Here is a 57239-nt window from a genome sequence, read left to right as displayed (position 1 = left end):
GCGGGGGTCCGAAGCGGAGAAGCCGTTGACGAACACACCGCCGGTCTGCAGCCGGCGGGCCAGCTGCATGGCTCGGGCGCGGTCGCCGGTCCACAGGTTGCCGCTGAGGCCGAACTCGCTCTGGTTGGCCAGTTCCACCGCGTGGTCGGCATCACGGGCGCGGCTGATCGAGGCCACCGGCCCGAAGGTCTCGGTATCGAAGGCCTGCATGCCCGGCTCCACGTCGGCCAGCACGGTGGGGGCATAGAACGCGCCCGGGCGATCCAGCTGATGGCCGCCGACCAGCAGCTTCGCGCCGGCCTCCACCGAGGCGCGTACCTGCGCATCCAGCTGTTCCAGCAAGTCCTGGCGGGCCATCGGGCCGATGCGGTTGGCCGGGTCGCGGCCATCGCCGATGCTCAGTGCCTGCACCTTCTGGCAGAACTGCGCCACGAAACGGTCGTAGACCGCGTCTTCGACGATGATGCGCTTTCCGGCGATGCAGACCTGCCCGGTGTTCTGGAAGCGCGAGGCGACCGCGGCATCTACGGCGGCGTCCAGATCGGCGTCGGCCAGCACGATGAACGGATCCGAGCCACCCAGCTCCAGCACTACCTTCTTCAGTGCCTGCCCGGCCTGGGCGGCGATGCTGCGGCCGGCGGCCACGCTGCCGGTCAGGGTGACGGCGGCGATGCGGTCATCGGCGATCGCACGGCTGGTACCCTCGCGGCTGATGTTGGCGGCGATGAAGGTGCCTTCCGGCAGCCCGGCATCACGCCAGGCGGCATCGAGCAGTTGCGCGGTGCCGACGATGTTCTCGGCCGGCTTCAGCAGGAAGCCGTTACCGCCCATCAGGATCGGTACCGCCGCGCGCATCACCTGCCAGTACGGGAAATTCCACGGCATGATGCCCAGCACCACGCCCAGCGGCAGGTAGGACACGTAGGCCTTGTCGTCGGGCACCTGGGTCGGCTCGTCGCGCAGGAACTGCGCACCGTGGTCGGCATACCAGTCGCACAGCACGGCGCACTTCTCGATTTCGGCCAGGGATTCGGCCTGGACCTTGCCCATTTCGGCGGTAGCCAGCGCAGCCAGCTTTTCACGGTCGCGGCGCAGTACCGCGGCCATCGCACGCAATACGTCTGCACGCTGTTCGAGGCTCCTCGTGCTCCAGGCGGCGAAGCCAACCTGGCCGCGATCGAGGATGGCCTCCAGTTCGGCGTCGGTAGCGAAGGGGTGGCTGGCGATCTGCTGGCCGGTGGCCGGATCGCGGGAAATGGCTGTACTGGGGGCAGCGGACATGCAGGTCTCCTGGTGTCTCGACGACGGGCGGTGGCCCATCTCCTGCACAGGAATGTGGACCCGATTGGCGGAGGCAACAAGGCGTCTGCTTATCCTGTGACCTGCACTTACCTGTCTGAATGGAGATAGGTGCCGGCAGGGCTGCGCCCTGCACCCGCAGAGGCCAGGGCAACGTCAAGGTCAAAGGCCTGCATTCCGTGGGATGGCGGGGTGGGTCCGGTTGCGGGGGACGGCGTGAATCCCCCTCCGGGGTCCGGCCCAGCCGCCGGCGGCTGGGCGTTCGGGCGCTTGCGAAGCAGTGCTTCGCAAGCAAAGCGCCCTCACCCATGTAGCCTCGGTCGCGCCATCCATGGCGCTCACGCCCCCGCAACCGGACCCACCCCGCCTTCGACAGATTTCCGCGATCTGTCGGGAATACTCTTGGGATCTGACCCCGGAATTTCTTTCGATATCTGACAGATGTGTCGACCAAGGTCGACACCTACCAACAGCCGCGCGAAATTTGTCTGAGGCGGGGCGGTGTGGGTTGGCAGGACCGTTGGCGCCATGGATGGCGCCATCGAGCCCCCATGGATGGGTTCACGGCGTGTCCTGCCAGCCCACACCGCCCCGCCATCCCAAGGATGCTCGCTGTTGCTGTTGCTGTTGCCTTGGCTTGAAGCCTCTGCGGGTGCAGGGCTGCAAGCCCTGCCGAACACCCCCTACTTCCGCGGCAGGTAAGTCACCAGGGACAGATCGTGCCGGCTCTCCGGCACCAGCGCCACGTACTGCAGGTCCAGCAACCCGCGCGTGGGATGGTTCAACTTCTTCGCACCTTCATCGAACCGCCGCACGTCGTGCTCCGGCCACCACTGACGGAATTCCTCGCTGTGCGCGGCAATGTCCTCCACCAGCGCCAGGAACGGCGCCTTGTCCGGCGCCTGCGCCATCGCCGCACGGAAACCTGCCAGCAGGCCGCGGGTCATTTCTTCCCAGTTGAGGATCAGCGTGCGGTACGGCGGGTACAGAAACATCAGCCGCAGCGTATTGCGCTCGTGCGGCGCCAACTGGCTGTAGTCCACGAACAGATCGGCGATGGCCGGGTTCCAGGCCAGGATGTCGAAACGGGTGTTGCGCACGTAGGCCGGGATCGGCTGCATCGCCTCCACCAACTGGCGCAGGCCATCGGTCACGCTCTCGTCCGGCGACTCCAGCGGCACGCCGTAGCCGGACAGCGCGAACGCGTAGGCGCGCTCGTCGTCGCTCATGCGCAGCACCTGCGCCAGCCGCTCCAGCACCTCGGGCGAGGCGCGCACTTCACGGCCCTGCTCGATCCAGGTGTACCAGCTGACACTGACCCCGATCGCCAGCGCGACTTCCTCGCGTTTCAGGCCCGGGGTACGCCGGCGCCCGGCCGGCAGGCCGAGGGTGGCGGGGTCGACACGGGCGCGGCAGGCCTTAAGGAAGCCGCCCAGTTCCTTGCGTTCACTTTCGCTGCGCATCATCGGCCCGTCCTGCCCTTTGTAGCGTCGAGCCATGCTCGACGCATCTGCTACTGCGCCAACAGCAGCCGAGCATGGGCTCGGCTCTACCGGAAGCGCGATCAGCCACCCTCGGCGTTGCGCGCGAGGGTGACGATCTCAGCGCACGCGCGTCGATCAGGCATCGACGCGCTTGGAGCCCACGGCCAGGCCGGCCTTCAGGCTGGCCTCGACGAACTCGTCCAGGTCGCCGTCGAGCACCTTCTGCGTATCCGAGCGCTCGATGCCGGTACGCAGGTCCTTGATACGGCTCTGGTCGAGCACGTAGTTGCGGATCTGGCTGCCCCAGCCGATGTCGGACTTGGTGGCTTCCACCGCGTCCTTCTCGGCGTTGCGCTTCTGGATCTCCAGCTCGTACAGCTTGGCGGCCAGCATCTTCATCGCGTTGTCGCGGTTCTGGTGCTGGCTGCGGCCGGTCTGGCAGGCCACGACGATGTTGGTCGGGATGTGGGTGATGCGCACCGCCGACTCGGTCTTGTTGACGTGCTGGCCACCGGCACCGGACGAACGGTACACGTCGGTACGCAGGTCGGCCGGGTTGATGGTGATGTCGATGTTGTCGTCGATTTCCGGCGACACGAACACCGAGGTGAAGCTGGTGTGGCGGCGGTTGTCCGAGTCGAACGGCGACTTGCGCACCAGACGGTGCACGCCGGTCTCGGTCTTCAGCCAGCCATAGGCATAGTCGCCTTCCACGCGCAGCGTGGCCGACTTGATGCCGGCGACGTCGCCACCGGACACTTCCATCAGTTCGGTCTTCCAGCCGCGCGACTCGCACCAGCGCAGGTACATGCGCAGCAGGATCTCGGCCCAGTCCTGGGCTTCGGTGCCGCCGGCACCGGCCTGGATGTCGACGAACGCCGCCGCATTGTCCATCTCGCCGGAGAACATGCGCTGGAACTCCAGCTTCTCCACGTGGGCCTGGTGCTTGTCCAGGTCGGCGACCACGGCCAGGGCGGTGTCCTCGTCCTGCTCGGACTCGGCCAGCTCCAGCAGCTCGGTGGCATCGTTCAGGCCATCGAGCACCGAGGCGATGCCGCCCACGGTCTTTTCCAGGCTGGAACGCTCGCGGCCCAGGTTCTGGGCGTATTCGGCGTTGTTCCAGACGTCGGGGCTTTCCAGCTCCCGCGTTACTTCTTCAAGACGCTCTTTCTTGGCGTCGTAGTCAAAGATACCCCCGAAGCGACAGCACGCGATCGGTCAGATCGGTGATGCGCTGGCGGACAGGATTCAGTTCGATCATGTCGGCGGTTATGCATTCAAAAGATGACTGGTAATGATACCGCAGGCTGCGGGTACCCGGAATGAGGGCCTCACCCTGCCCCCAGCGCCTGCCGCAGCAGCGGCAGCTGGCGCCGGCTGCACGGCACTTTCGCCCCGTCGGCCATATGCAGCAGGGCCTCGCCACCGTCCAGCGGCTCGATCGAGCGCAGCTGGCCCCGATGGATCAGCCAGCTGCGGTGCGGGCGCAGGAACTCGCCCGGGTCGAGCCGCTGCTCCAGCACTGCCATGGTGATCCGCAGCGGATAGTCGTGGCCGCGTACCCGCAGGTTCACATAGTTCCCTGCGGCCTGGGCGTACTCCACGTCCGCCGTGGCGACCAGGAACTCCTTGCCCAGCTTGCGCACCAGGAAGTGCTGGGGTCGCTCGACCGGCTCCACCGGCGGGCCGACGTCCGGCTCGGCCAGCAGGCTCGCCTCGCCCTGCCTGCGCCGGCCGAACCAGCTGGCGAAGTGCTCCAGTGCCACGAACATCGCGAACGTGCGCACATCCTTCAGGTATTCGTAGGCAAAACGCTCCAGCCATCCCGCATCGTCCTGGTAGCGGTAGCCCAGCGATACATAGGCCAGGTGCCGCAGTACCATCATCCCCACCACGTGCAGTAACGACCAGCCCACGCTGGCCAGCAGGTAGAGCGGCAAACGCTGCTTCCAGGTATCGGCATGCAGCGGCCAGCGCTCGCAGCCCCACCACAGCAGCGGCAGGGTCAACAGGATCAGGGCGAGGCTGCTGAATTCCCAGATCATCGGCTCCCACAGGCCGAGATCGCTGCCCCGCCGCGAGGCGTCCATCACCTCAACCAGCGCGCTGGTCACCGCCGAGGCCGACAGGATCGCTGCCCAGACCAGCAGCCGGGTGGTGGTGCGCCAGCGCGGTGGTCGGCCCTGGGTCATTGCTGCATCCATGTCGTTGCGGTGCTCCAGCCTGCCTCAATGGCCAAAGGGTAGCGGCTCCATTGGTCACACCACCCCCGCCATTGGTCACTGCGCGGGTTCCGGCAGCCCCTTGGCAGTCGCTGCACGGACCGGGCGGCGTCACCTTGGGTCGACTCTCCGGCACACCACCACCATGACCCGACGCCACGACATCGACGCCCTGCGCGTGTTCGCCTTCGCCCTGCTGATCCTCTACCACACCGCCATGGCCTATGTGGACGACTGGGGCTTCCACCTCAAGAGCGTGCATACCGCCGAATGGCTGCAGTGGCCGATGCTGTTCGTCAACCGCTGGCGGATGTCGCTGCTGTTCCTGATTTCAGGCATCGCCATCGCGCTGATGCGGCCGGAAGGCAGGCTGCTGCGCTTTGCCGGCCTGCGCACGTGGCGGCTGCTGCTGCCCCTGCTGTTCGGCATGTTCGTGATCGTGCCGATCCAGCCCTACTGCGAGGGCGTGGCCAACGGTCATGTTGCGCCCGGCTTCGGACATTTCCTGCTGCGCTACTGGCAGGTGCGGCCGTGGCCGGAAGGCAGTTTCGCAGGCTGGCAATACGGCATCACCTGGAACCACCTGTGGTACCTGGCCTATCTGTGGAACTACACGCTGGCCCTGGCCCTGCTGATGCCATTGCTGGGAACGGCCGTGGTGCGCCATGCGATCGCGTTCTGCGCCGCCTCGCCGATACTGCTGATCGGAATTCCTTCTGCGCTGCTGCTGGCCTGGGTGATCTGGCTGGAGCCGGTCTATCCGTCCACCAATGCCCTGCTTGGCGACTGGTACCAGCACGCGAAGTACGCGACAGTGTTCCTGGCCGGCTACCTGCTAGGTCGCGAGCCGGTGTTCTGGCAGCGTGTGGTCTTCCTGCGCCGCACCACGCTATGGCTGGCGCTGGCTGCCGTCGGCTGGTATCTGGGGTTGCGCATCCTCGGTCAGGTGCTGCCGGCTGACTCCTCGCTGCGGCAATGGCCTGAAACGTTCTGGGACCTGCAGGGCAGGGCCAGCCAGTCGGTGTATGTCTGGACCGCGCTGCTGGCCATCCTCGGCTGGGGCAAGGTCTTCCTCGACCGCCCGTTCGGCTGGCTGCCGTACTGCACCGAGGCAATCTATCCCTGGTACATGCTGCACCAGAGCCTGATCATCGTGCTGCTGTTCTGGCTCAAGCCATTGCAACTGGGTCCTTGGCTGGAGCCGTCGCTACTGCTGGGCGGCACCGTCGGCGGCTGCCTGCTGATCCACGAACTGCTGATCCGTCGCGTGCGCTGGCTGCGGCCGCTGTTCGGCCTGCGTGTGAATTCGCCAGCGTGGCCGGTTGCACACGCTGCGCGGTTGTAGAGCCGAGTCCACGCTCGGCTGCTTCTGCCCTGAGCCGAGCATGGGCTCGGCTCTACACCTCCACCGGCCGGCAATCCACTTCTGGCTGGCCGCTACTGATGGCACTGTCACGGACGCACCAGCGCCGGCGCATCTTGGCTGACGTGCTGGCTGGCTGATAGACCAGCATCGATGCTGGGGACTCCCCACGGGACCTCGTACGGGCAACGGATACGCAGCATGTTCATGGCATTTGCAACTATTCGCATTGGAAGCTCAACAGCGCCCTGCCAGTGTAGGAAGTCGCCTTTTCGACGGAAGGCACTTTTTGCCGGGAGCGCTGCAATGGATCAATCCGACATCAATCTGCTGGTCGCCTTTGTTAACTCGGAAGAAGCTGCGCTTGCTGAGGAATGTCAAGGCGACATTTACCCGAGCTATCACTACCAACTCGGAGCACTTGCACCGAAAGCAGGTCGCCACTTGTCTGGGGATCTGCTGCAACGTTTCTACTTCCACTGGCTGCGCGTGGGTGACTGGAAGGTCGCCGGACTCCCTGAGAGAGACTTTCCCACCCTTGTTGCAGCCTATCTGGAACTCACAAAGCTCCCGGTGGGCTACTACACGCGCCAAGCCAGCCGCAGCCTCGAGCACCTGTTCTGCTTCGGCTTCAACGAGCATGGCGAGCTGCCAAGTGGCACGGTTGCAAATGCAGCGGATCTGAAACAGCGCACCCGTCTGGTGGAGCATTGCAGGAAGTACCAATCGTTCCATGCCCAGCGAGAGAAGGTCGAAAAATTCCTTCCATTCCGCTCGTCGGCCCCGATCATTCTCGAAGCCGGCCGATCCCTGCAACACGATATCAAGGAAATGGGGCCAATCCTCTATTGGGGCATGGCACTCATTGCACAACTCAATGAGGACACGCGCATCCAGATGGCACATGACCTGATGGTCAGGAAGTGGTCTGGAGACGGCGATCGAAGCCACGCGCTCTCCGTGCTTTACCTGACTGCCGAAGCCGCCCGACCACACTGCGCGGAGAACAGCGAGTACGTCGCTCTTTGTGAAAATCTGGCGCAACTGCATGACATGCGGATCATGGCGGGGGACGCTGTCCGGCTGGTGCAGCGCCAGGGTTGGCGCGTGCAGAACATCCGAGACTGGAGCGCCAGAATCACCCTCTATCAGGACGGCGAGTACAGCAGCGAGAGCGGGCATCCTCGGATCAGCCTGACCCTCAACAGTTGGCCTGACAGCCCTTGGTCAATCAACCTGACCTCGGGTGATGGCTCCTACGTCGCCTACCGGGACAGACCCACCAGCAACGACTTCCAGTTGCCGCCAATCATCGGCGCCACGCTTGATCACTTTCCCGAATGGGTCAAGCAGATAAATACAAGCCTGGGTATCAATTTGGTTCCAGGCACGGATTCGGTTGCGTCTGCCCACAAGAATCGCACGCTGGCCAGACAACTAGACGCTTGGATGCGCGGAAAATAGCAGTGTAGAGCCGAGCCCACGCTCGGCTGCTTCTGCCATGAGCCGAGCGCGGGCTCGGCTCTACATTGAGGCAGTCGAGCAAGCTCGACTCCACAGGGGCGTCCGAGTGATCAACGCACCTCGAATTCGCCCACCAACACGGTTTCGGCGCGATCCTTGAGGCGCATCGTCACCATCTGGTCCTTCTGCTTGGCCGTGCCCCAATGGGTGGTAAGGCGCAGCATCAGGGTTGTCGCACCGGTCACCAGCTGCTGGCGGCTGCCGAAGTAGTTCGCCTCCACCTTGTACTTGCCCGGCTTGGCATTGCGTAGCGAGAACTGCTCGGGACCATAGCCGCCGGTGAAGTCCTGCGACATCTGCCCGCCCTGGTAGGTCAGGCGGTTGCCGTAGTAGGCGCGCTCGCCGTTCGGGTCGGTCACCCACAGGTCCATGTCGCTGTTGTCGGCATCCCACGACAGCACCACCCGCAGGTCCAGCGGCATCGCCTGCAGCAGGCGCGGGTCGATGCTGGTGGTATCCAGCCGGGGCGTGCTGCCGGCCACCAGGTTGGTCAGCTCATCCAGCGCGATCAGGGCGATGCCATCGAAGCGGCTGTCCCACGGCCGCACCACCACCTGGTACAGCGGCGCCAGCGCCTGCTGCGGCTTGCCGGCCGCCGCCAGTGCCAGGCCGAGGTCGCGGAAGCTCTGCGGTTCTTCCTGGCCCATCGCCAGCACCTGCTCGAACACCGGCACCGCCAGCGCGGGGGCATCGGCCTGCATCAGCCGATAGCCGAGCACGCGCAGCAGGTGGCGATTGTCCAGGTCCATCTCGGCCAGGTTCGACAACACACGCAGCGCCAGGTCGCGCTGACCCTGCGCCAGCAGCAGGTCGGCCACATCAAGGAAGAAGGCGCTGCTGTCGGCGTGGGCATCGCGCTCGGCCAGGTAGCGGTCATACAGTTGCGACGGCGGGCCCTGGCGCAGGCGCCGGGCGATGGCCGAGTCTGGCTGCCAGGCCGCCAGCTGGATGCCGAGCTCGCCCTCGTTGGCGGCAGCGGGCGCAGCGACACGGCCACCCGTGACCGTGATTGAATCCAGGGCCTTGTTCGATGCAGGCGCCGAGCGACGTGCACGCGCGCTGCTGGCTTCCATGCGCTGCTCGGCGGCGGCGGCCATCGGTGCCGGGGCGGGCGGTGCCGCGGGGGGCGGCGCGGCGAGCGTCGCCACCGGCGCCGATTCCATCGCGTAGTCCGCGGAGGCCACTTCCAGTGCCCCACCCTTCACCTGCGGCGGCATTCCCTTCGGCCAGCTACGGTTCCACCACTGCTGGCGCTCCTTCCAGTGTGCCGCCACTTCATCCAGGCGCTGGCGATCAGCAGCGGCGCGGTCTGTCACCTGCCGTGCGAACCGCGCGTCGTAGTCCGCGCGCAGCTTGCCGGACGGACGGATGGCATAACGCAGGTAGTCCTCCAGCGTCTCCAGCACGATCAACGAGGTGTCCGGCCCGACCAGGCCAAACTGCTGCGACAGGCGCTGCATGGCCTCACGGTTGCCGCGGCGGTCGACGGCCAGTTGCTGCAGGCGCGCCTGCGCCCACAGGCCGGCCAGCAGTTCGCCGTCATCGCTTTTCTGCGTGGGTGGCAGCGCCTGCCATTCGCCGCCACCCACGCGCACCCGCATCGGCACACCGTCGGCTGCCAGTCGTGCGTGCAGCCACAGCCAGCCGTCGGCTTCACTGCGCCGATCGATCACTACATCCTGCACGCCGCGTCCCGCATCGACCTGCACATCCAGCGGCGATGCCAGCAACGCGTGCGCCGCCGCATCGACATCCTTGCCCAGCGCGACGAAGCGACCGCCATGCGCCTCACTCCAACCCCGCAGTCGCACGGCATCGGTGCGCGCGCCGGCGCTGCTGACCGCAAACAGGCGTTGATCCGGAGCCATCGCCGGCAGCTGTTCCGGCCCATAGGTCAGCAGGCCATCACTGACCAGCAGGTATTCCCTCACGCTCGATTGCGGCTGCCACTGGGCCAGCGCGCTGGCACCGTCCGGGCGCACGGCCTGCAGGGCTGCGCGCAGCTCGCTCCAGTTGCCGGCGCGGATACGGAATCGACGCACCGGTTCGGCGCGATCCCGCAGCACGGTCAAGGCCACGGTGCCGTCACCCATCGCAGCGAAGTAGCGATCCAGCAGGGCAAGCTCACGCGAGCGATCGCGCTGTCCCGCCGAACCGGAGCCGTCCCACAGCAGGCCGATCTCGCTGGGCAACGTGCGCGGCGTGCTGCTGGCCGCCACCGGCAGCTGTGCCAACAGGTAGTGTCCATCCTGCCAGGGCGCCACCTGGACCTGCGCCTGACGTGCTGCCGGCAGGTTCCACTGCAGCTGCTGCGGCAACTGCGCGCCCTTGCCCTGCCACAGCAGCTGGCCCGCGCTGATGCGGAAGGGCGCCGTACCCGCGGCCGTCGCGCCCGGGGCCTGCAGCTTCAGTTCGACCGAGGCTGCACCGGCGGCGAACTGCAGCGGCAGCGTCCACTGCCAGCCGTGGCCGTCGAAGGCCAACGGCTCACGCATCACCAGCTGCACGCGCCGGCTACCGCTGGCCGGCAGCGGGTAGATGCGCAGGCGGAACTGATTGCCGGCGGTCTGTTCCAGCAGGGCCGGGTCGACGCCGCGGCGGGCGATCTCCTCGAACACCTGGCGACCGCGGTCCTTGGGCACCGGCACCGCGTCACGCATCTCGCCGTTGATATCCAGCGCGAAGCCGCTGATCTGCTGGCCATCGGCCAACGGGAACTGCAGCTCACCCTCCAGCACGCGCCGGTTCGGGTTATGGAATTCCAGGGTGATCCGGGTCTGGGCGATGCCGGCCTGCACCTCGCCCTCGATGCGGGCGTGTCGAAATTGAACCGGCTGCTCAGCCGCCGGCGCGATCAGCAGCGGCGTGGCGGCCTGCGGCCGGGAGATCGGCGGCGACTGTGCGCCAGCGGGCCAGGCCGCAAGGGCCAGCAACAACACGGTGCAGCAACGGGCGAAGACCATGACCGGGCTCCAGTGGGATCGTGGACCTTTGAACGCACCAGCAACCGTAATGGGGTTGGCGCCTGTGCTCGCATCGACACACGCCCCTCCAACCAGCACCATGGAAGTCCTCGCCACACAGGGATGCACCATGCGCCCGTTGATTGCCTTGATCCTGCTGGTCCTGGCCGGCGCCGCCGCCGCTGGCAGCGTGAAAGGGGTGCGCTTCGCCCACTACGACTGGATGCTGGCCTGCGACAACACCCGTACCTGCCGCGCCGCCGGCTACCAGGACGATGTCGGCGGCAACTTGCCGGTGTCGGTGCTGCTGACTCGCAAGGGCGGACCCGGCCAGCCGGTCAGCGCCGAACTGATGCTGGGCCAGTACAACGAGGTCAAGCTGCCGACACAGCTGACGCTGCAGATCAACGGCAAGGATCTGGGCGCGCTGTCGTTGACCGCAGACACGGCGACACTGTCTACAGCGCAGACCAAGGCACTCTTGGCCTCGCTGGCGCGCAGCAGCCGCATCGTGGCGGTCGGCAACGATGGCCAGCGCTGGACGCTGTCCGATCGTGGCGCCTCGGCGGTGCTTCTGAAGATGGACGAATTTCAGGGCCGGCTGGAGACTCCCGGCGCGCTGATGCGCAAGGGGTCGCGCGCCGAAGCCTCAGTTCCTCCCGCACTTCCGGTGCCTACGCTGGTTCTGGCGCCATTGGTGGCGGCACGAGCCACCGATGCCGCACTGGAACACTCACCCGCACTGCGCGCGGCGCTGGCCGCGGCCAACCCGGGCGGCGACTGCGTCGCACTGACACCCGAAGGCCTGCCGATGGTGGACGGCCCGCAGGAGCTGCGCGTGTCCCGGCTGGGGAGGACTTCCCTGCTGGTGTCTACGCTCTGCTGGCGTGGCGCCTACAACGAAGGCATCGGCTACTGGGTAGTGAACGATGCACCGCCCTTCAAGGCCACGCTGGTGACCGCATCGGGCGGCGATGACGATGGTCGGGTAATCAGTTCGGCGCACAAAGGCCGCGGCTTGGGCGATTGCTGGTCCACCGCGAGTTGGGGCTGGGACGGGCGCCGCTTTGTGCAGACCGATGAATCCACCTCCGGCCTGTGCCGGCTGGTCGCGGCTGGGGGTGCATGGCACATGCCGACGCTGGTGACCGAGGTGACGCCCTGAGCTTGGCCAGTTGATTGGATCCACGCATAGCGCGCCGCCCACGGCCCCGGTCGCGAAGCGGCGCTCAAACCGGCAGGCAGTGCTCCACGATCAGCTGGATGGCGCTGCCACCGCGATAGTCGTCGCAGGCCAGGCGGTAGGCGAGGTGCACGTGGCGGCCAGGCGCGTTACCGTGCCAGCCGCCGAAATGGATGGCATTGATGGTGCCGGGTACGCCCGGCAGGCGCAGTTCCAGCTTCAGGTGACGCTCCTTCAGCACGCGCCAGTTGGCCACTTCGAAGTGGCCGTCGAACAGTGGCTCGGGGAAACCCTGGCCCCACGGCCCGGCCAGGCGCAACGCATCGGCGTGGCGATGGTCCAGCTCGTCCACGGCCAGCTCGCCGTCACTGAGCACCTGCTGCTGCAGTGCCGCCGGATCGAGCATTTCCAGCACCACCGCGACGAAGGCGGCCTTGAAGTCATCGACGTGGTCACGCCGCAGGCTGAGGCCGGCCGCCATGGCGTGGCCACCGAAGCGTTCGATCAGGCCCGGATGGCGCGCATCGACCAGCGCCAGGGCGTCACGGATGTGCAGGCCGGGAATGGAGCGCGCCGAGCCTCGCAGGATCTCGGCGCCGGGTTCGGCCGGGGCGAAGGCGATCACCGGGCGATGCAGGCGATCCTTCATCTTCGATGCGACCAGGCCGACCACACCCGGATGCCAGTCAGCATCGAACAGGCAGGCCGCCACCGGTCGCTGACCGGCCATGTCCAGCACCACCCGGGTCAACGCCTGCTCGGCGTCATCGGTCATCGACTGCTGCACGGCGCGCCGTTCCGAATTGATCTGCTCCAGCGTCTGCGCGATCTCGCGCGCCTGGCGCGGGTCTTCGGTCAGCAGCAGCGCGATGCCCAGCGCCATGTCTTCCAGCCGGCCTGCGGCATTCAGACGCGGGCCGAGCGCGAAGCCGATGTCGGTGGCCGTCAGCCGCGCGGCATCACGGCCGCTGGCTTCGATCAGCGCACGCAGGCCCACACAGCCCTGTCCCGCGCGCAGACGCCGCAGGCCCGCGCTGACCAGTGCCCGGTTGTTCGGATCCAGCGCCACCAGGTCGGCAACGGTCCCGACCGCCACCAGGTCCAGCAGCGTGGTCAGGTCCGGGCCCTTGCCATCCGCAAAGACACCTGCCTCGCGCATGTGCCGGCGCAGCGCCATCAGCACGTAGAAGATCACGCCGACGCCTGCCAGCGATTTGCTCGGGAACGCATCACCGTCCAGATTCGGATCGACGATGACATCGGCCGGCGGCAGCTGCGGCCCGGGAAGGTGATGGTCGGTGACCAGCACCTGCCAGCCGCGTGCCTTGGCCGCGGTCACGCCCGCATGGCAGGCGATGCCGTGATCGACCGTGACCAGCAGGTCCGGCTGCAGCGCGGCCAGCTCTTCCACCAGCGACGGTGACAGGCCATAGCCATGCACCATGCGGTTCGGCACCGCGTGGAAGACGTGTTGCGCACCGAGCATGCGCAGACCGCGCACGCCGACTGCACAGGCGGTGGCGCCATCGCAATCGAAATCGCCGACCACCAGGATGCGCTTGTCGTTGGCGATGGCCTCGATCAGCAGACCCACCGCATCATCGATGCCGGTCAGCAGCTCAGGCGCGTGCAGATTGCCCAGCTTCGGCTGCGCCAACTCCGGTGTACCTGCGCCACGGCTGGCATAGAGACGCGCCAGCAGCGGCAGCGTGCCCTCCGGCCAACTGCCGGGTACGACCGCATCGCGGCGGCGGATCATCGGCGTATCAGAGGCGGGCTGCACAGCATCGGCGGCAAGGGACATCGGCATCGCCGGTTACGAAAGACCTGCACATCATAACGTGCACCACTCTCCCAGTCGGCTGCCGCTGCTGACGAGGCACCTTGGCTCTTCGGCCAGCAGCATTTGGATTTCACGACCGCATCTTCCATGCTTGCCTGCCCTGGAACGGACTTCCATCCATGACCCGCACCCTGCTGACCGCGCTGATGGCACTCACCGTGGCGCCGGCCGCCCACTCCGCAACGCCTGAGCCCAGGCCCGGGGTCGAATTCGAACACAACGACTGGTCGCTGGCCTGTGACAACACCCGCACCTGTCGCGCCGCCGGCTACAGTCCGGAACAACCCGGCAACCTGCTCAGCCTGATGCTTGAGCGCGCCGGCGGCCCGGGTACGAAGGTGCTCGCGCGGCTGCGCAATGGCGAGGATGGCGAAAGCCCGACGCCGACCGGGGCACTGCGCCTGCGCCTGAACGGCAAGGACCTGGGCCCGGTGCGCGACACCGGCGACGGGGACAAAGTGTTGTTGCAGCAGGCACAGACCGATGCACTGGTCGCCGCACTGCCGCGCCAGGCACGCATCGAGATCATCGACGGCAAGGGCAAGGCCTGGCCGATCTCCGACCGCGGTGCAGCGGCCGTACTGCTGAAGATGGACGAGGCACAGGGCCGGCTGGGCACCCCCGGTGCGCTGGTGCGGCGTGGCGACAAGCCCGAAGCAGGCGTGCCTGCGGCGTTGCCGGTGCCAGTGATCGTGCGCGGCACGCTGGTGGCACCGCGCGCCTCGGACGCGGCACTGGCGAAAGCACCAGGCCTGCGCAAGGCACTGATCGCCAGCCTGCCCAAGCCGGATGAGTGCGGCCGCCTGAGCGATGGCGGGACAGATGAAATCGAGATCCAGCGACTGGACGCCCAACATGTGCTGGCAAGCACCAGCTGCTTCGTGGGTGCCTACAACTTCAGCAGCGGCTACTGGGTAGTGCAGGACAAGCCGCCGTACGAAGCACGCTTCGTCACGTCCGATGCAGAAGACTTCGATCGCGACGACGCTACGTTGAGCGGTCGCTTCCGTGGGCGCGGCGTCGGTGACTGCTTCTCCGGCCACGACTGGGCTTGGGATGGCGCGCGATTCGTGAAGAGCAGCGAGTTCACCACCGGGCAGTGCCGGGGCGTTGCGGGTGGGCACTGGACGCTGCCGACGGTGGTCAGCGAGGTCCGTTGAGGCGCCGCTACCTGCGATAGTGCCGCCCGCTGGCCGGCAACCCCGGCAAACCCTGGGGGTCAGCGCCGTTTCCGATGGAAAACGGATCCGACCCCGCTCGGCCGAGCCCCGATCAGTCGTGAAGCTGGCGCGGCTTCTTCCAGAACTGCCAGCGCTGTCCGCGATCCAGCTGGAACTGCAGGCCGTCCTCGAAATCCAGCACCAGCCGCTGCAGCTCGCCGCGCTTCAGCGCGGCCAGCAGCGGACGGATCGCATCGTTGCCGAGCTGCTGCAGGGAACGCAGCTGGCGCAGGTCGACCAGTGCATCCACCGCCTGCTCGCCATCGACGGCTACGCCAGCCGCCAGGGCCAGGCCCTGCAGCAGGGCATCGCGGCTGCGCACCTGTGCGTGCGGCGTGCTGACCGACACCGGCATCACGCCGCCGCCCCAGAACCACAGCGAATTGATCGGCTGTTGCCCCTGCGCGGCGCGCTGCTGGTTCCAGGAATGGTTGTGCAGCAGCACCTGCGCCTCGGTCATCAGCGCCCGCCAGCGACGGCCGCCCTCGCCCTCCGGCAGGTGCGAGAACAGGTCATCGCCGAGGACCTCGTCCGGACTGTCGAAATCCGGCAGGGCCAGGTCGATCGGAAGCCGCAGGTACCAACGCGAGGGATCGGGTGCGTCGAGCACGAATCCGGCATCGGCGAACAACGGCTGCAGCACCGGCAGCAACGCCAGGCTGTCGGCCAAGGTCGGCCGCAGCGTTTCGCCGTAGGCCATCATCCGCGCGCCATGCATGTCCGGCACCATGCAGGCCGGATCGGCACGCAGCCAGCTGGCGCCGGCCGCATCGCCGACGTCGCGCTGGCGGGTCAACGCGGCCACCGGCCAGTGCGGCGCGGCAACCGCAAAATGGCGCGTCAGCTGCGCGCGTTCGCCCGGCGCGACCTGCACGGTCGTGGCACGGCCGAGCGCACGCGCCACATCGTCCGGCAACGCAGCCGCGGCAAAGCGGCTGCGTGCAGGCAACAGCAGGGTCGCCGTCGCCACGTGGTCAGTCCACGTAGCTGACGCTGACGATCTCGTACTCGCGCTGGCCGGCCGGGGCGTCGATCACGATCGAATCGCCTTCCAGCTTGCCGATCATCGCGCGCGCCACCGGCGAGGAAATCGCGATCAGGCCCAGCTTGATGTCCGCTTCCAGGTCACCGACGATCTGGTACTTCTTCTCTTCGTCGGTTTCCACGTCGGCCAGCGTCACGCTGGCGCCGAACACCACCTTGGAGCCGGCGTTGAGCTTGCTCACGTCGATGATCTCGGCGTGCGACAGCTCGCCTTCCAGCTGCTTGATGCGGCCTTCGATGAAGCCCTGTTCCTCGCGCGCGGCGTGGTACTCGGCGTTCTCCTTCAGGTCACCATGCTCACGCGCTTCGGCGATGGCGGCGATCACCTTCGGGCGCTTGACCGACTTCAGGTGATCAAGTTCGTCGCGCAGCTTCTGCGCGCCCTTCATCGTGATGGGGGCTCTCATGCATTCAACTCCTTGTGCAGCTCCTGCAGCGACCAGACGGGGCCGGTGCCGCGGAATTCCAGTGAATCCACCAGCGCCTTGGCGCCGGCAATGGTGGTCGAGTAGGTGACGCGATGCTGCAGCGCCTCGCGACGGATCGAGAACGAGTCGTTGATCGCCGAACGACCTTCGGTCGTGTTGACGATGTAGACGATCTCGCCGTTCTTGATCGAGTCGACGATGTGCGGACGGCCTTCGACCACCTTGTTGATGATCTCGCAGTCCATGCCGTGCTGCTGCAGCCACGCGGCAGTGCCACGGGTAGCAACCAGGCTGTAGCCACGCGCCAGCAGCGCCTTGGCCACCGGCAGCACGCGCTTCTTGTCCGGATCGCGGACCGAAACGAAGGCCTTGCCGACCGGCGGTGCCTTGATGCCACCGGCTTCCTGCGCACGCGCGAAGGCGGCGTTGAAGCTGCGGCCCACGCCCATCACCTCACCGGTGGAGCGCATCTCCGGCCCGAGGATCGGGTCGACGCCCTGGAACTTGGCAAACGGGAAGATCGCTTCCTTCACCGAGTAGTAGTCCGGCACGATTTCCTTGGTCGCGCCCTGCTCGGCCAGGCTCTTGCCGGCCATGCAGCGCGCGGCGATCTTGGCCAGCGGCATGCCGGTGGCCTTGGACACGAACGGCACGGTGCGCGAGGCACGTGGGTTCACTTCCAGCAGGTAGATGGTGTCGGCACCCTCGTCGCTGGTCTGGATCGCGAACTGGGTGTTCATCAGGCCGACCACGTTCAGGGCCTTGGCCAGCTCCACCACCTGGCGGCGCAGCTCGGCCTGGGTTTCAGCCGACAGCGAGTACGGCGGCAGCGAGCACGAGGAATCGCCCGAGTGCACGCCGGCTTCTTCGATGTGCTCCATCACGCCGCCGATCAGGACGTTGCCCTGGGCATCGGCAATGATGTCGACGTCGCACTCCACGGCGTTGTCGAGGAAGCGGTCCAGCAGCACCGGCGAATCGTTGGACACCTTCACCGCGTCGCGCACGTAGCGGGCCAGGTCGGCTTCGCCGTAGACGATCTCCATCGCACGGCCGCCCAGCACGTAGCTCGGGCGCACCACCAGCGGGTAGCCGATCTCGCGGGCCAGCAGCAGGGCTTCCTGGTCGTTGCGGGCGATGCGGTTCGGCGGCTGCTTCAGGCCCAGCTTGTCGACCAGCTGCTGGAAGCGCTCACGGTCTTCGGCCAGGTCGATCGAGTCCGGGCTGGTGCCGATCACCGGCACGCCGTTGGCTTCCAGCGCGCGCGCCAGCTTGAGCGGGGTCTGGCCGCCGTACTGCACGATCACGCCCTTCGGCTGTTCCAGATCGACGATTTCCAGCACGTCTTCCAGGGTCAGCGGTTCGAAGTACAGGCGGTCGGAGGTGTCGTAGTCGGTCGACACGGTTTCCGGGTTGCAGTTGACCATGATGGTTTCATAGCCATCCTCGCGCAGCGCCAGTGCCGCGTGCACGCAGCAGTAGTCGAACTCGATGCCCTGGCCGATGCGGTTCGGGCCACCGCCCAGGATCATGATCTTGTCGCGGTTGCTCGGCGCGGCCTCGCACTCGTCCTCGTAGGTCGAGTACAGGTAGGCGGTACCGGTGGAGAACTCACCGGCACAGGAGTCCACGCGCTTGTAGACCGGGCGTACCTTGTGCGCACGACGCAGCGCGCGGATGGCGGCTTCATTGGTGCCGGTCAGCTGCGCCAGGCGCGCGTCGGAGAAGCCAGCGCGCTTCAGCTTGCGCAGGCGTGCGGCGTCCAGCGCGTCGATGCCACCGGCAGCGACTTCGCCTTCTGCAGCGATGATTTCCTCGATCTGGTCCAGGAACCAGTGGTCGATGAACGACAGTGCGTAGATCTCTTCCACGCTCATGCCGGCGCGGAACGCGTCGGCGACGAAGAACAGGCGCTCCGGGCCCGGCGCCTTCAACTCGCGGCGCAGGGTCTGCAGGTCGTCTTCGTTGGCCAGGTCCAAGCCGGTCGGGTCGAAGCCGACCTTGCCGGTTTCCAGGCCACGCAGGGCCTTCTGCACCGACTCCTGGAAGGTACGGCCCATCGCCATCACCTCGCCCACCGACTTCATCTGGGTGGTCAGGCGAGCGTCGGCGGCCGGGAACTTCTCGAAGGCGAAACGCGGGATCTTGGTGACGACGTAGTCGATCGACGGCTCGAACGAGGCCGGGGTCAGGCCACCGGTGATCTCGTTCTTCAGTTCGTCCAGGGTGTAACCCACGGCCAGCTTGGCGGCGACCTTGGCGATCGGGAAGCCGGTGGCCTTGGAGGCCAGCGCCGAGGAACGCGACACACGCGGGTTCATCTCGATGACGACCACGCGGCCGGTCTTCGGGTTGATGCCGAACTGCACGTTCGAGCCACCGGTGTCGACGCCGATCTTGCGCAGCACGGCGATGGAGGCATCGCGCAGGCGCTGGTATTCCTTGTCGGTCAGGGTCTGCGCCGGGGCCACGGTGATCGAGTCACCGGTGTGCACGCCCATCGGGTCCAGGTTTTCGATCGAGCAGACGATGATGCAGTTGTCCGCAGTGTCGCGGACCACTTCCATCTCGAACTCCTTCCAGCCCAGCACCGACTCTTCCACCAGCACCTCGGTGGTCGGCGACAGTTCCAGGCCGCGGCTGACGATCTCGACCAGCTCTTCGCGGTTGTAGGCAATGCCGCCACCGCTGCCGCCCAGGGTGAAGCTGGGGCGGATGATGGTCGGGTAGCCGACGCGGGTCTGGATCTCCAGCGCTTCGTCCAGGGTGTGGGCGACGGCGGCGGTCGGGCATTCCAGGCCGATCTCACCCATGGCCACGCGGAACAGCTCGCGGTCTTCGGCCATGCGGATCGCTTCGCGCTTGGCGCCGATCAGTTCGACGTTGTACTTCTCCAGCACGCCGTTGTCGGCCAGGTCCAGCGCGCAGTTCAGCGCGGTCTGGCCACCCATGGTCGGCAGCAGCGCATCGGGCTTTTCCTTGGCGATGATCTTCTCGACCGTCTGCCAGTTGATCGGCTCGATGTAGACGGCGTCGGCCATCTCCGGGTCGGTCATGATCGTGGCCGGGTTGCTGTTGACCAGCACCACGCGGTAACCCTCGTCACGCAGGGCCTTGCAGGCCTGGGCGCCGGAGTAGTCGAACTCGCAGGCCTGGCCGATGACGATCGGGCCAGCACCGATGATGAGGATGGTCTTGAGGTCAGTGCGCTTGGGCATTTTCTTCTCTAAGTCAGTACAGCGTGACAAGGGGGGTGATCGCACGCTGTCGATCAGGAATCTTGATCCGCAGCGCCGCGCCAGGGGCAGCAGCGATGCGGGGTTTACGGTCCATCGCGACGCCACCGGCAGGCCGGCGGCGTACTGATCACGCCTTGGCCTGCTCCATCAGCGCCACGAAGCGGTCAAACAGCGGACCGACATCGTGCGGGCCCGGGGATGCTTCCGGATGGCCCTGGAACGAGAACGCCGGCACGTCGGTGCGGGCGACACCCTGGTTGGTGCCGTCGAACAGCGAACGGTGGGTCACGCGCAGGGTCGGCGGCAGGGTTGCTTCATCGATCGCAAAACCGTGGTTCTGCGAGGTGATCATCACCCGGCCACTGTCCAGGTCCTGCACCGGGTGGTTGGCACCGTGGTGGCCATGGCCCATCTTCATGGTCTTCGCGCCAGAGGCCAGGCCGAGCAGCTGGTGGCCCAGGCAGATGCCGAAGGTCGGGATCTTCACGTCGATGAAGGCCTTGATCGCGTCGATGGCGTAGTCGCACGGTTCCGGGTCACCCGGGCCATTGGACAGGAACACGCCGTCCGGCTTCAGTGCCAGCACTTCGGCGGCCGGGGTCTGCGCCGGCACCACGGTCACTTCGCAGCCGCGCTCGGCCAGCATGCGCAGGATGTTGGTCTTCACGCCGAAGTCGTAGGCCACGACCTTGAACCGGGCCGGCACGCTGACGAAAGCATTGGCATCCAGGTCCAGCTGGCCCTCGGTCCAGGTGTAGGTCTTCTCGGTAGTGACGACCTTGGCCAGATCCATGCCCTTCAGGCCCGGGAACTTGCGGGCGGCTTCCAGTGCCTTTTCCACGTCGATGTCGCCGGCCATCAGCGCACCGTTCTGCGCGCCCTTCTCGCGCAGGATGCGGGTCAGCTTGCGGGTGTCGATGCCGGCGATGGCGACCACGCCCCGCTGGATCAGCCAGTCCTGCAGCGACAGCTGGCTGCGCCAGTTGCTGGGACGGCGCGGGACGTCGCGCACGATCAGACCGGCCGACCATACCTTGGACGCTTCATCGTCCTGGTCGGTCATGCCGGTGTTGCCGATATGCGGATAGGTCAACGTGACCATCTGCCGGGCGTAGGACGGGTCGGTCAATACTTCCTGATAGCCGGTCATGGCGGTGTTGAACACCACTTCACCGACGGACAGGCCGGGCGCGCCTACGGATTCGCCCTCGAATACGGTGCCGTCTTCGAGGACGAGGATTGCGGCTTGGGTCACGGGAATCTCACTTTGGCTACCGAGGGGGCTGCCGAAGTCACGCCTGCGCTTCACGGAAATCCGGTTGCAAAAAAGCGCGGACGTGCGGTCTGGGACCGGTCCGGCTTTCGTGATTCGGCGAGTGCGAATTGTAACGCTGCCGGGGCGCTCGCGCCAGCGGTTATCGCGCTTCATGAACAGGCGATTGCGTATTCATTTCAATCCGGCGGCGTATGCGGCGCCCGCTGGTAGCGCCGGGCCATGCCCGGCGAAACCGACACCGACGCCGGGCACGGCCCGGCGCTACCGGTTAACGCGGCCCGTCCAGCAGATCGCGCACCCGGTAGCTGCCCGGGGCCCGGCCCTGCAGCTGGCGGGCGGCGAACAGCGCACCGCGGGCGAAGATGTCGCGGTTGGTGGCCCTATGCACCAGCTCGATGCGCTCGCCCAGCCCGGTGAACTGCACCAGATGCTCACCTACGATGTCGCCAGCACGCAGGCTCGCGTAATGCGGCTCCGCTCCGCCGCGCTGCGCGGCCGCGCCCAGGGTTAGCGCGGTGCCTGATGGTGCGTCCTTCTTCTGCGTGTGGTGCGATTCGACGATATCGCAGTCCCAGCCGGCCAGCGCCTGCGCGGCGCGCTCCACCAGCTCGTCCAGCACCGCCACGCCCAGGCTGAAGTTCGACGCCCAGACCAACGGGATCTTCGCCGCTGCTGCATCCAGCGCCTGCCGCTGCGTGCCGGAGATGCCGGTGGTACCCGACACCAGCCCCGCGCCGCGTTCCAGGCACAGCGCCAGCATCGGGTCGAAGCCCTCCGGCAGGCTGAAGTCAATGGCCACGTCGAACACCGGCGCACCGGACAGTTCGCTGGCACCAAAGAACGGCACGCCGTCGACCACGCGCTGCGCCGGCGCACGGCCGGTCACGGCGGCCACGATCTGCAGGGTTTCGGGATGTTCGGCGGCCAGCCGCAGCAGGGCCTGGCCCATGCGCCCGGAGGCGCCGTGAATGAGCAATCGCAGGGGAGTCTGGTTCATGCCTGCAGGCTAGCGGCAGCACGCCTGCTCCGGCAAGCGCCGTCACTGCGACGCTGGGTGACCTTCCGCGCAATGGATGCTCGTTCCTCCCTGGGTACGCCTCGCTTGACCGCACCAGGCGGAGCGCATGCGACACCGTAGATGTCGCGTTTACCACTGGACGCAGAAACGCGGCCACTCAAGGCTGTGGTCCCCTCTTCCGGTCCAGGCAACGCCCATGAAATCCGCGACCGTCTTCAGCAAGTGCGCCAGGAAGACCGGCTATGCCGGGACCACGACCACCCGCTACCGCTTGCTGGATGACGCCCTGCTTGTCGTGAATCACCAACGCGCCAGCGAAAGCCGCGGTTTCTATGTGAATGCTGGACTCTACTTTCCAGAGTTGCTCGTGCACCCCCTCACGCCCGACGATCTTGAAACGGCTTTCAGGTACCGCTCCAGCATCCCCACGCCGCATGTCGACTGGCGTATCGAAGAGACGCCAGGCCTGCGCCGGGCTTTCACCCAGCAGGATCTTCATGACCTGCTCGATGCTGGCGATCGCAACGCGATGAAGCGCCTGCTGCTCAATGCCCTTGCCGACGTGGCGGGCTTCGCAGCGACCCATGGAAATCGCGCCTCGGTACGGCGGATGCACCAGGAGGGACGCTTTCGCGCGATCATCCGCAAAGAGGTCTGAACCCCGGAAAGCGTGCGAACCAAGGTTCGCACCCACAGGCCGAAAGTTCGCACCCGCCGCACAGCCGCCGTCGAGCATGGCTCGACGCTACTTCTTGTTGGTCGGCCCGCAACTGTCGCAACCGCCACAGGCACCGCCACCTCCGCTGGCAGGCGGCGCGATCTTCCGCCCCAGCGCCTGCGCCCAGGCCGCGCGGCCCGGCTTCAGCAGGGCCAGCGCCAAGGCACCGCGCAGCTTGCGCACCGTGCCGGGGAACTGCTTCTTCAGCACCACCCAGGCACTGACCAGCACGGCCACCGCGATGATCAGGTACTGGATCAGCAGCCCGGTATCCATCAGCCACCTCCCAGCGCCCTGGTCACCTGGTAGGTGATCAGCGCCGCCACGTAAGCTGCGGCGAACAGGTAGAACGCGGCAAAGCCCATCTGCTTCCACGAGTTGGTCTCGCGCTTGATGGTGGCCAGCGTCGAGATGCACATCGGTGCGTAGATGTACCAGACCAGCAGCGACAGGGCCGTGGCCAGCGACCAGCCATCGCTGATCAACGGGGTCAGTGCCTGGCTGGCCGCATCGTCATCCGCCGCCGACAGCGCATACACCGTCGCCAGCGACGACACCGCCACCTCACGCGCGGCCAGGCCCGGGATCAGCGCGATGCAGATCTGCCAGTTGAAGCCCAGCGGTGCGAAGAACACCGCCATCGCATGGCCGATCTGGCCGGCGTAGCTATAGTCGATGGCCGGCATCGTGGCGCCCGCCGGCGCCGCTGGGAACGACAGCAGCACCCACAGCAGGATGGTCAGCGCCAGGATGATGCCGCCGACGCGCTTGAGGAAGATCATGCCGCGCTCGTACAGCCCCACCGCCAGGTCGCGCGCATGCGGCAGCCGGTACGACGGAAGCTCCAGCATCAGCGGATGCTCGCTCTTGTCGCGGCGCCACTTCTTCATGATCCACGACATCGCCAGCGCACTGAGGATGCCGGCGGCGTACAGGCCGAACAGCACCAGGCCCTGCTGGTTGAACACGCCCCACACGGTCTTCTGCGGAATGAACGCACCGATCAGCAGCGCGTACACCGGCAGGCGCGCCGAACAGGTCATCAGCGGTGCGACCAGGATGGTGGCCAGGCGGTCACGCGGGTCCTGGATGCTGCGCGTGGACATGATGCCCGGCACCGCGCAGGCGAAGCTGGACAGCAGCGGGATGAACGAGCGGCCAGACAGGCCGGCAGCGGCCATCATGCGGTCGAGCAGGAACGCCGCGCGCGGCAGGTAGCCGGATTCCTCCAGCACCAGGATGAAGAAGAACAGGATCAGGATCTGCGGCAGGAACACGACCACGCCACCGACACCGGCGATGATGCCGTCGGTCAGCAGGCTGGCCAGCGGACCCTCCGGCAACACGCTGCCAACGAGAGTACCGAGCCAGGCGAAGCCAGCCTCGATGCCATCCATCAAAGGCGTCGCCCAGGCATACACCGCCTGGAAGATCAGGAACATCACCACCGCAAGGCTGATCAGCCCGAACACCGGGTGCAGCAGCCAGCGGTCCAGCGCGTCGTCGATCTTCGCGGTTCGCGCCGGCATGCGCACGGCGACCGAAAGGATCTCGCGCACCTTGGCGTGGTAGTCGATGCCACCTTCCGGGCCCGGCACCGGCGCATCCAGGTGCGGCACCATCGCATCGAGGCGCTCGACCAAGGCCTTGGCGCCCTGCTTGCGCACCGCCACGGTCTCCACCACCGGCACGCCCAGCTCGCGTTCCAGCGCGGCCACATCCACCTGGATGCCGCGGCGTTGGGCGGCGTCGACCATGTTCAGCGCGACCACCATCGGCTTGCCCAGCTCGCGCAGTTCCAGCGCGAAGCGCAGGTGCAGGCGCAGGTTGGTGGCGTCGATCACGCACAGCAGCACGTCCGGCGCGGCTTCGCCCGGGTAGAAGCCCCGGCACAGGTCGCGGGTGATCGCCTCGTCCAGGCTGGCCGGATGCAGGCTGTAGGCGCCCGGCAGATCAAGCACCGCGAATTCACGGCCGGACGGCGCACGCAGGCGGCCCTCCTTGCGCTCTACGGTGACGCCGGTGTAGTTGGCGACCTTCTGCCGACTGCCGGTCAGCTGGTTGAACAGCGCGGTCTTGCCGCTGTTGGGGTTGCCGACCAGCGCAATGCGCAGCGGGGCGGTGGCAGCGGAAGCGCTCATGCGCGTCGCTCCTGGCGGTTGGCGTCTACCACGACGCGCTTGGCCTCACTGATCCGCAGCGCGAACCGGGTGAACCCGACCTGCACCAGCAGCGGCTCGCCCCCCACCGGACCTTTGGCCACCAGGCGCACTTCCTCGCCATTGACGAAACCCAGCTCGCGCAGGCGACGGGCGATGGCATCGTTGGCGTGCAGGTCCTGCACGGACTCGACCACGGCCGAGGTGTGCAGCGGCAGTTCGGACAGCGTCATCTAGCGTGTTCTCTGCTGGATGTAAATGGTTCTCGATTCTAACATTCCCGCGTCGCGTCATGGCCCATGACCAATGGCCCGCTATGATCCATACAGGTATGGAGTGACCCTGGAATCCCATGAACGATGCTTTGCAGATCGAGCGCCGCGGCGCCGTCATCACCCTCTGGCTGAACCGGCCGGAACTGCACAATGCCTTCGACGCCAGCCTGATCGCCCGGCTGACCGCCGCGCTGGAGGCCGCCGGACGGGACGATTCGATCCGGGCCGTGGTGGTGGCCGGCCATGGCGCCTCCTTCTCGGCCGGCGCCGACATGCAGTGGATGCGCGGCATGGCTGCGGCCAGCGAAGCCGATAACCGCGAGGACTCGCTGGCCCTGGCCCGGCTGATGCGCACCCTGGACGAGCTGCCCAAGCCGACCCTGGCACGGGTCCACGGCGCGGCCTTCGGCGGCGGTGTCGGCCTGGTCGCCTGCTGCGACATCGCCATCGCCAGCACCGCGGCCCGCTTCGGCCTGACCGAAAGCCGCCTGGGCCTGCTGCCGGCGGTGATCTCCCCCTATGTGATCGAGGCCATCGGCCCACGCCAGGCCCGTCGATGGTTCGCCACCGGCGAGCACTTCGATGCCGAGACCGCACTGCGGATCGGCCTGGTCCACCAGCTGGTCGAACCCGAGCGCCTGGACGAGGCGCTGGAACGCCAGCTGGCCCTGCTCGACAAGGCAGGCCCGATCGCCTCGTCCACCGCCAAGCAGCTGGTGCGGCAGGTCCGGGACAGCCATGACCGCGACACCCTGGATCGCGATAATGCCGCCCTGATCGCGCGCCTGCGGGTGTCCGCCGAGGGCCAGGAGGGCCTGGGCGCCTTCCTCGACAAGCGCGCCCCCCATTGGGTCACGGAAGCCTGAACATGCTCGATCATCTTGGTTTGACCAGCGCCGACCTGGCGCGCAGCAAGGCTTTCTTCCTGCAGGCACTGGCGCCACTGCAGATCGGCGTGGTGATAGAAGTGAGCGCCGAACTGACCGGCGACCACGACCACGTCGGCTTCGGCAGCGACGGCAAGCCGTTCTTCTGGCTCGGCAATGGCGGCACCGCCAGCCACGGCGTGCACGTGGCCTTCGCCTGCGCCAGCCGCGCGCAGGTGGACGCCTTCCACGCCGCCGCCCTCACCGCCGGTGGCCGCGACAACGGCGCGCCGGGCCTGCGCCCGTGGTACCACCCGGATTACTACGCCGCCTTCGTGCTCGACCCGGACGGCAACAACATCGAAGCGGTCTGCCATCGCCCCGTCGGCGAGGTGGCTGCATGAGCGACTACGTCCGCATCGTCGAGGTCGGCCCGCGTGACGGCCTGCAGAACGAAAAGCAGTCGGTGTCCACCGCCGACAAGATCGAACTGATCAACCGCCTGTCGGCCACCGGCCTGCGCAGCATCGAGGCGACCAGTTTCGTCAGCCCGAAGTGGATTCCGCAGCTGGCCGACGCCGCCGAGGTCTACGCCGGCATCCAGCGCCGCCCCGGCATCCACTACCCTGTACTGGTGCCGAACGAACAGGGCTACGACCGCGCCCGCGCGGTGGGCGTGGAGGAAGTGGCGGTGTTCACCGCTGCGTCCGAGGCCTTCAACCGCACCAACACCAATGCCGGCATCGACGAGTCGCTGGCCCGGTTCGAGCCGATCCTCCGCCGCGCCGCCGCCGATGGCGTGCGCGTGCGCGGCTACGTCTCCACTGTGCTCGGCTGCCCCTACCAGGGCGAGGTTCCACTGGCCGACGTGGTACGGGTGGCGCGCGCCCTGCACCAGATGGGCTGTTACGAAATCTCGCTGGGCGACACCATCGGCGTCGGCACCCCACGCAAGGCACGGGCGATGCTGCAGGCGGTTGCCGCCGAGATTCCGATGACGGCACTGGCCGTGCACTTCCACGACACCTACGGCCAGGCCATCGCCAACATCGCCACCTGCCTGGAAGAAGGCGTGCGCGTGGTCGACAGCGCGGTCTCCGGCGCCGGTGGCTGCCCGTATGCGAAGGGTGCCAGCGGCAACGTCGCCAGCGAGGACGTGGTCTATCTGCTGCAGGGCCTGGGCCTGGACAGCGGCGTGGACCTGCCGGCACTGGCCGAGACCGGCCGCTGGCTGGCCGGCCTGCTCGGCCGTGCCACCGCCAGCCGCACCGGCCAGGCGCTCGCAGCGGCCGGCTGAGCACCCCGCTGCGCCGCTCCTGGCGGGGCGGCGCAGTGCACAACGGCGACGGTCGCCGCTTCCGTTAGAATCGGCGGTTCTCGAACCTGCAGGACCGTTCAATGCAGCTGTCTTCCGTACGTGCCGTGATCACTGGCGGCGTCTCCGGCCTCGGCCTGGCCGTGGCCCAGCACCTCGTCGCCCAGGGCGGCAAGGTGGCCCTGTTCGACCTCAACGATGACAAGGGCGCTGCCGCCGTCGCCGGACTGGGTGCCGACAAGGCCCGCTATTTCAACGTCAACGTCAGCGATGAAGCGGCGGTTGCAACGGCCATCGACCAGGCCCACGAATTCCTCGGCGGCCTGAACGTGGCGATGAACTGTGCCGGCATCCTCGGCGCCGGTCGCGTGCTGGGCAAGGAAGGCCCAATGCCGCTGGCCGGCTTCCAGGGCACGGTGATGGTCAACCTGGTCGGCAGCTTCAATGTGGCCAAGGCCGCGGCCAACCGCATGCAGCACAACGAGGCCGGCACCGATGGCGAGCGCGGCGTCATCATCAACACCGCCAGCATCGCTGCCTATGAAGGCCAGATCGGCCAGGCCGCCTATGCCGCCAGCAAGGGCGGCGTGGTGTCGATGACGCTGCCGATGGCACGCGAACTGTCGCGCTTCGGCATCCGCGTCAACACCATCGCCCCAGGCGTATTCTGGACGCCGATGGTCGATGGCATGCCGGAGGCCGTGCAGCAGTCGCTGGCCGCCTCGATCCCGTTCCCGTCGCGCCTGGGCAAGCCGGAAGACTTCGCCAGTCTGGTCGGCTTCATTCTCGGCAACACCTACCTCAACGGCGAGACCATCCGCCTGGACGGCGCTACCCGCCTCGCTCCGAAGTGATTCCCCCCGGGCGCCGGGACGGCGCCCTCCCCCAACGACCTAGATCACCATGAAAGCCAACGACATCAAGAAGGGCAACGTCGTCGAGTACAACAACGGCGTGTACCAGATCCGCGACATCGAGCGCAGCTCGCCGCAGGGTCGCGGCGGCAACGTCCGCTTCCGCTTCATCATGTACAGCGTGCCGGGCGGCAACAAGCTCGACGCCAGCTTCGATGCCGACGACAACCTGGTCGAGGTCGAACTGCTGCGCCGCCAGTCCACCTATTCGTACAAGGACGGCGACGCCTTCGTCTTCCTCGATGACGAGGACTACACCCCCTACACTCTGGACGCGGACGTGATCGGTGATGACGCCGGGTACATCACCGACGGCCTGACCGGCATTTATGTGCAGGTCATCGACGAGCAGCCGGTGGCGATCCAGCTGCCGGCCTCGGTGGTGCTGGAAGTGATCGAGACCCCGCCGGAACTGAAGGGTGGCACCGCCACCAAGCGCCCGAAGCCGGCCAAGCTCAACACCGGCATCGAGATCATGGTGCCGGAGTACATCGTTAACGGCGAACGCGTGCTGGTGAACACCGCCACCGGCGAATTCGCCGGCCGTGCCGACTAAGCGCCTTGCGCTGATCGGCTGCCTGTCCCTGCCTGCGGCGTGTTCGCCGCAGGCAGCGGACGGATCATCGGTGGCAGCGGTTACGGCTGTTTCGCACCGAAGTTGCCGCAGCCATGGTACTGGCGGGTACCGACAGTCAGCATCGCCTTGGCCTCGAACGCCTCGCCGCTCATGTCATCCTGGCAGGTGGTGCGCTGGAAGCTGAGCTTGACGTCGGTGCCGTCGGACGCCTTTCCGCTCCATCCATCAGCGCCCTGTGTGGGTTTGGCCACGTCGAAGCGGCGCTCGCCATAATCGACCTCCACCTGCAGGCCCGGCGCATCGCCGTCGACGACTGCAAGCCAGCCGGGTTCATTGCCGGTGGCACGGAATGCCGCATTGCCGGCGCTGCCATCGCCTTCGGTAGCTTCCACCGCATGGCACTCGCGATCCGGTTCGCCCTTCAGGCTCAGCAGGCCATCATCGCTGCCCTTGGTCCAGAAGCTGTTGCCGAGACCATCGCTGTACTTGGCGCCGGATGCCGCGCGCTCGGAGGTCATGGCGAAGCTACGCTCGCCGATCACCAGCGTGGCAGCATCCTCGCCATTGAATGTCGCGCCCACACTCAGATCACCACACTGGTAGGCGGTCTCGCTGCCACCTTCCGTGTTGGCGCTCGGCTGCGGCGTGGCAGGCGGGGCGTCATTGCTGCCCGCCGCGGGTGCCTGGGCCGGCTGGCACGCGACCAGCACCAACCCCAGGGAGGCTGCCAACAGACTGGGAACTACACGCATGGCTCGACTCCTTGTCGACACTACAGGAATGCTCGACCCTACCACCTCGCGGTGAGCGGGGCCTGAAAGCGCCCTGACCGCGCTCATGCGGCCAGTACCGCCATCGACAGCAGCTGCGCGCCGCTTTCGCCGGAACTGCAGGTCCACACCCGCAGCAGGCGCAGTTTCAGCTCGCGCTCCTGGCCCTGCCCGCGCACCGACAAGCGCACGTCGCTGGACAACAATGCCAGGCGTCCGCACAGCAACGTTTCCACCGCGTACGACTGCAGGCTGCGCACCTGCAGGTTTCCGGTCAGCCAGTCGCCCAGCCACGGCAGGTCGAGCATGCGGCCGCCGTGGCCATCCATCATGAACAAGGCCGGCGATACCAGCGCGGTCAGCGCATCGTGGTCGTCATCCAGCAATGCCTGCCGCAGGCGCTGTTCCAGCGCTGCCAACTGCCGCTCATGCAGATCTTCAACGATGTTCCGTTCCATCCACGGTTCCTCCCGGCATCGGCCGGCGCCTGCGCAGGCGCTGCGCGATCCACTGCCGCGCGCCCTGCACCACTACATAGAAGACCGGCACGAAGAACACGGCCAGCACGGTCGCACTGACCATGCCGCCGAACACACCGGTTCCAATCGCCTGCTGGGTTTCCTTCGAGGCGCCCTGCGCCAGCATCAGCGGCACCACGCCCAGCGCGAATGCCAGCGAGGTCATCACGATCGGCCGCAGTCGCAGCCGCGCTGCCTCCAGCGCTGCTTCAACCAGGCCGCGACCCTGCTGCTGCAGCTGGCGCGCGAACTCGACGATGAGGATCGCGTTCTTCGCCGACAGCCCGATCACGGTGATCATGCCGACCTTGAAGAACACGTCGTTGGGCATGCCCCGCAACAGCACCGCAGCAACCGCACCAAGCAGGCCCAGCGGCACCACCAGCATCACCGCCAGCGGGATCGACCAGCTCTCGTACAGTGCCGCCAGCACCAGGAACACCACCAGCATCGACAACAGCAGCAACCACGGCGCCTGCGCACCGGACTCCCGCTCCTGCAGCGACTGGCTGGTCCACTGCAGGGCAAAACCGGACGGCAGCTCCTCCGCCAACCGCTCCATCTCCGCCATGGCCTGGCCGGTCGACACGCCGGAGGCCGGTGCGCCGGACAGATTCAGCGCCGGGAAGCCGAGATAGCGCTGCAGCTGCAGCGGCGCCTCGGTCCAGTGCGGCGTCACCAGTTCCGACAACGCCACCATGCCACCTTCGCTATTGCGCACGTACAGCCTCAGCACATCCTCCAGCTCCATCCGGTGGGGTGCATCGGCCTGCAGGATCACCTGCTGCAGCCGGCCCTTGTTGGGGAAGTCGTTGACGTACTGCGAGCCCATCGCCGCCGACAGCGTGCTGCTGATCTGCTCGAACCCCACGCCCATCGCCTCGGCCTTGGCGCGGTCGATGTCCAGCCGCACGCTGGTACCTGCTGGCAGGCCATCGGCATGCACCTCCGACAGCAGCGGGCTGGCCTCGGCCAGCTTCAGCAGCTGCTGCAAGGCCGCGCGCAGCTCTGCCTGGCTCTGCCCGGTACGCGCCTGCAGGGCGAGCGAGAAGCCGGACGAACGCCCCAGGCTGTCGATCGCCGGCGGCATCACGCTCATCACCTCGCCCTCGGCAATCGTCGCCATCGCCTTCTGCGCGGCCTCCACTTCGCCGGCCGCGGTGGCTCCTGCACGCTCTCCCCAGTCCTTCAGCATGGTGTAGGTCAGCGCCGCGCTCGGGCCGGACCCGGAGAAGCTGTAGCCGAGGATCGACTGGTTGGACCCGATGCCCGGGCGTGACGCCACATGCCGTTCGTAGGCTTCGACCACGGCCAGCGTGCGCTCGGCGGTGGCTTCGGCCGGCAGCTGGATCGAGGTCATGAAATAGCCCTGGTCTTCTTCCGGCAGGAATGCACCCGGCAGCCAGTGCAGGCCCAGCAACAGCGCCACTACCAGCGCGGCGAACACGCCCATCACCCGCCCGCTCCGCTGCAGCACCGACGCCACGCCACGCTGGTAACGCCCGGTCATCCGCTCGAAGCCACGATTGAAGGCACCGAACAGCCCGCCACGGCCATGATGGCCATGGGTGTTCGGGCGCAGCAGCGTCGCGCACAACGCCGGCGTCAGGCTCAGGGCCAGCAGCGCCGAAAACAGGATCGACACCGCCATCGCCACGGTGAACTGGCGGTAGATGGCGCCCACCGAGCCGCTGGCCAGCGCCATCGGGATGAACACCGCGGTCAGCACCAGGGTGATGCCGATCACTGCGCCGGTCAGCTCGCGCATCGCCTTGATGGTGGCCTCGCGCGGCGGCAGGCCCTCCTCGGCCATGATCCGCTCCACGCCCTCGACCACCACGATGGCGTCATCGACGATGATGCCGATGGCCAGCACCATGCCGAACATGGTCAGCACGTTGATCGAGAAGCCCAGCGCCAGCATCACCGCGAACGTACCCAACAGCGCGATGGGCGCGACCAACGCCGGGATCAACGTGTAGCGCCAGTTCTGCAAAAACAGGTACATCACTGCGAACACCAGCAGCATCGCCTCCAGCAGCGTCTGCACCACCTTCTGGATCGAGATCTTCACGAACGGCGCGGTGTCGAACGGGATGCTCGCCTCCACGCCGCGCGGCAACAGCGGCGCCAGTTCGGCCATGCGCTCACGGACCGCCGACGCCGTGCGCACCGCATTCGCGCCCGGCCGCAGCTGCACCCCGGCAGCGGTGGCCGGATGGCCGTCCTCGCGGGTGCCCCAGGCATAGCTCTGCGCGCCCAGTTCGACGCGGGCGACATCACCCAGCACCACCCGTGAACCGTCGGCCCCGGCGCGCAGTACGATCGCCGCGAACTGTTCCGGCGTGGACAACTGGCCGTCGGCGCTGAGCGGCACGGTGATGCGCTGGCCTGGAACACCCGGCGAATCACCGATGCGCCCCGGCGAGATCTCCAGGTTCTGCTGCTCGATGGCAGCGGCCACGTCACCCATGGTCAGCCCATAGCCGGTCAGCCGGGTCGGGTCCAGCCACACGCGCATCGCCTGCTCCGCACCGAACAGCTGCACGCGGCCGACGCCATCGATGCGGCGCAGCTCCTCGATGATGTTGCGCGCCATGAAGTCGCCCAGTGCGGCCTCGCTGACGCTGGCATCGGGCGAACGCAGGCCGACCAGCATCAGGAAGCCGGAATCGGCTGCTTCCACGAACAGGCCGCTCTGGCGCACGCTGCGCGGCAGGCGCGGCTCGATCGCCTTGATCCGGTTCTGCACGTCCACCTGCGCCAGCTCCGGGTTGGTACCCGGCTTGAAGGTCGCAGTGATGGAGGCTTCGCCGGAGGTGTCCACCGACGACTCGAAATACAGCAGGTGCTTGACGCTGGACAGCTCGCGCTCGATCAGGCCGACCACCGCGTCATTCAGCGTCTGCGGGCTGGCACCCGGGTAGCTGGCGTAGATGCTGACGCTGGGCGGCGCTACTGCCGGATAGCGCTCCACCGCCAGCCGCGGGATCGCCAGCACACCGGCCAGGATGATGAAGATCGCCAGCACCCAGGCGAACACCGGGCGATCGATGAAGAAATGTGCCATGTTGGATTTTCCTGGAGGGACCGGCCCGGTGGAGGCTCAGCCCTTGCTGCCGGCCTGCACCGCGCCAGCGCTGGCGACCGGCATCTGCCAGTCGCGCGCATCGACCACCACGCCTTCCTGCAGGCGTTCCTGGCCTTCGACCACCACCTTTTCGCCCGCCTTCAGGCCCGTGCGCACCAGCCATTGGCGATCGACACTACCGTCCACTTCCAGCGTGCGGATCACCGCCTTGCCATCGCCACCGATCACCCAGGCATAGGCCTGGCCACCGGCACTGCGCAGTACGGCCTGCTGCGGCACGGTCAGTGCGCTGGCCGGCGCACCCCGCGGCACCTTCGCGCGCACGTACATGCCGGGCAGCAGCTGGCGCCGCGGGTTGTCGACCAGGATGCGCAGGATCACATCACCGGTGCGCGCATCGACATTGATGCCGGAGAACAGCATCTGGCCACGTTCGGGCAGCGGCCTGCCGGCCGCACCGATGATCGTCACCGGCAGCTCGCCGCCACCGGCACTGCGTTGCAGCGACTCGAGCTGCGCCGCTGGCTGGCGCACATCGACGTAGACCTGGTCGATCTGCTGCACCACCGCCATCGGCTCGGCATCGGCCACGCCGACCAGTGCACCTTCGGTCACCAGCGCCTGGTCGATGCGGCCGGCAATCGGTGCACTGACCGTGGCATAGCGCAGGTCGAGCTGGCGGCGGGCCAGGATCGCGCGCGCCTCGTTCACCGCGGCACGGGCCTGTTCGTACTCGGCACTGGCATCGTCGCGGTGCTGCTGGCTGACCGCCTGCGCGGCCGCCAGCGCATGCAGGCGCTGCGACTGCACGCGGCTGCGGCCCAGGGCTGCCTCACTGCGCTGCAGCGCTGCCAGTGCCGAGTCGACATCGGCACGGAACGCCGCCGGATCAATCTGGAACAGGGCCTGGCCGGCGCGCACTTCGGCGCCCTGTTCGAACAGGCGGCGCTGCACGATGCCGCCGACCTGCGCACGGATCTGTGCGGTGCGAACGGCGGCGACACGGCCGGGCAGTTCATCGTCGCGCTGCACGACCTGCGGGCCGACAGTGACCACGCTGACGCGCGGTGCCGCTTCGGGCGTGGCTTCGGGGGCGGAGCAGGCCGTCACGGCCAGGGCGAGGGCCGCGATCAACGCGACCGGAGTCCTGAAGGTTCTCATTGCTGTGCACAATGCCGCGCAGGCGGCTGATAGGTTCTGAAGCGTGAAGTGTGCGTGGCGATGATGGGGTTTCGATGGAGGAACTGTGGAGATACGATGGAGGCAAGCACCTTAAGGCCCCGCCCCTGCATGCATGCCGCCCCTGCCCTCGCCGCCCTCGTCCTGATCGTCGAGGATGAGGCCGAGATCGCCGATATTCTCACCGCCTATCTGGAACGCGAAGGACTGCGTACGCTGCGCGCCGCCGACGGCCACAGCGCGCTGGACCTGCACCGCAGCGCCCGCCCCGACCTGGTCCTGCTTGATGTGCAGCTGCCGCGCCTGGATGGCTGGAGCGTGCTGACCCAGCTGCGCCAGCGCGGTGAAACGCCGGTGATCATGCTGACCGCACTGGACCAGGACCTGGACAAGCTCACCGCGCTGCGCATGGGCGCCGACGACTACGTGGTCAAGCCGTTCAATCCGGCCGAAGTGGCAGCACGCGTGCGCGCCGTGCTGCGGCGTACGTTGCGCGCCTCGCGCATGGACGCACCGACCGCGCTGCGGGCGGGCCCGCTGCTGATCGACTCGGCTACCCATGCCGTGCATGTGGAGGGCGAAGGCTACAGCCACGAAGTGCTGCTCACGCTCACCGAGTTCAAGCTGCTGCACTGCATGGCGCTGGCGCCGACCCGCATCTTCAGCCGCAGCGAGCTGATGCACGAATGCCTGCCGGAAAGCGAAGCGCTGGAACGCACCGTCGACAGCCATGTCAGCAAGCTGCGCCGCAAACTCGATGACGTGGGCATGGTCAACGTCCCGGCCAGCGTGCGCGGTGTCGGCTACCGGTTGATGGCCGACCGCTGATGGCGCGCCTGCGCCGTTCCGGGCTCAGCCGCCACATCATCATCTCGATGTCGCTGATGGTGATCGGCGTCATCGTGATGATGATCCTGTCGTCGTGGCTGCTGTACGCGGTGCTGGTCGAGTTCTTCCCCGGCAGCACCGAGGAGCCGGAAAGCTGGCTGCCGACCGGGCCGGAACTGGCATGGATGGTGGGCGTGATCCTGACCGGACTGGCGCTGGCCATCGCCGCTTCGTTCCGTCTTGCGCACCGTATCCTGTCGCCACTGAATTCACTGGTGGACAGTGTGCGTGCGCTTGCCGGCGGCGACCTCGGGGCGCGCGCGAGCGTCGAGGAGAATTCGCCGGGTGAAGTGGCGACCCTGGTCGAGGACTTCAATGCAATGGCCCGCCGCCTGCAGCACATGGAGAGCGAGCGCGCGATGTGGCACGCGGCCATCGCCCATGAGCTGCGCACGCCGGTGACGATCCTGCGCGGTCGCCTGCAAGGGCTCGCCGAGGGCGTGTTCCAGCCGGACGAGTCACAGTTTCGCAGCCTGCTGGCGCAGGTCGAGGGCCTCTCGCGCCTGATCGAGGATCTGCGCGTGCTGAGCCTGTCCGACAACGCGCGGCTGGACGTACGTCGCGCGCGCACCGATGTGGTGGCCGAAGTGCATTCGGTGATGACCCTGGTCGATCCGCAGTTCCGCGCCGCCGGCTTCGTGCTGGAGCTGGAAACCAGCCGCGAGGAACACAACGCGCACTGCGACCCGACCCGCCTCCGCCAGGCGCTGCTGGCGCTGCTGGAGAACGCACGCCGCTATGCCAGCCCGGGCAAGGTGCGGATTGCCGTGCATGACACACCGGGACATGTGCAAGTGGCAATCGAGGATGAGGGCCCGGGCATCGATCCGGAGCTGCACGCCGACATCTTCAGCCCGTTCATGCGTGCCGACGGCTCACGTTCACGCCAGGGCGGCGGCAGTGGCCTCGGCCTGGCGGTGGTCAAGGCCATCGCCGACGCGCACGGCGGCCGCGTCTACTGCACGGCAGGCAACGCCGGCGGCAGCCGTTTCGTCATCGAACTGCCGCGCCAGTAGCGGGCGTGGCTGCCTGTTCCCGCAGGCGCGCGCCAAGTGTGGCGAGGTTGGCGTCGATCGCATCCATCTCGTTGCGCTGGCCCACCGGCAACTGCTGGCGCAGTTGCACGCGCAGCGCCTGCCAGGCCGGCACCGCCTCTGCGCTGGCAGTGGCAACCGCTTCGGCCAGCACCGCCTGCTCATCGGCCAGCGGCAACCCGTAGCCGCCCTGCAGCAGCGTCCCCGGGCGCAACCACTGCCCGCTCTGCGCCAGCAGGCTGCGCAGGCTGCGGGTTTCCGCGCTGTCCGCAGCAGCCAGTAGCTGCCGCTTGAGCACATCGCGTGCGCGCAGTTCGGCACGCCGCTGTGCCGCCTGTTCCAGCAGCAGCAGGCTGGCACTGGCGCGCAGGTTGCCCTTCAGCAGCCACGGTGCCCGTTGTTCTGCCGGCAGCTTCAACCAGCCGCGCACATCGCGCGCGGGCAAGGCCAGCTGGGTCGCCGCCACTGTGAACAACTGCTGGTAGTGGTCGCGCGCGGAAGCGAAGTAATAGCCCTGTGCCTGCGCTGCGTTGCGGTCCGTGAGTACCCGCTCGTCGAGCATGCCCAGCCGCGCCAGCCGCCGCTTGAGACCGCGCGGACTCAGCTGGGCCAGCCCGTCCTCGCCCAGCCGGGGCACTCCGGCCTGCAGCAGCCTGGCGGTCTCCACCGCACAGTTGTTGCTGACGAAGTAATAGCGCCCGTCATAGCTCCAGTGCACCTGCGCGGTGCGCTCGAGCAGGCTGGCGATCTCGTCGCGTTGCAGCTGCAAGGGCAACGACTGCAGGCCCCGCAGTTCCACCTTGGTGTACTCGTCCACCACCTGCTGCAGCGGCAGCACGAACAGCCGCGACGGGTAGCCGCCGGTCAAGCCGCGCCAGTTGGAAATCTGCACATCGCCGACGAACGCGCGGAACGACAGCACGCGGTGGTACTCCAGGTCCAGGCGGCAGTCCGGACCCGGTGCGCGGCCCGGCCGGCAGATCACCAGCCGCAGCATGCTGTGCCCCCAGCGGCTCATCGGCTGCGCACTGCCCTCGGCGAACAGGTAGTCCACGGCGTAGACACGCGCCGGGTCGAGCTGCAGCAGCGATGCCGCCCCCTCTTCCGATTCGGCCTGCAGCAATGGCAACGCGTTCGCGCAGTGCGACTGTGGCAGCGATGGCGGGGTTCCGAAATGGACCTGGAACCACTGCGCCAGTGCCGGGCGCCGGCAGGCGAACTCGCTGTCGAGCACGAAATGCTCGGCGTTCACTGCCAGGTACTCGGCCGGGTCCTTCAGTTCATACGCATCGGGACTGCGGTCACGGAAATCGTTGTCGCCACGGCCGAGATGCCAGGGCTTGCGCTGCCATCCAGCCAGATCACGCCAGCGCACACTGCGTGACCAGTTCGCCCCCGTACGGTCGGCGACATGGGTCAGTTCGTGTACCAGCGCGCTGCGGCGTGCGCGGCGCGCGCCGGGCACGGCATCATCCAACAGCTCGCGACGCAGGGCGATGCGCCCGGCGAAAGCGCGGCCGTGCACATCGGCCGGCAGGTCATCGCGCCAGCGCACCTGGACCTGTGCCGGCAATGCGCGGAGCAGGCCATCCGGCAGCAGTGCCTGCACGTCGGCCAGGGTCTGCGTCGCCACCTGCTGCTGTGCAGGGCTCAACCCTGCCGGGTCCAGCTGCAGGCGATCAGCTGCGTGCGCGACGTGGGCAACCAGCAGTAGAGCCACGCCATGCGTGGCTGCGTTCCACCGGCCAAGCCTCTGTAGAGCCGAGCCATGCTCGGCTGCTGTTGCGATCCGCATGCGCCAGGCATTCAGCCGAGCATGGCTCGGCTCTACAGAACGCGATGTCGCCGGGGTCATGCAGTCCGGATCAACGCGCCAGCAACGCGCGGGCCAGTTCCAGGTCGCTCTGCTGCTGTGCGGCAGCACTCTGCTCACGCAGGTGGGCCAGCGCGGCCTGCAGGCGGGCGCCACGGATCTGGCCGTCGCTGGCGACGAACGCCGCAGCGTCGTCGCGCGCAGCCAGTACCACCTTGTCGTCACCCGAGCTGCTACCCGAGGAGCCGGAGGAGGCACCGGTGGCGGAACCGGCCGAGGTGCCGGCGAAGCTGGAAGCGAAGCCGGCCAGCGGCAGGGACAGCAGGGCGAGCAGCAGAAGCGGACGGGTCATCGGTTCGAAGCCGGTTGTGAGGATGCGTGGAGCGTAACGGGTGCGTGAAGGATTTGCCCGGCTCAAACGTCGAACAGCTTGCCGGGATTCAGCCGCGCTTGGGGATCGAACGCACGTTTGACCGCCTTCATCAGGGCGATCTCGGCCGGGCCGCGGGTGCTGTCCAGGTAGCCCTTCTTGACCAGGCCGATGCCGTGTTCAGCCGAGATGCTGCCATCGAACCGGGCCAGCACCTGCGCCAACAGCTTGGTCACGTGTTCACACTGCGCCACGAAATCGGCGTCGCTGGTGTCATCGGGCTTGAGCACGTTGATGTGCAGGTTGCCGTCACCGATATGGCCGAACCAGACCACGTCGAAGTGTGGGTAGGCCTGCCCGATCAGTGCCTGGGTCTCGGCCAGGAACGCAGGCATCGCCGAGATCCGCACCGAGACATCATTCTTGTAAGGTTTGTAGCGCGCCAGCGATTCGGTGATGCCTTCGCGCAGGCGCCACAGCTGGGCGGCCTGGGCGTCGCTGGCGCTGATCACCCCGTCGCTCACCCAGCCGTTGCCCATGCAGTCCTCGAAGGCGGCCATCGCCGCCGCTTCCTGCGCTTCGTCATTGGCGGCGAACTCGGTGACCACGTAATACGGGTGCACCTCGTCGAACGGTGCCTGCGCACCATGCGCCAGCACGTGCTCCAGCGCCCGGTCGGTGAAGAACTCGAAGGCCTGCAGCTGCAGGCGCGCGCGGAACGCGGCGAACACCTGCATCAGCACCTCGAAGCTGGGCACGGCCAGCAGCATCACGTTGCTGGCTGGCGGCGGATCGGTGAGTTTCACTGTCGCCTCGACGATCACGCCCAGCGTGCCTTCCGAACCGATCAGCAGCTGGCGGAAGTCATAGCCGCTGGAGTTCTTGATCAGGCCCTTGTTGAGCTCCAGCAGTTCGCCGCTGGCGGTAACCACCTTCAGCCCGGCGATCCACTCGCGGGTGTTGCCGTAGCGGATCACACGGATGCCGCCAGCATTGGTGGCGATGTTGCCGCCGATCGTGCACGACCCGCGTGCAGCGAAATCCACCGGATAGATCAGGCCGTGGTCCAGCGCGGCGTTGTGCACGGCCTCCAGCGGCATGCCGGCCTGCACCACCAGGGTGCGATCGACCGCGTCGTAGGCCAGCGCCTTGTTCATCCGCTCCAGGCTGAGCACCAGCTCGCCATTGGCCGCCACCGCGCCACCGGAAAGGCCGGTACGGCCGCCGGACGGCACCACGGGCACGCCCTCACCCGCACTCCAGCGCATCACCGCCTGTACCTCCTCGACCGTGGCCGGCAGTGCGACCGCCAACGGCGCCGGCGTCCAGCGCCGGGTCCAGTCGCGCCCGTAATGCTCCAGGTCGGCCGGGTCGGTCTTCAGCTTCAGGCCGGGACAGGCCTGCTGCAGCGAGGCAATGCGGGAATCGGTCATGACGGTCCAGCGCGGGGCGTGAAGAACGGGCAAGCGTGCCAGCGGCACGCGCCAGCGTCCAGCCCTGCGAGCAGGCAGATAGCTACGGATGCAACCAATTGCGCACCGCACCATGAGCGCTGCGATCTGGCATAGTGGTTGGCCCCTGTCCCACTGGCCGTGTTGCCCCATGTCGCCGAAGAAGACCTCGTTCCCGAAGCAGGATATCCGCGTGCTGTTGCTGGAGGGGGTCAGCCAGACCGCCGTGGAGGTGTTCAGCGCGGCCGGCTACAGCCAGATCGAGGCGCACACCAAGGCACTGCCCGAGGACGAATTGAAGGCGCGCATCGCCGAGGCGCACATCGTCGGCATCCGCTCGCGCACCCAGCTCAGCGCCGAGGTGCTGGCCGAGGCCAAGCGCCTGATCGCGGTGGGCTGCTTCTGCATCGGCACCAACCAGGTCGACCTGGACGCGGCCGAACTGGCCGGCATCCCGGTGTTCAACGCGCCCTACTCCAACACCCGCAGCGTGGCCGAACTGGTGATCGCCGAGGCGATCATGCTGACCCGTGGCATTCCGCAGAAGAACGCCGAATGCCATCGCGGCGGCTGGTCGAAGTCAGCCAGCGGCAGCCATGAAGTGCGCGGCAAGACGCTGGGCATCATTGGTTACGGCCACATCGGCACCCAGGTCGGCCTGCTGGCCGAATCGCTGGGCATGCAGGTGATCTTCCACGACGTGGAAACCAAGCTGGCGCTGGGCAATGCCCGTGCAGCGGCCAGCCTGGACGACCTGCTGGCGCGCGCCGACATCGTCACCCTGCACGTGCCGGAGACCCCGTCCACGCAGTGGATGATCGGCAGCACCGAGCTGGCGAAGATGCGCAAGGGCGCGCACCTGATCAACGCCGCGCGCGGCACCGTGGTCGACATCGATGCGCTGGACGCGGCCCTGGCCAGCGGCCACGTCGGTGGCGCCGCGCTGGACGTGTTCCCGGTCGAGCCGAAGGGCAACGGCGATATCTTCGAATCGCCGCTGACCCGCCACGACAACGTCATCCTCACCCCGCACGTCGGCGGCAGCACGCTGGAAGCGCAGGACAACATCGGCGTGGAAGTGGCGGCCAAGCTGGTGCGCTACAGCGACAACGGCAGCACCCTGTCGGCGGTCAACTTCCCGGAAGTGACCCTGCCCGAACACGAAGACAGCCTGCGCCTGCTGCACATCCACCAGAACGTGCCGGGCGTGCTGTCCAAGGTCAACGAGATCTTCTCGCGCCACAACGTCAACATCGACGGCCAGTTCCTGCGCACCGACCCGAAGGTGGGTTACGTGGTGATCGACATCACCGCCAGCGAGGCGCAGGCCGCCGCCGTGCGCGACGAGCTGGCCGCGATTCCGGGCACGCTGCGGACGCGCATCCTGTATTGAGCAAGGCGTCGCCGGGCATGCCCCGGCGGATTGCTTCCGGCATCGCGCCATCCACGCATGGCGTGGATGGAACACCTCAGAACCTTACGGCGTGGAGGTTCTTGTAAAAGTCCCAATGGATCAGAACCCTTTCTTCCATCGACAGGAACAGCGTATCGACGAAATCCAGCTCCTCGGCATGAGCCAGCCAGTCCTGCAGGCGGCTGCCCAGTGAAGGTACCGCCCCATCCACCTGGACAACCGTCAACGCAGCCTCGCTTGGCAAGCCAACAGCATCTGCAATGGCGCTCAACTCCTGCGCCAGCCGCTCCCGCCCCACCCCGGGGACCTCCAGGCGCGATGGCACGCGCTCCCAGTCGATGCATGTGATGACTGGCAATGCAGCCTTGATCATCGCAAGGGCAGCATCCTGCTTCGCCTCGCCACAGGCATGAGCCGCAACAAACGCGGCACAGCCGTCCGAGAGCATCAACGTGCCAGCCAGCGGCGCGCCATGCGCTGCATGGATTCATCCGATTCGGGGTCGGCCGCGACCTCGGTCACCGGCCGCCATGCCAGGTCAAGCGACTCCTCGCTGAGCACGAATGCCTCACCACCGAGCGCGCGGATCACGAAACGCACGTCGTAGTGCCAGTGCCCCGGCACATCCTTGCGCTCCGGAATCCAGTGCTTGTCCAGATCGAAGATGGCCGGGTCTTCCAGCACCAGCCCGCTCAGGCCGGACTCCTCCTCGGCCTCCTTCAGCGCCACCTGGGCCAGGTCGCGGTCGCCGTCGGCGTGGCCACCCAGCTGCAGCCAGCGCTGCAGCTTGCGATGGTGGGTCAGCAGCAGGCGCTGGCCGTCGGCGCTGACCAGCCAGCAGCTCGCGGTGAAGTGGCCTGCAAGCCGCTCACGCCGGAACGGATCTTCCGGATCATCCAGCAATGTGCCGAATTCGGCAGCCAGTGCGTCGTGGGCGGGCTCGCGGCGGGCATAGTCCCGCAACAGACCGCGCAGGCGATCGTCAAGCACGGCAAGGGTTTCGGCGGTCTGGCGCATGAATGGGGGCGGTTCGGAAAAATACTGCTCATTATCGCCGTTCATTGTTGCGATTGCGCTTGTGCGTTGGCTTCAGCTTTGGCTAAGGTACAGCGGGCTGTTCGCACGGCCTTCACCATTCAAGGCAGCCGGCAACGCATCGGCCGCCCACCCCATCCGATCACTAGGAAGTACTGCATGCTGAAAGCTCTGTTGAGGGTCAAGCCGGTCCAGCCGGCCGGGCACGTCGATGCCGGCGAACCCATCGAAGGCAGCCTGGACGGCGAAGCCACGTTGAAACGGACCCTCACGGCTAAACACCTCATCCTGCTGGGCGTGGGTGCGGTGATCGGCGCAGGTATCTTCGTGCTGACCGGCCAGGCCGCAGCCAACCACGCGGGCCCGGCGGTCATGCTGTCGTTCGTGCTGGCCGGTTTCGCCTGTGCGCTGGCGGGCCTGTGCTATGCCGAGTTCGCGGCGATGATGCCGGTCTCCGGCAGTGCCTATTCCTATTCCTATGCCACCCTCGGCGAAGGCATGGCCTGGTTCATCGGCTGGTGCCTGGTGCTGGAGTACCTGTTCGCCTCGGCATCGGTCGCGGTGGGCTGGTCGGCCTACCTGATCAGTTTCATCACCACCACGCTGCACATGCCGTTCCCGGACCTGCTCAGCGCCGCGCCCATCGCCTGGACCGGCAGCGAGTTCGTCTCCTCCGGCAAGCTGTTCAACCTGCCTGCGGTGCTGATCGTGGCGGCGGTGTCCGGCCTGCTGTACGTGGGCGTGACCCAGTCGGCCTTCGTCAACGCCATCATCGTGGCGATCAAGGTCACCGTCATCTGCCTGTTCATCGGCATCGGCGCGGCCCATATCGACCCGGCCAACTGGCAGCCGTTCATCCCGGAAAACACCGGCGTGCCGGGTGAGTTCGGCTGGAGCGGCATCTTCCGCGCGGCCACCATCGTGTTCTTCGCCTATATCGGCTTCGATGCGGTCTCCACCGCCGCCGGCGAAACCAAAGACCCACAGCGCAACATGCCGATCGGCCTGCTCGGCTCGCTGGCGGTATGCACCATCGTCTACATCATCGTCTGCGCGGTACTGACCGGCATGATGCCGTACCACCTGCTGGGCACCGACAAGCCGGTGGCCACCGCACTGGAGCCCTACCCGACCTTGTCCTGGCTGAAGACCCTGGTCGAGATCGGCGCCATCGCCGGCCTGTCCTCGGTGGTGCTGGTGATGATGATGGGCCAGACCCGCATCGCCTACACCATTTCCCGCGACGGCCTGCTGCCGAAGTTCTTCGGCAAGGTCCACGCCCGGTTCCGCACGCCTTACTGGGCCACGATCGTGGTCGGCGTGATCGCCGCCGCGCTGGCCGGCCTGGTGCCGCTGAACGTGCTCGGCGAACTGGTGTCGATGGGCACCCTGCTGGCCTTCGCCACCGTCTGCATCGGCGTGCTGGTGCTGCGCTATACCAAGCCGGAGATCCATCGCCCGTTCCGCGTACCGGCGGTGTGGATCATCTGCCCGCTTGGCGCCGCGGCCTGCCTGTTCCTGTTCTGGCAGGCGTTCGTGGTGCACTGGCACCTGTTCGTCGGCTGGACCGTGCTGGGCATGCTGATTTACCTCGGCTACGGCATGCGCAACAGCAAGCTGGCCAAGTCGCCCTGATCCGCCTACGGGCCGGCCTCGCGCCGGCCCGTCCGTTTTCCCCGCGCGCCGCTCCTGGCGCGCTTCGACAAGACCACCACACATGTTCAAGCAACTGTGGGCCACCAAGCACCCGCATGCCGCCCATGAAGACGCCAACGGCCTGAGCCTGCGCCGCCACCTAGGCCCCTGGGGGCTGACCGCCCTCGGCATCGGCGCGGTGATCGGCGGCGGCATCTTCGTCATCACCGGCCAGGCGGCCGCCAACCACGCCGGCCCCGCGATCATGCTGTCGTTCGTGCTGGCCGCCATCTGCTGCGCCTTCTGCGCGCTGGCCTACGCCGAGTTCGCCTCGATGGTGCCGGTCTCCGGCAGCGCCTACACCTATACCTATGCCACCTTCGGCGAACTGTCGGCCTGGTTCATCGGCTGGATGCTGGTGCTCGAATACGGCGTCTCTGCATCGGCGGTGGCGGTCAGCTGGACCGGCTACTTCCTCAGCCTGCTCAGCCAGTTCGACATCCATCTACCGGCGGCGCTGGTCAGTGCGCCACTGGACGCACAGCTGCGCCCCACCGGTGCTATCGCCAACCTGCCGGCCGCTGCGCTGGTACTGCTGCTGACCTGGCTGTGCTACGTCGGCATCAGCAAGTCATCGGCAATGAACATGGCGATGGTCGTGCTCAAGACCGGCCTCATCCTGCTGGTCATCGTGGTCGGCTGGAAGTACGTGGACACCAGCAACTGGACGCCGTTCATCCCCGCCAACGAAGGCCCCGGCAAGTACGGCATGGAAGGCGTGCTGCGTGGCGCGGCGATGGTGTTCTTCGCCTACATCGGCTTCGAGGCGGTCTCGGTGGCGGCGCAGGAATCCAAGAACCCGCAGCGCGACATGCCGATCGGCATGATGCTGTCGCTGGTGGTCTGCACCGTGCTCTACATCGCGATGGCCGCGGTGATGACCGGCCTGGTGCCGTTCCAGCTGCTGGGCACCGACGAACCGGTGGTGACCGCGGTGGCCGCGCATCCGCAGCTGGGCTGGCTGCGCTGGGTGGTCGAGGTCGGCGCGCTGGTCGGCCTGTCATCGGTAGTGCTGGTGATGATCATCGGCCAGCCGCGCATCTTCATGATCATGGGCCGCGACGGTCTGCTGCCGCCGGTGTTCACCAGGATCCACCCGAAGTACCGCACCCCGCACATCAACACGGTGATCACCGGCATCGGCATCGCGCTGCTGGCGGCGCTGTTCCCGCTGGACATTCTCGGCGAGCTGACCTCGATGGGCACGCTGATTGCGTTCGCGGCGGTCTGCGCCGGCGTGCTGATCCTGCGCCGCACCCAACCGGACCTGCCGCGCCCTTTCCGCATGCCGATGGCCTGGCTGATCTGCAGCCTGGGCGTGCTGAGCTGCCTGGCGCTGCTGTCGGCGATGACGATGCACAACTGGATGCTGATGGGCGTCTGGACCTTCGTCGGTTTCGTGATCTATTTCTGCTACGGCTTCAGGCACAGCCGCCTGCGGGGGAAGTAAGGGGTTTTGCATTGCAGGGCCTGCCGCCCTGCACCCGCCTTTGAAGCCGGAGCAACGGCAAGAGCGGGACTGTGGGTTTGGCGGGGAGGCATGGGTTCGCGGGGGACGCCGCAAGTACGTCCATGTAGGCTTGGCAGCCGCATCCATGCGGCTGACACCCCCGCGAACCCATGCCTCCCCGCCCCTGACAGTCTCCCGGCGCGTCCAGTAGATCCACGCCATGCGTGGATGAATTCATCCGGGAAATGAATTTTCTCCGTTCGATGAATCCTCTGTAGAGCGGAGCCATGCTCCGCTCCGAGCAAGCGCAGCGAAGCGACCCGCTTTCGCTTTTCCTTCTTCACTCCGTGGCCGGCCGCGCGCCGGAACCTGTCAGAGGCGGGGCGGGTGGGCCGTGCAGGGGCGTTGGCGCCATGGATGGCGCCATCGAGCTTACAGGGATGTACTTGCAGCGTCCCCTGCGCGGCCCACCCGCCCCGCCCTACCCATGAACCGCTCTACACGACCCGCCACGAGGGGCTCAGCCGTTGGCCGAATCCAGTAAAATCGCCGACATGAACGCCCCCACCTTCCCGTACGACACCGCGCGCCTGAGCGAACTGGCCCAGCTGCTGATCGACAACATCCGCGAACTGGCCCACGCCGGCTGGACCCCGGCCACCAGCAGCAACTTCTCCCACCGCCTGGACGACCGCCACGCGGCTATCACCGTCTCGGGCAAGGACAAGGGCCGCCTGATCGAGGATGACATCATGGTGGTGGACTTCGACGGCCAGGCCGTGGGCCGTCCGTTGCGCCCGTCCGCCGAGACCCTGCTGCACACCCAGCTGTACCGCCGCTTCCCGGAGGTCGGCTGCGTGCTGCATACGCATTCGCCGGTGCAGACCATCGCCTCGCGCCTGTATGCGCCGCAGGGCCACATCCGCCTGGAGGGTTACGAGCTGCTGAAGGCCTTCGCCGGCAACAGCACCCACGAGATGGCCATCGACGTGCCGGTGTTCGCCAATACCCAGGACATGAACGTGCTTTCGCAGCAGGTCGATGACCTGCTCGACCGGCAGAACCTGTGGGGCTACCTGATCGACGGCCATGGGCTGTACGCCTGGGGCCGCGATATGGCCGAAGCACGCCGCCACCTGGAAGCGTTCGAATTCCTGTTCCACTGCGAACTGGAACTGCGCAAGCTGCGCAGCTGAACCGGCGCGCAGGTGCAGATGCCGATCCGGAATCTGCGCCCCGCCCCCACCCTGCTACCCTGTCTTCCCCCGAGACGTTCAAGCTGCCGCCATGAGCCGACTGCGCATCTACGACGACACCCGCCCCGAATCGCCGCTGCTGGACACCCAGGACGGCGCGGTCATCGCTGCCGAACTGCAGAAGATCGGCGTCACCTTCGAGCGCTGGCAGGCCACCGCGCCAGTCGCGCCGGGCGCCAGCCAGGAGGAAGTGTTCGCCGCCTACCGCGCGGACATCGACCGCCTGGTCGCCGAGCGCGGCTTCAAGAGCGTGGACGTGGCCTCGATCGCCCCGGACAACCCGAACCGCGCCGAGCTGCGCAAGAAGTTCCTCGACGAGCACTTCCACAAGGAAGACGAGGTGCGCTTCTTCGTCGCCGGCTCCGGCCTGTTCACCCTGCACGTGGGTGACAAGGTCTATGAGATCGAGTGCGTGAAGGACGACCTGATCGCCGTGCCCGATGGCACCACCCACTGGTTCGACATGGGCGAGGAACCGAGTTTCGTGGCGATCCGCTTCTTCACCGAGCCGGACGGCTGGGTGGGTCATTTCACCGGCACCGACATCGCGCAGAAGTTCCCTCGTTACGTACCCACCCAGGCGTCCTGATCCATGCAAGCCCGCGTCATCCTGACCGACATCGAAGGCACCACCAGCAGCATCTCGTTCGTCAAGAACGTGCTGTTCCCCTATGCGCGCAAGGCGTTGCCCGCGTTTGTCGCCGAGCATGGCCAGCAGCCGGACGTCCGCCGCTGGCTGGATGCGGTGGCTACCGAGATCGGCGGTGCCTGCCAGGACAGCCTGGTGGCCGAAACGCTGCAGGGCTGGATCGACCAGGACCGCAAGCACACCGCACTGAAGGCGCTGCAGGGCCTGATCTGGGATGAAGGCTACCGCCGCGGCGACTACACCGCGCACTTCTACCCGGAAGTAGCGCCGGTGCTGAAGGGCTGGCACGCTTCCGGCCTGCCGCTGTACGTGTACTCCTCCGGTTCGGTGCCGGCGCAGAAGCTGTTCTTCGGTTTCAGCGATGCCGGTGACCTCAGCCCGCTGGTGTCGGGCTGGTTCGATACCGAGATCGGCGGCAAGCGCGAGGCCGACAGCTACCGCCGCATCGTGCAGTCGATCGGCGTGCCCGCCGGCGAGATCCTGTTCCTGTCCGATGTGGTGGAAGAGCTGGATGCCGCCCGTGAAGCCGGCCTGCAGACGCGCTTGATCGACCGCCGCGACGACTACCCGATGCCGCGCACCGGCCAGGCCGCCAATGGCCACGAGCGGGTCGAGAACTTCCAGCAGATCCAACTGTAAAAAAGAAAGGTGTGCGGACCAACGGTCCGCACCTACCCGGCTCTGCTTCTGGTAGTTGCCAACCTTGGTTGGCATACGGCCGATGTGTCAACCAAGGTTCACACCTACCAGAACATGGTTCACCTGCCCTCATCGATCGTTGAGGGTTTTCACCTTCAGCGCTTCGCGCAGGGTAACCAGATCCACCGGGCCGCGTACGGCGATATCGCGGGTTTCGCCCGGCAGCAAGTCCAGCAGGTTGTCTTCGACCTGCACATCCAGCGCGCCGAAATCGATCCACGCCGCGCGCACGTAAGCCGCGCTTTCCAGGCGCAGACGGTAGTGATCGCCTTCGATGGACAACGTGGCCTTCAGCTTCTGCCGCGGCAACACCTGGTCCTTGGCTTCGACGAATCCGACCACCTGCCGCGCGCTCACCGCCCCGTTCTGCAGCAGCTCGAACACGGCCACCGTGCGCTTCGGGTCGGCACCGGCCAGCAGCTCGGCATCGCGGAAATCACCGATCGAGGTCACACCCGACGCCGCCAGCGTCACCGCGTCCTCGCGACGGCGCAGCACCTTCCCTTCCACGTCCATCACCCGCAGCCGCCAACGTGCATCCAGCGCCGCACCGTCATTGATCAGGCGTACCCGCGTACTGCCCTCATCGCGCAGCGCCGCTACCGTGACCGGCGCGAAGAAGCGCCGCGCGGCGAAGTGCAGCGCCTTCCAGCGACCGAAGTAGTCCACGCTGGACCATGAAGCACCCGGCCAGACATCGTTGAGCTGCCAGTACAGCGAGCCCATCGTGTACGGCCGCGAAGCGCGATGGTGCAACGCGGCCAGCGCGATGCCATCGGCCTGCATCACCTGGCTGAGGTAGACAAAGTCCTCGAAGTCCTTCGGCGTGCCGTAACCCAGTTCGATGTAGTGCAGCAGGCGGCTGTTGCCCTCGCCGGCCATGAATTTCTGGTGCGCGCGGATCACCGGGCTGTCGATGCGCTGCTCGGCGCGGGTGGCGATCTGGTCCACGGTGGCCACCGACGGCCATGCCTGCAGGCCGTACTCGGACATGAAGCGCGGCGTCTCGCGCAGGTAAGCCTGCACCGGCAGCGCCGGATTGCCCCAGACCTGCCAGTAGTGCTTGTCGCCACGGGTCGAGTCGTTCGCCTTTTCGTCCAGGTCGTTGCTGGGCGAGCTGGACCAGTACGGCACGCCCAGCCCCTCCTCCCCCACTACCTGACGCAGATCATTGCCGAACAGGTCGACATAGCCTTGCCAGACCTTCGCTGCAAACGCAGGGTCGGCTGCCTTCAGGTCGCGACCGTGGCCCCAGTCCTTCCAGGCGGTTTCTTCCTCGTTGTTGCCACACCACAGCACGATGCTGGGGTGATGGCGCAGCCGGCGCACATTGTCGCGTGCCTCGGCCACCACGCTGGCACGGAAGGCCGGATCGTAGCCCGGCTGCATGCCACCACCGAACATGAAGTCCTGCCAGACCAGCAGGCCCAGTTCGTCGGCGATGTCGAAGAACGCATCGTCCTCGTAGTAGCCGCCACCCCAGTTGCGCAGCATGTTCATGTTGGCGTCGCGTGCGGCGGTCAGCACCTGGCGCAGGCGCGCGGCGTCGACCCGTGCGGGGAAGGCATCGAACGGAATGACGTTGGCGCCCTTGGCGAAGATCTCCACGCCGTTGATGACGAAAGCGAAGCCCTGCCCGCCCTTGCCGTCTTCCTCGCGGCGCAGTTCAACCGTGCGCAGGCCGATGCGCTGCTCGCGCACCAGCTCCGGCGCGCCACCTTGGTCCAGGCGGGCCCGCACCGTGTAGCGGTCCTGCGCGCCGTGGCCGACTGGCCACCAGCGCCGCGGATCGGCCAGTTCAACCGGAACCTCGATGCTGTTCTGGCCGGGCTTCAGCAGCACCGTGCGCTGCACCTGGGCCACGTTGCGGCCCTGCGGATCCTGCACATCCACATTCACCACGGCCGAGCCCGCCGCCGCACCCTGCTCCACTCGCAGCAGCACGGCCAGCTTCGCCTGCTCCGCGCTCAATGCATCCGTGCGCACCGCAAGATCGGTCAGGCGGTGCGCGTCCCAAGCCTGCAGATCGATTCCGCGCCAGACGCCGGCGGTGACATAGCGCGGACCCCAGTCCCAGCCGAAGTGGTAGGCCGGCTTGCGCGCGAAGTTGCCGACCATCGCGTCCTTCGGCTCATCGCCATACGGCGACGGGTAGTTGCCAGCGATCTTGTGCGGCATTGCCTGCACGCCCGGCAGCAGGGTGCGGATCGGCGAACGGAACACGATCTGCAGTTCATTGTTGCTCGCACGGAGGCGGCCTTCGACCCGGGCACGCCACGTGCGGTGTGCGTTGTCCGCGCGCAGCAGCGGCTTTCCGTTGAGGCTGACTTCGGCATAAGTGTCCAGCCCGTCGAAGCGCAGTTCGGCATTGGGCTTGGCCAGCATCGCCGCGTCCATGTCGAAGCGCGCGCGGTACTCCCAAGCCGCCAGGCCGATCCACTGCAGTTCGGCCTCGGGCGCACCGACATACGGATCACGGATCAATTCGTGAGCCAGCAGGTCGGTGTGCACGCTGCCCGGCACCGTCGCCGCCCGCCATTGCTGCAGGCCCGGATGGGCTGCACCCTGCGCGTCGCCGGGCAGCATGCGGAACTCCCACTGTGCCTGCAGCGGCGCTGCAGCTACCGGGAAGGAGGAGGCTGCAACCAGCAGCAGGAGCAGACGGACAACGAGGGGAAGGCGATGCACGGGATGCTCCTGTTTTTCCGCCGGGCATGGCCCGGCGCTACCAATTCAACACGCCACGGTAGCGCCGGACCACGTCCGGCGAGCGCGCAGCGCGGCAGACCTCAACGCACGACGTTCAACACTTCGTAGCATGCACCCATGGTGTGGTAATCCACCTTGCCGGCCGGGCTCTTCTCGTCGCTGTACTTGCGATTGTCGGCATCGAGGATGCGGAACCAGGCGCCGTACCGGTGATCGACGAAGTGTTCCCACGAATACGCCCAGATACGCTGGTACCACTTCCAATAGCGGTCATCGCCGGTACGCTTGGCCATCAGTGCGGCGGTCGCCAGCGTCTCCGCCTGCACCCAGAAATACTTGTCGTCGTCGCAGACGAAACTGTCGCCACCGATCGGGGCGCCATCCATGCCCGGCTGCCGGCGCGATTCCGGCGCGAAACCGTAGTACAGGCCACCCCGCGCCTCGTCCCAGCTGCGCGCCACGGCCACGTCGAACAGGTGCTGCGCGGTCGGCACCAGCCAATCGGCCTGCACATGGCGGTCCAGGATCAACAGCAGCTTGGCCCATTCGGTCTGGTGGCCCGGCTGGAAGCCCCACGGGCGGAACAGGTGCTTGGGGTCATCCAGGTTGTAATCCCAGTCGATCTCCCAGTTGGAATCGTAGTGCTCCCACACCAGGCCACCGGCCTTGGCGGCCTGGCGGCGGGTCATGTTGTCGGCCAGCTGCAGCGCGCGCTCCACATAGCGCTGTTCGCCGCTGGCCTCGAAGGCGGCCAGCATCGCCTCGCACATGTGCATGTTGGCGTTCTGGCCACGGTAGCCGGTGAAATTCCACTGCCCATCGGCTTCGTCCTTGTAGAGGCCGTGCTGCGGCTCCCAGAAACGCGCTTCCAGCAGCTGCCAGGTCTCGTCCATCCATGCGCGGGCCTGTTCGAGACCGGCCTTCAGTGCGCAGCTGTAGGCCAACAGCACGAACGCCACGCCATAGCAGTGGTTCATGTCGTCCTCGACCTTGCCATCGCGCAGGGTCCAGGCGTAGCCACCGGTGGCCGGATTGCGATGCACCTCGCGCAGATAGCGCACGCCATGCTCGACTGCGTCGCGGTATTCGGCGTTGCCGAACTCGCGGTATGCCATCGCGTAGTTGAAGACGAAACGGGTGCTGCTCACCAGGTGGCGGTGGCTGGCATCGTAGATGCTGCCGTCATCACGGAAGTAGTGGAAGAAGCCGCCGTTCGGATCGATGCAGCGCGGGTGGTAGAACGCCATCGTGTCGGCGATGTGCGCACGCAGGAACGCGGGTGAACGGAAATCGGGCGAGGTGCTCATGCGGTAATGTCCTGGTCCTGCAGCAGCTGCTGCACTTCATCGAGCGAGGGCATCGCGGCGAACGCGCCCTTGCGGGTAACAGCCAGAGCGCCGACCGCGGCACCGAAGCGCAGCGTGGCGGTGATCGCCTCCGGGTCCTGGCAGAACGCTGCAAAGCCTGCACCGGCCCCGCCACGCTCCAGCAGCCCAACCAGCACGCCACCGACGAAGGCATCGCCAGCAGCCGTGGTGTCGACCGTGGCCACGCGGAAACTGGTGACCGTGCCGTAGTTGTCGCGGGTGTACCAGTGCAGCGTGGCCGCACCGTCGGTGACGATGACCCAGCGCGCCTGCGCGGCCAGCAGGCGCCGCAGCACCGTCGCCTCGCCGTCACTGCCCAGCGGCGCGGCCAGGTAGTCCAGCTCCTCGCGCGACAGCTTGACCAGGTCGGCACGTTCCAGCGCCTGCCACAGGCGCGGCGTCGGGTCCTCGTTGGCCGGCCACAGCGCCGGGCGCAGATTGAGGTCCAGGCTGACCACCGCACCGGCGTCACGGGCGCGCTCCATGCCGGCGAAGGTCGCCTCGGCAATGGCCGGCTCGGTCAGGCTGTTGGAGCAGACATGGAAGCACTGCGCGCTGTCGAAGCACGCGGCTTGGAAGTCGCTGTCACGGAACAGCAGGTCGGCCGCCGGTGGGCGGTAGAAACTGAAGCTGCGCTCGCCGCTGGCATCCAGCGCGACGAAGGCCAGCGCGGTCTTTGCCGCATCGGTACGCACGATGTAATCCGTGCCCACGCCGTGCTCGGCCAGGCTGTCCGCCAGGAAGTCACCGAACATGTCTCGGCCCAGCATGCCGACGAACTGGGTCTTCGCCCCCAGTCGCGCTGCCGCCACCGCAACGTTGGCCGGCGCACCGCCGGCGTACTGAAGGAATGCGCGCGGGGTGTCGGCCGAGGCCGGCGGCTGCGCTAGTAGATCGATCAAAATTTCGCCGAAGCAGACAATGGCACCCATTCCGGACTCAGCCTCCCTGCGTTGCGGAAGCCGGCGTACGTGCGCCGACCAGTCCGTAGAAAATGATGTAGCCGTAGCACAGCAGCGGCAGGGTGAAGCTGGCCTGCACACCGATGTGGTCGGCCAGCACGCCCTGCAGGTACGGCACCACGGCACCGCCGACGATGGCCATGATCAGCAGGCTGGAGCCCTTGTTGGTCAGCGGCCCCAGGCGCTCGATGCTCAGCGCGAAGATGGTCGGGAACATGATCGAGTTGAACAGGCCGATCGCCACCACCGAGTACAGCGCGATGCTGCCAGAGGTCAGCATGGTCGTAACCAGCAGGGCCACGTTGACCAGCGCGAAGATCGCCAGCAGGCGGCTGGGCGAGAAGCGCGCCAGCAGCGCCGAGCCGGCGAAGCGGCCAATCATCGCCATCGTCCAGTAAGCCGACACGTAATGGGTGGCCTCCTGTTCGCTGAAGCCGCCGATGTTGGGCATCGACAGGTAATTGACCAGGAAGCTGCCGATCGACACTTCGGCACCGACGTAGAAGAAGATGCCCAGCACGCCCAGCAGCAGGTGGCGCTTGCGCAGTGCATCCAGGTAGCTGTGGTGGTGACCCTGATCAGCCTGCTCGGTGGCGTCGCTCAACGCCGGCAGGCGGAACAGGAACACGAACAGCGCCAGCAGTACCAACGCCACCGCCAGGCCCACGTATGGACCCTGCACGGCCTGCGCCTCGGCGGCACGGTAGGCCAGCTGCTCGGCGGCCGGCAGCGCCGCGATGTCATCGGCACTCTTCACCGTGTTGGACAGGATCAACATGCCGCCAAAGATCGGGGCGATGGCCGTGCCCAGCGAGTTCAACGCCTGCGCCAGGGTCAGGCGGCTTGAGCTGGTCTGCTCCGGTCCCAGCAGTGCGACGTACGGGTTGGCGGCGACCTGCAGCACCGTGATGCCGGTCGCCAGCACGAACAGTGCACCGAGGAAGGCGCCGTAGACGCGCAGCTCGGCCGCGGGCCAGAAACCCAGTGCGCCGATACCGGCGATCAGCAGGCCGGCCACGATGCCCTTCTTGTAGCCCAGCGCCGCCACCAGGCGTCCGGCCGGCAGCGACATCAGGAAATAGGTGCCGAAGAAGGTGAACTGCACCAGCATCGCCTTGGCGTAGTTCAGCTCGAACACCGCCTTCAGGTGCGGGATCAGGATGTCATTGAGGCAGGTCAGGAAGCCCCACATGAAGAAGATCGTGGTGACCACGGCCAGCGCCTTGCCGTTGGTGACGGCGGGTGCGTTGCCCGAAGAACCCGATGGACGGGGCGTTGCGGAGATCGGCATGCGGTACGCGCCTCGATGCGCGGAAGGTCGTTGTTGCGTGGAAGGGATGTATGAAAGGAATCAGTTCGGTCGCGCGGCACTGCTTTCGCGGATGCGCAGCTGCACCGGCGCGACCGTGCGCCGCGGCGGCGCATCCGGTTCATCCAGTCGTTGCAGAAGCAGCGCCGCAGCTTGCCGGCCACGCTCGCGCGGGTCGGCGGTCAACGTGGTCAGTGGCGGCACTGCCACCGCAGCCTCGGAAATATCATCGAAACCGGTAACGGCAAAATCGCCGCCCGGACGGATGCCACGCGAATTCAGGCCCAGCATCAGGCCCAACGCGACGGTGTCGTTGTAGCAGACCGCCGCACTCGGGCGATGGCCGTCGGCAAACAACTCATCGGTGCGCGCGGCGGCTTCCAGGCGGTTCGGTGCAGATTCGATCATCCAGCCCGGCGGCAGCGACAGACCGGCCTCGGCCAGCGCCTGCTGGAAACCGGCACGGCGCTGGTGGCACGAACTGGATGCGGCGTGGCCGCCGAAGAAAGCGATCTGGCGATGGCCGCGCTCGATCAGGTGGCGCGTGGCGAGATAGGCGCCGTGCTGGTTGTCGAGGGTGAGGAAATCCCAGTCAGCCCCTTCAAGCTCGCGGTTGAACAGCAGCACGTTGGCATTGGCACCCAGCGCCTGCCGCAGCAGCGTGGTATCACTGCCCTCGGCCGGCGACAGGATCAGGCCGGCCGGGGTGTGCTCCATCAGCGTGGACAGCACCGCCTGCTGGCGCTCCGGCGATTCGCCGGTGCTGCCCAGCAGGGTCACATAACCACGCCCGCCCAGCGCCTCATCCACACCGGATGCGAATTCGGCGAAGAACGGGTTGGACAGATCGTTGATCACCAGCGCGATGCTTGATGACGTGCGCCGGCGCAGGTTGGCCGCCGCGCGGTTGTAGACATAACGCTGGCGGCGCAGTTCGGCCTCGACCTTGGCGCGGGTATCGACGTTGACCAGTGGGCTGCCGCGCAGCACCAGCGACACCGTTGCCCGTGACACGCCGATGGCACGCGCGATGTCGGTCACCGTCACCGCCTTGCCGGCGCGTTTGCTGGGACTGCTGCCGTTGTCGTTCATCGTCTTCCCGGACTCCGCTGGATGCTCAAGCCTAATGGATCAGGGACCTGTCGTGCCGTGCCGTTCGCTGGGTCACCGCGAACGGCACAGTCCGTCTCAGCGCAGCTGGCTACCCGGTGCCGCGCACCAGGATACCGGCAGGTCCTTCACCGCAGTGCCCCAGCCCTGCTCCGGCGCCTTCGCGTCGAGCGCGAACTGCAGGCGCGGGCCCTGCTGCAGCTGGTTCCAGTCCAGCCAAACCGGCGCATGCGGCTGGCCATCGACCTGCACGCCCTGCACATACTGCAGACGGCGGCCATCGGCACCCGGCGCGTCGATGCGCAGCGTGCGGCCATTGCCCATGTCCACTTCCACCTTGCTGAAGCGCGGGGTGTGCAGCAGGAACTGGCCACTGCCCGGCACCGCCGGGTACACGCCGATGGCGCTGAACAGGTACCAGGCCGACATCGTGCCGAGGTCATCGTTGCCGGTCACGCCGTTGGGGGCATTGGTGAACAGCTGCTGCGCCGCACGCACCACGGCGGCGGTCTTCCACGGCTGGCCGATCAGTGTGTACAGCCACGGCGCGTGCAGGTCCGGCTCGTTGTTCGGGTTGTAGCGGAACTGGTTGTAATAGCTGTACGGCCCGACCACCCAAGCCTTGCGGGCGGCATTGAGCGGGTCGGCCTGCAGCGCGTCCATCGCGAAGAACGCATCGAGGCGGCGGCCGGCCTGTTCGCGGCCGTCCATGGCTTCGACCAGGCCCGGCACGTCCTGCTGCGCCAGCCACTGGTACTGCCACGCCGTGCCTTCATGGAAACCGTGATGCGAGCGCGGGCTGTAGTGGCCATCGGCCGGGGTGTACCACTGGCCATCCTCGGTACGCGGGCGGGGGAAACCGGTGAAGCCGGTCTCGGCGTCACGCACCTGCGGGTCCCACACCTTCCGCCAGTTGCGGCCGCGCTCACGCAGCGTCGCCGCGTCCTGCGCATGGCCGAGGCCATCGGCCATCTGCGAAAGCGCACAGTCGGCCAGCGCGTATTCCAGCGTCGCCGAACCGCCGTGATGCGGATCGACGTCCATGCCCTTGGACGGGAACGCGCGGTCGTAGACCACGTAGCCCTTGTCCAGATAGGTCGGGTTGCCGGAGCGGCCAGCCATGCGCGAGTCCAGCGGCGGCGTGCCGAACGCGTTGCGGCGCAGCGCATCCCAGGCCTGCGATTCACGGCCCTTGAGCGCGCCGAAGCGCCACAGATCGACCATGAACGGCGTAACCGGATCGCCGGTCATGATGTTGGTCTCGAAATTGGCATAGCCCCAGCGCGGCAGCCAACCGCCCTGCTCGTCGATCGCCAGCAGGGTACGGCCGATGTCACGCGCCACGTCCGGGCGGGTCAGTGCCAGCCACTGGTTCTGCGCGCGGTAGGTATCCCACAGCGAGAAGTACTCGTAGTAGGTCCAGCCGTCGGCACGGTGGATGCCATCGTCATAGCCACGGTAGCGGCCGTCGGCGTCGTTGCCGGTCATCGGCTGGAGCAGCGCGTGGTAGACCGCGCTGTAGAACACCGCGCGGTCGTCG

The 57239-nt window shown here is 67.1% G+C and carries 47 protein-coding genes (2 of these 47 running past the window's edge); 18 read left to right on the top strand and 29 right to left on the bottom strand.

The features are described 5' to 3' along the window. The 4 genes from AC5P9W_RS13960 to AC5P9W_RS13945 all read right to left on the bottom strand — a co-directional run. A protein-coding gene (locus AC5P9W_RS13960) for an NAD-dependent succinate-semialdehyde dehydrogenase (RefSeq protein ID WP_111097835.1) crosses the window boundary here: on the bottom strand, window positions 1-1281 show its 5' portion. Its footprint begins 105 nt before the window's first position; only the first 1281 of its 1386 coding nucleotides appear in the window; the start codon lies at window positions 1279-1281; its stop codon lies off the left edge, out of view. A 701-nt stretch (window positions 1282-1982) separates the two neighbouring features. Further along, entirely contained in the window at window positions 1983-2765 is a 783-nt protein-coding gene (locus AC5P9W_RS13955) for a helix-turn-helix transcriptional regulator (RefSeq protein ID WP_019661470.1), read from the bottom strand. Between the two features lie 153 nt (window positions 2766-2918). Continuing rightward, window positions 2919-4044, bottom strand: a protein-coding gene (prfB, locus tag AC5P9W_RS13950; RefSeq protein WP_014037064.1) for a peptide chain release factor 2 whose coding sequence is annotated in 2 segments (ribosomal slippage) — window positions 2919-3968 and window positions 3970-4044 — 1125 coding nt in all. Because the reading frame shifts where the segments join, the coding sequence is not laid out codon by codon here. A gap of 70 nt (window positions 4045-4114) precedes the next feature. Next, window positions 4115-4975 (bottom strand): LytTR family DNA-binding domain-containing protein, encoded by an 861-nt coding sequence (locus AC5P9W_RS13945; RefSeq protein WP_111098913.1) that lies wholly within the window; start codon window positions 4973-4975, stop codon window positions 4115-4117. Between the two features lie 175 nt (window positions 4976-5150). Between AC5P9W_RS13945 and AC5P9W_RS13940 the strand changes: the two genes are divergently transcribed. Both AC5P9W_RS13940 and AC5P9W_RS13935 read left to right on the top strand, forming a co-directional pair. After that, a complete protein-coding gene (locus AC5P9W_RS13940) occupies window positions 5151-6350 on the top strand; it encodes an acyltransferase family protein (RefSeq protein WP_197576037.1) in 1200 nt (399 codons plus the stop codon). A 324-nt stretch (window positions 6351-6674) separates the two neighbouring features. Continuing rightward, entirely contained in the window at window positions 6675-7832 is a 1158-nt protein-coding gene (locus tag AC5P9W_RS13935) for a hypothetical protein (RefSeq protein ID WP_206621750.1), read from the top strand. Between the two features lie 110 nt (window positions 7833-7942). On the opposite strand, the gene AC5P9W_RS13930 is transcribed toward AC5P9W_RS13935, so the two are convergent. Beyond that, on the bottom strand, window positions 7943-10855 hold the full coding sequence (locus AC5P9W_RS13930) for a DUF2135 domain-containing protein (protein WP_206621749.1): 2913 nt from the start codon (window positions 10853-10855) through the stop codon (window positions 7943-7945). Window positions 10856-10985: 130 nt separating this feature from the next. Here AC5P9W_RS13930 and AC5P9W_RS13925 point away from each other — a divergent pair, with 130 nt between their 5' ends. Then, on the top strand, window positions 10986-12020 hold the full coding sequence (locus AC5P9W_RS13925) for a DUF1176 domain-containing protein (RefSeq protein WP_021204552.1): 1035 nt from the start codon (window positions 10986-10988) through the stop codon (window positions 12018-12020). Between the two features lie 64 nt (window positions 12021-12084). Here AC5P9W_RS13925 and recJ read toward each other — a convergent pair whose 3' ends face one another. Continuing rightward, the gene (recJ, locus tag AC5P9W_RS13920; RefSeq protein WP_206621748.1) at window positions 12085-13842 is read right to left on the bottom strand and encodes a single-stranded-DNA-specific exonuclease RecJ; all 1758 of its coding nucleotides are present in this window, start codon (window positions 13840-13842) and stop codon (window positions 12085-12087) included. Window positions 13843-14000: 158 nt separating this feature from the next. Between recJ and AC5P9W_RS13915 the strand changes: the two genes are divergently transcribed. After that, on the top strand, window positions 14001-15041 hold the full coding sequence (locus AC5P9W_RS13915; protein WP_206621747.1) for a DUF1176 domain-containing protein: 1041 nt from the start codon (window positions 14001-14003) through the stop codon (window positions 15039-15041). A gap of 112 nt (window positions 15042-15153) precedes the next feature. Here AC5P9W_RS13915 and AC5P9W_RS13910 read toward each other — a convergent pair whose 3' ends face one another. The 5 genes from AC5P9W_RS13910 to dapB all read right to left on the bottom strand — a co-directional run bounded on the left by AC5P9W_RS13910 (window position 15154) and on the right by dapB (window position 22085). After that, window positions 15154-16071: a hypothetical protein gene (locus AC5P9W_RS13910; RefSeq protein WP_019661463.1), complete on the bottom strand. Its 918-nt coding sequence runs from the start codon at window positions 16069-16071 to the stop codon at window positions 15154-15156. Between the two features lie 4 nt (window positions 16072-16075). Then, on the bottom strand, window positions 16076-16540 hold the full coding sequence (gene greA / locus AC5P9W_RS13905) for a transcription elongation factor GreA (RefSeq protein ID WP_026347191.1): 465 nt from the start codon (window positions 16538-16540) through the stop codon (window positions 16076-16078). An 8-nt stretch (window positions 16541-16548) separates the two neighbouring features. Further along, complete coding sequence (gene carB, locus AC5P9W_RS13900; RefSeq protein ID WP_188250568.1) at window positions 16549-19791, bottom strand: carbamoyl-phosphate synthase large subunit; 3243 nt, start codon at window positions 19789-19791, stop codon at window positions 16549-16551. Between the two features lie 148 nt (window positions 19792-19939). After that, window positions 19940-21067: a glutamine-hydrolyzing carbamoyl-phosphate synthase small subunit gene (gene carA, locus AC5P9W_RS13895; protein WP_031270821.1), complete on the bottom strand. Its 1128-nt coding sequence runs from the start codon at window positions 21065-21067 to the stop codon at window positions 19940-19942. 289 nt (window positions 21068-21356) lie between these two features. Then, window positions 21357-22085 (bottom strand): 4-hydroxy-tetrahydrodipicolinate reductase, encoded by a 729-nt coding sequence (gene dapB / locus AC5P9W_RS13890; protein ID WP_111104154.1) that lies wholly within the window; start codon window positions 22083-22085, stop codon window positions 21357-21359. Between the two features lie 217 nt (window positions 22086-22302). Between dapB and AC5P9W_RS13885 the strand changes: the two genes are divergently transcribed. Continuing rightward, the gene (locus tag AC5P9W_RS13885) at window positions 22303-22764 is read left to right on the top strand and encodes a DUF4304 domain-containing protein (protein WP_206621746.1); all 462 of its coding nucleotides are present in this window, start codon (window positions 22303-22305) and stop codon (window positions 22762-22764) included. 87 nt (window positions 22765-22851) lie between these two features. On the opposite strand, the gene AC5P9W_RS13880 is transcribed toward AC5P9W_RS13885, so the two are convergent. Genes AC5P9W_RS13880 through AC5P9W_RS13870 form a run of 3 tightly spaced genes read right to left on the bottom strand, consistent with a single transcriptional unit; the run spans window position 22852 to window position 25216 of the window. Next, on the bottom strand, window positions 22852-23100 hold the full coding sequence (locus tag AC5P9W_RS13880; protein ID WP_021204545.1) for a DUF6587 family protein: 249 nt from the start codon (window positions 23098-23100) through the stop codon (window positions 22852-22854). Beyond that, the gene (gene feoB, locus AC5P9W_RS13875; RefSeq protein WP_021204544.1) at window positions 23100-24965 is read right to left on the bottom strand and encodes a ferrous iron transporter B; all 1866 of its coding nucleotides are present in this window, start codon (window positions 24963-24965) and stop codon (window positions 23100-23102) included. The genes AC5P9W_RS13880 and feoB overlap by 1 nt, the downstream gene beginning before the upstream one ends. Further along, on the bottom strand, window positions 24962-25216 hold the full coding sequence (locus tag AC5P9W_RS13870) for a FeoA family protein (RefSeq protein WP_021204543.1): 255 nt from the start codon (window positions 25214-25216) through the stop codon (window positions 24962-24964). The genes feoB and AC5P9W_RS13870 overlap by 4 nt, the downstream gene beginning before the upstream one ends. Before the next feature lie 119 nt (window positions 25217-25335). Between AC5P9W_RS13870 and AC5P9W_RS13865 the strand changes: the two genes are divergently transcribed. From AC5P9W_RS13865 to yeiP, 5 genes are all read left to right on the top strand, one after another. Further along, on the top strand, window positions 25336-26124 hold the full coding sequence (locus tag AC5P9W_RS13865) for an enoyl-CoA hydratase-related protein (protein WP_019661454.1): 789 nt from the start codon (window positions 25336-25338) through the stop codon (window positions 26122-26124). 2 nt (window positions 26125-26126) lie between these two features. Beyond that, window positions 26127-26528 (top strand): VOC family protein, encoded by a 402-nt coding sequence (locus AC5P9W_RS13860; RefSeq protein WP_111098923.1) that lies wholly within the window; start codon window positions 26127-26129, stop codon window positions 26526-26528. Beyond that, complete coding sequence (locus AC5P9W_RS13855; RefSeq protein ID WP_106550414.1) at window positions 26525-27421, top strand: hydroxymethylglutaryl-CoA lyase; 897 nt, start codon at window positions 26525-26527, stop codon at window positions 27419-27421. Before AC5P9W_RS13860 ends, AC5P9W_RS13855 begins: the two co-directional genes overlap by 4 nt. Window positions 27422-27522: 101 nt before the next feature. After that, on the top strand, window positions 27523-28293 hold the full coding sequence (locus AC5P9W_RS13850; RefSeq protein ID WP_049396115.1) for an SDR family oxidoreductase: 771 nt from the start codon (window positions 27523-27525) through the stop codon (window positions 28291-28293). 49 nt (window positions 28294-28342) lie between these two features. After that, window positions 28343-28909, top strand: coding sequence for an elongation factor P-like protein YeiP (gene yeiP, locus AC5P9W_RS13845; RefSeq protein WP_005409468.1), 567 nt, complete (start codon window positions 28343-28345; stop codon window positions 28907-28909). Window positions 28910-28989: 80 nt separating this feature from the next. Here the strand turns inward: yeiP and AC5P9W_RS13840 are convergent, their stop codons facing one another. The 4 genes from AC5P9W_RS13840 to AC5P9W_RS13825 form a co-directional block, all read right to left on the bottom strand. Then, entirely contained in the window at window positions 28990-29682 is a 693-nt protein-coding gene (locus tag AC5P9W_RS13840) for a COG3650 family protein (protein WP_021204541.1), read from the bottom strand. An 83-nt stretch (window positions 29683-29765) separates the two neighbouring features. Further along, window positions 29766-30158 carry a nuclear transport factor 2 family protein gene (locus AC5P9W_RS13835; protein ID WP_019661450.1) on the bottom strand — a complete coding sequence of 131 codons (393 nt, stop codon included), beginning with the start codon at window positions 30156-30158 and terminating at the stop codon, window positions 29766-29768. After that, complete coding sequence (locus AC5P9W_RS13830; RefSeq protein ID WP_180832907.1) at window positions 30139-33288, bottom strand: multidrug efflux RND transporter permease subunit; 3150 nt, start codon at window positions 33286-33288, stop codon at window positions 30139-30141. Before AC5P9W_RS13830 ends, AC5P9W_RS13835 begins: the two co-directional genes overlap by 20 nt. 36 nt (window positions 33289-33324) lie before the next feature. Beyond that, window positions 33325-34470, bottom strand: a complete 1146-nt coding sequence (locus tag AC5P9W_RS13825; RefSeq protein WP_111098926.1) for an efflux RND transporter periplasmic adaptor subunit — start codon at window positions 34468-34470, stop codon at window positions 33325-33327. Between the two features lie 129 nt (window positions 34471-34599). On the opposite strand from AC5P9W_RS13825, the gene AC5P9W_RS13820 reads away from it, so the two are divergent. Together AC5P9W_RS13820 and AC5P9W_RS13815 are read left to right on the top strand one after the other, a co-directional pair. Next, complete coding sequence (locus AC5P9W_RS13820; RefSeq protein ID WP_010482545.1) at window positions 34600-35316, top strand: response regulator; 717 nt, start codon at window positions 34600-34602, stop codon at window positions 35314-35316. Next, the gene (locus AC5P9W_RS13815; RefSeq protein ID WP_021204537.1) at window positions 35316-36392 is read left to right on the top strand and encodes an ATP-binding protein; all 1077 of its coding nucleotides are present in this window, start codon (window positions 35316-35318) and stop codon (window positions 36390-36392) included. Before AC5P9W_RS13820 ends, AC5P9W_RS13815 begins: the two co-directional genes overlap by 1 nt. Here the strand turns inward: AC5P9W_RS13815 and AC5P9W_RS13810 are convergent. The 3 genes from AC5P9W_RS13810 to AC5P9W_RS13800 form a co-directional block, all read right to left on the bottom strand. Next, a complete protein-coding gene (locus AC5P9W_RS13810) occupies window positions 36370-38205 on the bottom strand; it encodes a DUF7844 domain-containing protein (RefSeq protein WP_242542650.1) in 1836 nt (611 codons plus the stop codon). The two genes, AC5P9W_RS13815 and AC5P9W_RS13810, sit on opposite strands and share 23 nt — an antisense overlap. 70 nt (window positions 38206-38275) lie before the next feature. Next, window positions 38276-38575, bottom strand: coding sequence for a DUF2388 domain-containing protein (locus AC5P9W_RS13805; RefSeq protein ID WP_021204535.1), 300 nt, complete (start codon window positions 38573-38575; stop codon window positions 38276-38278). A gap of 62 nt (window positions 38576-38637) precedes the next feature. After that, window positions 38638-40026, bottom strand: a complete 1389-nt coding sequence (locus AC5P9W_RS13800) for an FAD-binding oxidoreductase (protein ID WP_019661445.1) — start codon at window positions 40024-40026, stop codon at window positions 38638-38640. A 169-nt stretch (window positions 40027-40195) separates the two neighbouring features. Here AC5P9W_RS13800 and serA point away from each other — a divergent pair, with 169 nt between their 5' ends. Then, window positions 40196-41437: a phosphoglycerate dehydrogenase gene (gene serA / locus AC5P9W_RS13795; RefSeq protein ID WP_495219322.1), complete on the top strand. Its 1242-nt coding sequence runs from the start codon at window positions 40196-40198 to the stop codon at window positions 41435-41437. Between the two features lie 76 nt (window positions 41438-41513). On the opposite strand, the gene AC5P9W_RS13790 is transcribed toward serA, so the two are convergent. Both AC5P9W_RS13790 and AC5P9W_RS13785 read right to left on the bottom strand, forming a co-directional pair. Continuing rightward, entirely contained in the window at window positions 41514-41906 is a 393-nt protein-coding gene (locus AC5P9W_RS13790) for a hypothetical protein (RefSeq protein ID WP_495219321.1), read from the bottom strand. After that, window positions 41906-42520 carry an NUDIX hydrolase gene (locus tag AC5P9W_RS13785; RefSeq protein ID WP_005416355.1) on the bottom strand — a complete coding sequence of 205 codons (615 nt, stop codon included), beginning with the start codon at window positions 42518-42520 and terminating at the stop codon, window positions 41906-41908. The genes AC5P9W_RS13790 and AC5P9W_RS13785 overlap by 1 nt, the downstream gene beginning before the upstream one ends. 132 nt (window positions 42521-42652) lie before the next feature. Between AC5P9W_RS13785 and AC5P9W_RS13780 the strand changes: the two genes are divergently transcribed. From AC5P9W_RS13780 to mtnC, 5 genes are all read left to right on the top strand, one after another. Beyond that, window positions 42653-44128 (top strand): amino acid permease, encoded by a 1476-nt coding sequence (locus tag AC5P9W_RS13780; RefSeq protein WP_005416354.1) that lies wholly within the window; start codon window positions 42653-42655, stop codon window positions 44126-44128. 82 nt (window positions 44129-44210) lie between these two features. After that, window positions 44211-45638: an amino acid permease gene (locus AC5P9W_RS13775; RefSeq protein ID WP_053500013.1), complete on the top strand. Its 1428-nt coding sequence runs from the start codon at window positions 44211-44213 to the stop codon at window positions 45636-45638. A 554-nt stretch (window positions 45639-46192) separates the two neighbouring features. Further along, window positions 46193-46834 carry a methylthioribulose 1-phosphate dehydratase gene (locus tag AC5P9W_RS13770; protein ID WP_026347187.1) on the top strand — a complete coding sequence of 214 codons (642 nt, stop codon included), beginning with the start codon at window positions 46193-46195 and terminating at the stop codon, window positions 46832-46834. Window positions 46835-46925: 91 nt separating this feature from the next. Further along, window positions 46926-47483, top strand: coding sequence for a 1,2-dihydroxy-3-keto-5-methylthiopentene dioxygenase (locus AC5P9W_RS13765; RefSeq protein WP_021204389.1), 558 nt, complete (start codon window positions 46926-46928; stop codon window positions 47481-47483). Window positions 47484-47486: 3 nt separating this feature from the next. Beyond that, window positions 47487-48182, top strand: coding sequence for an acireductone synthase (gene mtnC / locus AC5P9W_RS13760; RefSeq protein ID WP_021204388.1), 696 nt, complete (start codon window positions 47487-47489; stop codon window positions 48180-48182). Window positions 48183-48311: 129 nt separating this feature from the next. On the opposite strand, the gene AC5P9W_RS13755 is transcribed toward mtnC, so the two are convergent. The 6 genes from AC5P9W_RS13755 to AC5P9W_RS13730 form a co-directional block, all read right to left on the bottom strand. Then, on the bottom strand, window positions 48312-50930 hold the full coding sequence (locus tag AC5P9W_RS13755; protein ID WP_329867419.1) for a beta-mannosidase: 2619 nt from the start codon (window positions 50928-50930) through the stop codon (window positions 48312-48314). Window positions 50931-51031: 101 nt separating this feature from the next. Continuing rightward, complete coding sequence (locus AC5P9W_RS13750; protein ID WP_111102913.1) at window positions 51032-52258, bottom strand: AGE family epimerase/isomerase; 1227 nt, start codon at window positions 52256-52258, stop codon at window positions 51032-51034. Next, the gene (locus AC5P9W_RS13745) at window positions 52255-53250 is read right to left on the bottom strand and encodes a carbohydrate kinase family protein (protein WP_180832913.1); all 996 of its coding nucleotides are present in this window, start codon (window positions 53248-53250) and stop codon (window positions 52255-52257) included. Before AC5P9W_RS13745 ends, AC5P9W_RS13750 begins: the two co-directional genes overlap by 4 nt. Window positions 53251-53257: 7 nt before the next feature. Then, the gene (gene fucP, locus AC5P9W_RS13740) at window positions 53258-54571 is read right to left on the bottom strand and encodes an L-fucose:H+ symporter permease (protein WP_180832914.1); all 1314 of its coding nucleotides are present in this window, start codon (window positions 54569-54571) and stop codon (window positions 53258-53260) included. Between the two features lie 60 nt (window positions 54572-54631). After that, complete coding sequence (locus AC5P9W_RS13735; RefSeq protein WP_057499695.1) at window positions 54632-55681, bottom strand: LacI family DNA-binding transcriptional regulator; 1050 nt, start codon at window positions 55679-55681, stop codon at window positions 54632-54634. Between the two features lie 96 nt (window positions 55682-55777). Further along, window positions 55778-57239, bottom strand: the 3' portion of a protein-coding gene (locus AC5P9W_RS13730; RefSeq protein WP_180832915.1) for a GH92 family glycosyl hydrolase. 1004 nt of this gene lie beyond the right edge of the window; only the last 1462 of its 2466 coding nucleotides appear in the window; the start codon falls outside the window, past its right edge — the gene reads right to left on this strand; its stop codon occupies window positions 55778-55780.

It is taken from the genome of Stenotrophomonas sp. YJH_SMC_33 (assembly GCF_059372295.1).
The sequence above is the reverse complement of the archived record's forward strand: the minus strand, read 5'-3'. Positions and strand labels throughout refer to the sequence as shown.

What these genes read in the sequence shown, in the direction of transcription:
- AC5P9W_RS13915 (WP_206621747.1), top strand. Translation starts at nt 14,001, where the DNA reads ATGACCCGCACCCTGCTGACCGCGCTGATGGCACTCACCGTGGCGCCG.
- dapB (WP_111104154.1), bottom strand. Translation starts at nt 22,085, where the DNA reads ATGAACCAGACTCCCCTGCGATTGCTCATTCACGGCGCCTCCGGGCGC.
- feoB (WP_021204544.1), bottom strand. Translation starts at nt 24,965, where the DNA reads ATGAGCGCTTCCGCTGCCACCGCCCCGCTGCGCATTGCGCTGGTCGGC.
- AC5P9W_RS13825 (WP_111098926.1), bottom strand. Translation starts at nt 34,470, where the DNA reads ATGAGAACCTTCAGGACTCCGGTCGCGTTGATCGCGGCCCTCGCCCTG.
- AC5P9W_RS13850 (WP_049396115.1), top strand. Translation starts at nt 27,523, where the DNA reads ATGCAGCTGTCTTCCGTACGTGCCGTGATCACTGGCGGCGTCTCCGGC.
- AC5P9W_RS13750 (WP_111102913.1), bottom strand. Translation starts at nt 52,258, where the DNA reads ATGAGCACCTCGCCCGATTTCCGTTCACCCGCGTTCCTGCGTGCGCAC.
- AC5P9W_RS13945 (WP_111098913.1), bottom strand. Translation starts at nt 4,975, where the DNA reads ATGACCCAGGGCCGACCACCGCGCTGGCGCACCACCACCCGGCTGCTG.
- AC5P9W_RS13785 (WP_005416355.1), bottom strand. Translation starts at nt 42,520, where the DNA reads ATGAACGGCGATAATGAGCAGTATTTTTCCGAACCGCCCCCATTCATG.
- AC5P9W_RS13765 (WP_021204389.1), top strand. Translation starts at nt 46,926, where the DNA reads ATGAGCCGACTGCGCATCTACGACGACACCCGCCCCGAATCGCCGCTG.
- fucP (WP_180832914.1), bottom strand. Translation starts at nt 54,571, where the DNA reads ATGCCGATCTCCGCAACGCCCCGTCCATCGGGTTCTTCGGGCAACGCA.
- AC5P9W_RS13855 (WP_106550414.1), top strand. Translation starts at nt 26,525, where the DNA reads ATGAGCGACTACGTCCGCATCGTCGAGGTCGGCCCGCGTGACGGCCTG.
- AC5P9W_RS13790 (WP_495219321.1), bottom strand. Translation starts at nt 41,906, where the DNA reads ATGCTCTCGGACGGCTGTGCCGCGTTTGTTGCGGCTCATGCCTGTGGC.
- serA (WP_495219322.1), top strand. Translation starts at nt 40,196, where the DNA reads ATGTCGCCGAAGAAGACCTCGTTCCCGAAGCAGGATATCCGCGTGCTG.
- AC5P9W_RS13820 (WP_010482545.1), top strand. Translation starts at nt 34,600, where the DNA reads ATGCATGCCGCCCCTGCCCTCGCCGCCCTCGTCCTGATCGTCGAGGAT.
- AC5P9W_RS13925 (WP_021204552.1), top strand. Translation starts at nt 10,986, where the DNA reads ATGCGCCCGTTGATTGCCTTGATCCTGCTGGTCCTGGCCGGCGCCGCC.
- AC5P9W_RS13940 (WP_197576037.1), top strand. Translation starts at nt 5,151, where the DNA reads ATGACCCGACGCCACGACATCGACGCCCTGCGCGTGTTCGCCTTCGCC.
- AC5P9W_RS13835 (WP_019661450.1), bottom strand. Translation starts at nt 30,158, where the DNA reads ATGGAACGGAACATCGTTGAAGATCTGCATGAGCGGCAGTTGGCAGCG.
- AC5P9W_RS13865 (WP_019661454.1), top strand. Translation starts at nt 25,336, where the DNA reads ATGAACGATGCTTTGCAGATCGAGCGCCGCGGCGCCGTCATCACCCTC.
- AC5P9W_RS13775 (WP_053500013.1), top strand. Translation starts at nt 44,211, where the DNA reads ATGTTCAAGCAACTGTGGGCCACCAAGCACCCGCATGCCGCCCATGAA.
- AC5P9W_RS13955 (WP_019661470.1), bottom strand. Translation starts at nt 2,765, where the DNA reads ATGATGCGCAGCGAAAGTGAACGCAAGGAACTGGGCGGCTTCCTTAAG.
- AC5P9W_RS13930 (WP_206621749.1), bottom strand. Translation starts at nt 10,855, where the DNA reads ATGGTCTTCGCCCGTTGCTGCACCGTGTTGTTGCTGGCCCTTGCGGCC.
- AC5P9W_RS13805 (WP_021204535.1), bottom strand. Translation starts at nt 38,575, where the DNA reads ATGACCCGTCCGCTTCTGCTGCTCGCCCTGCTGTCCCTGCCGCTGGCC.
- AC5P9W_RS13860 (WP_111098923.1), top strand. Translation starts at nt 26,127, where the DNA reads ATGCTCGATCATCTTGGTTTGACCAGCGCCGACCTGGCGCGCAGCAAG.
- AC5P9W_RS13880 (WP_021204545.1), bottom strand. Translation starts at nt 23,100, where the DNA reads ATGGATACCGGGCTGCTGATCCAGTACCTGATCATCGCGGTGGCCGTG.
- mtnC (WP_021204388.1), top strand. Translation starts at nt 47,487, where the DNA reads ATGCAAGCCCGCGTCATCCTGACCGACATCGAAGGCACCACCAGCAGC.
- AC5P9W_RS13840 (WP_021204541.1), bottom strand. Translation starts at nt 29,682, where the DNA reads ATGCGTGTAGTTCCCAGTCTGTTGGCAGCCTCCCTGGGGTTGGTGCTG.
- recJ (WP_206621748.1), bottom strand. Translation starts at nt 13,842, where the DNA reads ATGTCCCTTGCCGCCGATGCTGTGCAGCCCGCCTCTGATACGCCGATG.
- AC5P9W_RS13870 (WP_021204543.1), bottom strand. Translation starts at nt 25,216, where the DNA reads ATGACGCTGTCCGAACTGCCGCTGCACACCTCGGCCGTGGTCGAGTCC.
- AC5P9W_RS13800 (WP_019661445.1), bottom strand. Translation starts at nt 40,026, where the DNA reads ATGACCGATTCCCGCATTGCCTCGCTGCAGCAGGCCTGTCCCGGCCTG.
- AC5P9W_RS13810 (WP_242542650.1), bottom strand. Translation starts at nt 38,205, where the DNA reads ATGCGGATCGCAACAGCAGCCGAGCATGGCTCGGCTCTACAGAGGCTT.
- AC5P9W_RS13830 (WP_180832907.1), bottom strand. Translation starts at nt 33,288, where the DNA reads ATGGCACATTTCTTCATCGATCGCCCGGTGTTCGCCTGGGTGCTGGCG.
- AC5P9W_RS13815 (WP_021204537.1), top strand. Translation starts at nt 35,316, where the DNA reads ATGGCGCGCCTGCGCCGTTCCGGGCTCAGCCGCCACATCATCATCTCG.
- carB (WP_188250568.1), bottom strand. Translation starts at nt 19,791, where the DNA reads ATGCCCAAGCGCACTGACCTCAAGACCATCCTCATCATCGGTGCTGGC.
- AC5P9W_RS13885 (WP_206621746.1), top strand. Translation starts at nt 22,303, where the DNA reads ATGAAATCCGCGACCGTCTTCAGCAAGTGCGCCAGGAAGACCGGCTAT.
- yeiP (WP_005409468.1), top strand. Translation starts at nt 28,343, where the DNA reads ATGAAAGCCAACGACATCAAGAAGGGCAACGTCGTCGAGTACAACAAC.
- AC5P9W_RS13770 (WP_026347187.1), top strand. Translation starts at nt 46,193, where the DNA reads ATGAACGCCCCCACCTTCCCGTACGACACCGCGCGCCTGAGCGAACTG.
- AC5P9W_RS13780 (WP_005416354.1), top strand. Translation starts at nt 42,653, where the DNA reads ATGCTGAAAGCTCTGTTGAGGGTCAAGCCGGTCCAGCCGGCCGGGCAC.
- AC5P9W_RS13735 (WP_057499695.1), bottom strand. Translation starts at nt 55,681, where the DNA reads ATGAACGACAACGGCAGCAGTCCCAGCAAACGCGCCGGCAAGGCGGTG.
- AC5P9W_RS13745 (WP_180832913.1), bottom strand. Translation starts at nt 53,250, where the DNA reads ATGGGTGCCATTGTCTGCTTCGGCGAAATTTTGATCGATCTACTAGCG.
- AC5P9W_RS13935 (WP_206621750.1), top strand. Translation starts at nt 6,675, where the DNA reads ATGGATCAATCCGACATCAATCTGCTGGTCGCCTTTGTTAACTCGGAA.